The organism is Bradyrhizobium sp. GW821-FHT13H05, from assembly GCF_058804065.1.
Genome location: NZ_JBXAPO010000002.1, coordinates 1 through 57,671, shown reverse-complemented (window position 1 = coordinate 57,671; position 57,671 = coordinate 1). Strand labels below are relative to the sequence as shown.

Annotated in this window: 44 protein-coding genes and 1 pseudogene (1 of these 45 running past the window's edge); 21 read left to right on the top strand and 24 right to left on the bottom strand. The window is 65.3% G+C overall.

Annotation, left to right across the window (positions count from 1 at the left end):
• Together AC1RR3_RS04830 and AC1RR3_RS04825 are read left to right on the top strand one after the other, a co-directional pair.
• Nucleotides 1-575 carry the final stretch of an efflux RND transporter periplasmic adaptor subunit gene (locus tag AC1RR3_RS04830; RefSeq protein ID WP_492819912.1) on the top strand. 850 nt of this gene lie to the left of the window's left edge, so 575 of the gene's 1,425 nt are visible here — the last part of the coding sequence; its start codon lies off the left edge, out of view; it ends in the stop codon at nucleotides 573-575.
• Entirely contained in the window at nucleotides 572-3,742 is a 3,171-nt protein-coding gene (locus AC1RR3_RS04825; protein WP_492819910.1) for an efflux RND transporter permease subunit, read from the top strand. The genes AC1RR3_RS04830 and AC1RR3_RS04825 overlap by 4 nt, the downstream gene beginning before the upstream one ends.
• A 108-nt stretch (nucleotides 3,743-3,850) precedes the next feature.
• Here AC1RR3_RS04825 and AC1RR3_RS04820 read toward each other — a convergent pair whose 3' ends face one another.
• Nucleotides 3,851-4,924 carry a Cj0069 family protein gene (locus AC1RR3_RS04820; RefSeq protein ID WP_492819908.1) on the bottom strand — a complete coding sequence of 358 codons (1,074 nt, stop codon included), beginning with the start codon at nucleotides 4,922-4,924 and terminating at the stop codon, nucleotides 3,851-3,853.
• Nucleotides 4,925-5,416: 492 nt separating this feature from the next.
• On the opposite strand from AC1RR3_RS04820, the gene AC1RR3_RS04815 reads away from it, so the two are divergent.
• Nucleotides 5,417-5,866 (top strand): GNAT family N-acetyltransferase, encoded by a 450-nt coding sequence (locus tag AC1RR3_RS04815; RefSeq protein WP_492819906.1) that lies wholly within the window; start codon nucleotides 5,417-5,419, stop codon nucleotides 5,864-5,866.
• Between the two features lie 335 nt (nucleotides 5,867-6,201).
• Here the strand turns inward: AC1RR3_RS04815 and AC1RR3_RS04810 are convergent, their stop codons facing one another.
• Genes AC1RR3_RS04810 through AC1RR3_RS04800 form a run of 3 tightly spaced genes read right to left on the bottom strand, consistent with a single transcriptional unit; the run spans nucleotide 6,202 to nucleotide 9,659 of the window.
• Nucleotides 6,202-6,786, bottom strand: a complete 585-nt coding sequence (locus tag AC1RR3_RS04810; protein ID WP_492819904.1) for a DUF1254 domain-containing protein — start codon at nucleotides 6,784-6,786, stop codon at nucleotides 6,202-6,204.
• Nucleotides 6,783-7,361 (bottom strand): DUF1214 domain-containing protein, encoded by a 579-nt coding sequence (locus tag AC1RR3_RS04805; protein ID WP_492819902.1) that lies wholly within the window; start codon nucleotides 7,359-7,361, stop codon nucleotides 6,783-6,785. Before AC1RR3_RS04805 ends, AC1RR3_RS04810 begins: the two co-directional genes overlap by 4 nt.
• 9 nt (nucleotides 7,362-7,370) lie before the next feature.
• The gene (locus AC1RR3_RS04800; RefSeq protein ID WP_492819900.1) at nucleotides 7,371-9,659 is read right to left on the bottom strand and encodes a transglycosylase domain-containing protein; all 2,289 of its coding nucleotides are present in this window, start codon (nucleotides 9,657-9,659) and stop codon (nucleotides 7,371-7,373) included.
• A gap of 294 nt (nucleotides 9,660-9,953) precedes the next feature.
• Here AC1RR3_RS04800 and AC1RR3_RS04795 point away from each other — a divergent pair, with 294 nt between their 5' ends.
• A complete protein-coding gene (locus AC1RR3_RS04795; RefSeq protein WP_492819898.1) occupies nucleotides 9,954-10,469 on the top strand; it encodes a YcgN family cysteine cluster protein in 516 nt (171 codons plus the stop codon).
• Between the two features lie 156 nt (nucleotides 10,470-10,625).
• Entirely contained in the window at nucleotides 10,626-12,212 is a 1,587-nt protein-coding gene (locus AC1RR3_RS04790) for an MDR family MFS transporter (RefSeq protein ID WP_492819896.1), read from the top strand.
• Between the two features lie 3 nt (nucleotides 12,213-12,215).
• Here AC1RR3_RS04790 and AC1RR3_RS04785 read toward each other — a convergent pair whose 3' ends face one another.
• The 3 genes and pseudogenes from AC1RR3_RS04785 to AC1RR3_RS04775 form a co-directional block, all read right to left on the bottom strand.
• On the bottom strand, nucleotides 12,216-13,859 hold the full coding sequence (locus tag AC1RR3_RS04785) for an alpha/beta hydrolase (protein WP_492819894.1): 1,644 nt from the start codon (nucleotides 13,857-13,859) through the stop codon (nucleotides 12,216-12,218).
• A 79-nt stretch (nucleotides 13,860-13,938) separates the two neighbouring features.
• On the bottom strand, nucleotides 13,939-16,422 hold the full coding sequence (locus AC1RR3_RS04780; protein ID WP_492819892.1) for a GAF domain-containing sensor histidine kinase: 2,484 nt from the start codon (nucleotides 16,420-16,422) through the stop codon (nucleotides 13,939-13,941).
• A gap of 113 nt (nucleotides 16,423-16,535) precedes the next feature.
• Nucleotides 16,536-18,169: pseudogene (locus AC1RR3_RS04775) on the bottom strand (thiamine pyrophosphate-requiring protein).
• Nucleotides 18,170-18,370: 201 nt separating this feature from the next.
• On the opposite strand from AC1RR3_RS04775, the gene AC1RR3_RS04770 reads away from it, so the two are divergent.
• The gene (locus AC1RR3_RS04770; protein WP_492819890.1) at nucleotides 18,371-18,778 is read left to right on the top strand and encodes an ester cyclase; all 408 of its coding nucleotides are present in this window, start codon (nucleotides 18,371-18,373) and stop codon (nucleotides 18,776-18,778) included.
• Nucleotides 18,779-18,905: 127 nt separating this feature from the next.
• Here AC1RR3_RS04770 and AC1RR3_RS04765 read toward each other — a convergent pair whose 3' ends face one another.
• From AC1RR3_RS04765 to ku, 8 genes are all read right to left on the bottom strand, one after another.
• Nucleotides 18,906-19,316 (bottom strand): hypothetical protein, encoded by a 411-nt coding sequence (locus AC1RR3_RS04765; protein ID WP_492819888.1) that lies wholly within the window; start codon nucleotides 19,314-19,316, stop codon nucleotides 18,906-18,908.
• A gap of 959 nt (nucleotides 19,317-20,275) precedes the next feature.
• Nucleotides 20,276-21,871, bottom strand: coding sequence for an MBL fold metallo-hydrolase (locus AC1RR3_RS04760; protein WP_492819886.1), 1,596 nt, complete (start codon nucleotides 21,869-21,871; stop codon nucleotides 20,276-20,278).
• Nucleotides 21,868-22,788, bottom strand: a complete 921-nt coding sequence (locus AC1RR3_RS04755; protein ID WP_492819884.1) for a ribose-phosphate pyrophosphokinase — start codon at nucleotides 22,786-22,788, stop codon at nucleotides 21,868-21,870. Before AC1RR3_RS04755 ends, AC1RR3_RS04760 begins: the two co-directional genes overlap by 4 nt.
• A complete protein-coding gene (locus AC1RR3_RS04750) occupies nucleotides 22,785-24,326 on the bottom strand; it encodes a thymidine phosphorylase family protein (protein ID WP_492819882.1) in 1,542 nt (513 codons plus the stop codon). The genes AC1RR3_RS04755 and AC1RR3_RS04750 overlap by 4 nt, the downstream gene beginning before the upstream one ends.
• A gap of 97 nt (nucleotides 24,327-24,423) precedes the next feature.
• Nucleotides 24,424-24,588 (bottom strand): Flp family type IVb pilin, encoded by a 165-nt coding sequence (locus AC1RR3_RS04745; RefSeq protein WP_492819880.1) that lies wholly within the window; start codon nucleotides 24,586-24,588, stop codon nucleotides 24,424-24,426.
• Between the two features lie 193 nt (nucleotides 24,589-24,781).
• Entirely contained in the window at nucleotides 24,782-24,964 is a 183-nt protein-coding gene (locus AC1RR3_RS04740) for a hypothetical protein (RefSeq protein WP_492819878.1), read from the bottom strand.
• A gap of 149 nt (nucleotides 24,965-25,113) precedes the next feature.
• Nucleotides 25,114-25,350, bottom strand: a complete 237-nt coding sequence (locus AC1RR3_RS04735) for a hypothetical protein (RefSeq protein ID WP_492819876.1) — start codon at nucleotides 25,348-25,350, stop codon at nucleotides 25,114-25,116.
• Between the two features lie 58 nt (nucleotides 25,351-25,408).
• Nucleotides 25,409-26,383 (bottom strand): non-homologous end joining protein Ku, encoded by a 975-nt coding sequence (gene ku / locus AC1RR3_RS04730; RefSeq protein ID WP_492819874.1) that lies wholly within the window; start codon nucleotides 26,381-26,383, stop codon nucleotides 25,409-25,411.
• A gap of 237 nt (nucleotides 26,384-26,620) precedes the next feature.
• On the opposite strand from ku, the gene AC1RR3_RS04725 reads away from it, so the two are divergent.
• From AC1RR3_RS04725 to AC1RR3_RS04660, 14 genes are all read left to right on the top strand, one after another.
• Nucleotides 26,621-26,776 carry a hypothetical protein gene (locus AC1RR3_RS04725; protein ID WP_492819872.1) on the top strand — a complete coding sequence of 52 codons (156 nt, stop codon included), beginning with the start codon at nucleotides 26,621-26,623 and terminating at the stop codon, nucleotides 26,774-26,776.
• A gap of 228 nt (nucleotides 26,777-27,004) precedes the next feature.
• Complete coding sequence (locus AC1RR3_RS04720; protein WP_211382948.1) at nucleotides 27,005-27,679, top strand: response regulator transcription factor; 675 nt, start codon at nucleotides 27,005-27,007, stop codon at nucleotides 27,677-27,679.
• Between the two features lie 91 nt (nucleotides 27,680-27,770).
• Entirely contained in the window at nucleotides 27,771-29,147 is a 1,377-nt protein-coding gene (locus tag AC1RR3_RS04715) for an ATP-binding protein (protein WP_492819869.1), read from the top strand.
• A 161-nt stretch (nucleotides 29,148-29,308) separates the two neighbouring features.
• Nucleotides 29,309-30,712: a hypothetical protein gene (locus tag AC1RR3_RS04710; protein WP_492819867.1), complete on the top strand. Its 1,404-nt coding sequence runs from the start codon at nucleotides 29,309-29,311 to the stop codon at nucleotides 30,710-30,712.
• 100 nt (nucleotides 30,713-30,812) lie between these two features.
• Nucleotides 30,813-31,082, top strand: coding sequence for a hypothetical protein (locus AC1RR3_RS04705; RefSeq protein WP_492821395.1), 270 nt, complete (start codon nucleotides 30,813-30,815; stop codon nucleotides 31,080-31,082).
• 131 nt (nucleotides 31,083-31,213) lie between these two features.
• Complete coding sequence (gene ccmI, locus AC1RR3_RS04700) at nucleotides 31,214-32,329, top strand: c-type cytochrome biogenesis protein CcmI (protein ID WP_492819865.1); 1,116 nt, start codon at nucleotides 31,214-31,216, stop codon at nucleotides 32,327-32,329.
• Nucleotides 32,330-32,366: 37 nt separating this feature from the next.
• Nucleotides 32,367-32,876, top strand: coding sequence for a cytochrome c maturation protein CcmE (gene ccmE, locus AC1RR3_RS04695; RefSeq protein ID WP_492819863.1), 510 nt, complete (start codon nucleotides 32,367-32,369; stop codon nucleotides 32,874-32,876).
• Nucleotides 32,873-34,855, top strand: a complete 1,983-nt coding sequence (locus AC1RR3_RS04690; RefSeq protein ID WP_492819861.1) for a heme lyase CcmF/NrfE family subunit — start codon at nucleotides 32,873-32,875, stop codon at nucleotides 34,853-34,855. The genes ccmE and AC1RR3_RS04690 overlap by 4 nt, the downstream gene beginning before the upstream one ends.
• Before the next feature lie 4 nt (nucleotides 34,856-34,859).
• Nucleotides 34,860-35,342 (top strand): cytochrome c-type biogenesis protein, encoded by a 483-nt coding sequence (locus AC1RR3_RS04685; RefSeq protein ID WP_492819859.1) that lies wholly within the window; start codon nucleotides 34,860-34,862, stop codon nucleotides 35,340-35,342.
• Between the two features lie 107 nt (nucleotides 35,343-35,449).
• Nucleotides 35,450-36,793, top strand: coding sequence for a methyl-accepting chemotaxis protein (locus AC1RR3_RS04680; protein ID WP_492819857.1), 1,344 nt, complete (start codon nucleotides 35,450-35,452; stop codon nucleotides 36,791-36,793).
• A 221-nt stretch (nucleotides 36,794-37,014) separates the two neighbouring features.
• Entirely contained in the window at nucleotides 37,015-38,595 is a 1,581-nt protein-coding gene (locus AC1RR3_RS04675; protein ID WP_492819855.1) for a Do family serine endopeptidase, read from the top strand.
• Between the two features lie 284 nt (nucleotides 38,596-38,879).
• Entirely contained in the window at nucleotides 38,880-39,560 is a 681-nt protein-coding gene (locus AC1RR3_RS04670) for a response regulator transcription factor (protein ID WP_492819853.1), read from the top strand.
• Complete coding sequence (locus AC1RR3_RS04665) at nucleotides 39,544-41,004, top strand: sensor histidine kinase (RefSeq protein ID WP_492819851.1); 1,461 nt, start codon at nucleotides 39,544-39,546, stop codon at nucleotides 41,002-41,004. The genes AC1RR3_RS04670 and AC1RR3_RS04665 overlap by 17 nt, the downstream gene beginning before the upstream one ends.
• Nucleotides 41,001-43,982 carry a bifunctional [glutamine synthetase] adenylyltransferase/[glutamine synthetase]-adenylyl-L-tyrosine phosphorylase gene (locus tag AC1RR3_RS04660; protein ID WP_492819849.1) on the top strand — a complete coding sequence of 994 codons (2,982 nt, stop codon included), beginning with the start codon at nucleotides 41,001-41,003 and terminating at the stop codon, nucleotides 43,980-43,982. Before AC1RR3_RS04665 ends, AC1RR3_RS04660 begins: the two co-directional genes overlap by 4 nt.
• Here the strand turns inward: AC1RR3_RS04660 and AC1RR3_RS04655 are convergent.
• Genes AC1RR3_RS04655 through AC1RR3_RS04635 form a run of 5 tightly spaced genes read right to left on the bottom strand, consistent with a single transcriptional unit; the run spans nucleotide 43,945 to nucleotide 49,946 of the window.
• Nucleotides 43,945-44,175, bottom strand: coding sequence for a formate dehydrogenase subunit delta (locus AC1RR3_RS04655; RefSeq protein WP_492819847.1), 231 nt, complete (start codon nucleotides 44,173-44,175; stop codon nucleotides 43,945-43,947). The genes AC1RR3_RS04660 and AC1RR3_RS04655 overlap by 38 nt on opposite strands.
• Entirely contained in the window at nucleotides 44,162-45,004 is an 843-nt protein-coding gene (gene fdhD / locus AC1RR3_RS04650; protein ID WP_492819845.1) for a formate dehydrogenase accessory sulfurtransferase FdhD, read from the bottom strand. The genes AC1RR3_RS04655 and fdhD overlap by 14 nt, the downstream gene beginning before the upstream one ends.
• Nucleotides 45,005-45,008: 4 nt before the next feature.
• Nucleotides 45,009-47,882, bottom strand: coding sequence for a formate dehydrogenase subunit alpha (fdhF, locus tag AC1RR3_RS04645; RefSeq protein ID WP_492819843.1), 2,874 nt, complete (start codon nucleotides 47,880-47,882; stop codon nucleotides 45,009-45,011).
• A 10-nt stretch (nucleotides 47,883-47,892) separates the two neighbouring features.
• The gene (locus tag AC1RR3_RS04640; RefSeq protein WP_492819841.1) at nucleotides 47,893-49,449 is read right to left on the bottom strand and encodes a formate dehydrogenase beta subunit; all 1,557 of its coding nucleotides are present in this window, start codon (nucleotides 49,447-49,449) and stop codon (nucleotides 47,893-47,895) included.
• Nucleotides 49,446-49,946 (bottom strand): formate dehydrogenase subunit gamma, encoded by a 501-nt coding sequence (locus tag AC1RR3_RS04635; RefSeq protein WP_492819839.1) that lies wholly within the window; start codon nucleotides 49,944-49,946, stop codon nucleotides 49,446-49,448. Before AC1RR3_RS04635 ends, AC1RR3_RS04640 begins: the two co-directional genes overlap by 4 nt.
• Before the next feature lie 224 nt (nucleotides 49,947-50,170).
• On the opposite strand from AC1RR3_RS04635, the gene AC1RR3_RS04630 reads away from it, so the two are divergent.
• A complete protein-coding gene (locus tag AC1RR3_RS04630; RefSeq protein WP_492819837.1) occupies nucleotides 50,171-51,064 on the top strand; it encodes a LysR family transcriptional regulator in 894 nt (297 codons plus the stop codon).
• A gap of 114 nt (nucleotides 51,065-51,178) precedes the next feature.
• Here AC1RR3_RS04630 and AC1RR3_RS04625 read toward each other — a convergent pair whose 3' ends face one another.
• From AC1RR3_RS04625 to AC1RR3_RS04610, 4 genes are all read right to left on the bottom strand, one after another.
• The gene (locus tag AC1RR3_RS04625; protein WP_492819835.1) at nucleotides 51,179-53,509 is read right to left on the bottom strand and encodes a PAS domain-containing sensor histidine kinase; all 2,331 of its coding nucleotides are present in this window, start codon (nucleotides 53,507-53,509) and stop codon (nucleotides 51,179-51,181) included.
• A 225-nt stretch (nucleotides 53,510-53,734) separates the two neighbouring features.
• Nucleotides 53,735-55,108: a cation-efflux pump gene (locus AC1RR3_RS04620; protein ID WP_492819833.1), complete on the bottom strand. Its 1,374-nt coding sequence runs from the start codon at nucleotides 55,106-55,108 to the stop codon at nucleotides 53,735-53,737.
• Nucleotides 55,109-55,342: 234 nt separating this feature from the next.
• Nucleotides 55,343-56,314, bottom strand: coding sequence for a zinc-binding dehydrogenase (locus AC1RR3_RS04615; protein WP_492819831.1), 972 nt, complete (start codon nucleotides 56,312-56,314; stop codon nucleotides 55,343-55,345).
• Nucleotides 56,315-56,339: 25 nt separating this feature from the next.
• The gene (locus AC1RR3_RS04610; protein WP_492819829.1) at nucleotides 56,340-57,335 is read right to left on the bottom strand and encodes an NAD(P)H-dependent flavin oxidoreductase; all 996 of its coding nucleotides are present in this window, start codon (nucleotides 57,333-57,335) and stop codon (nucleotides 56,340-56,342) included.
• Nucleotides 57,336-57,671: the final 336 nt, after the last annotated feature.

The window sequence follows — 57,671 nt, the reverse complement described above, 5'->3', positions numbered from 1 at the left end:
CCAATCCCGGCGACGTGCTGTTCCGGATCGCGGACACCTCAATCGTCTGGGCGCTGGCCGATGTGGCCGAGCGCGATCTCGGCAACATCGCGATCGGACAGGCCGTGGCCGTGCGCGCGCGCAGCTTTCCCGGCCGAACCTTCAGCGGGACAATCGCCGTCGTTTATCCGCAGGTGAACCGTGACAGCCGAACCGTTCGCATCAGGATCGAGCTTGCCAATCCGGACGCGGTGCTGCTGCCCGACATGTATGTCGATGCCGACATCGCCACGGCCGATGCCGCGCCCGTTCTGGCGATACAGGACAGCGCGGTGCTCGACACCGGCAGCCGGCAGGCTGTCCTTGTCGACAAGGGGGAAGGGCGCTTCGAACCGCGGGAGGTTGAGCTTGGCCGTCGCGGCGGCGGCTATGTCGAGGTCCGCCGTGGTTTGGCGGACGGCGAGGCGGTGGTGACCTCCGCCAACTTCCTGATCGATGCGGAAAGCAATTTGAAGGCGGCGTTGAAGGGTTTTGGTGAGGCGGCGTCCCGAGCCACCGACGCCGGCCCCGGCAATACAACGGGAGATCACAAATGATCGCTCGCATCATCACCTGGTCGGCGCGCAATCTGCTGCTCGTGCTGTTCGGTACCGGCTTCGCCGCCGCCGCCGGCCTCTATGCCCTGGTTCACCTCCCGCTGGACGCGATTCCGGATCTCTCGGACACGCAGGTCATCGTCTATACCGAGTATCCCGGCCAGGCGCCGCAGGTGATCGAGGATCAGGTCACCTATCCGCTGACGACGGCGATGCTCACCGTGCCGAAATCGAAGGTTGTCCGCGGCTTCTCGTTCTTCGGCGTCTCCTTCGTCTACGTGATCTTCGAGGACGGCACCGACATCTACTGGGCGCGGTCGCGCGTCATGGAATTCCTGAACGGCGCGTCGTCCAGGCTTCCCGCCGGCGTCACGCCGACCATCGGGCCCGACGCGACAGGCGTCGGCTGGGTCTACCAATACGCCGTCATATCAAGGGAATTGAACCTGGCGGACACCCGGACGCTCCAGGACTGGAATCTGAAATTTGCGCTGGCCAAGGCCGAAGGCGTCGCCGAGGTCGCCAGCATCGGCGGCTTCGTCAAGCAGTACAACGTGGTCCTCGACCCGCAGCGAATGCGCGACCGCGGCATCAGCATGCAAAAAATACGCGAGGCGATCCGCGCCAGCAATGCCGATGTCGGCGGCCGCACCGTCGAGCTCTCCGAGTTCGAATACGTCATCCGCGGCAAGGGCTACATCAAGAGCATCAACGATCTCGGCAACATCGTCCTGAAGACCAGCAACGGTACGCCGGTGTTGCTGCGGGATGTCGCCAGCGTCGAGCTCGGGCCAGACGAACGGCGGGGCATCGCCGAATTGAACGGCGAGGGCGAGGTCGCAAGCGGCATCGTGCTGCAGCGGTTCGGCGTCAACGCCCTCGACGTCATCGAAAGCGTCAAGAAACGCTTCAGGGAGATCGCGAGCAGCTTGCCGAAATCGGTCGAGATCGTGCCGGTCTACGACCGGTCGAACCTGATCTATGCGGCCATCGATACCCTCAAGCATACCCTGTTCGAGGAGAGCATCGTCGTCGGGCTGGTCTGCATCGTGTTCCTGCTGCACGTCCGCAGCGCGCTCGTCGCGATTTTGATGTTGCCGGTCGGTGTGCTGATGGCGTTCGGCGCCATGAAGCTGCTCGGGCTCGGCTCGAACATCATGAGCCTCGGCGGCATCGCAATTGCGATCGGCGCCATGGTGGACGCCGCCATCGTCATGATCGAGAACGCCCACAAGCACCTCGAGCGGGCGAGGCCTGATCAGTCACGCGTGCAGGTTCTGATCGACGCAGCATCCGAGGTCGGCCCCGCGCTCTTCTTCAGCCTGCTGATCATCACCGTGTCGTTCATGCCGATCTTCACGCTGGAATCGCAGGAAGGCCGGTTGTTCAGCCCGCTGGCGTTCACCAAAACCTTCTCCATGGCCGCTGCGGCCTTGCTGTCCGTGACGCTGGTGCCGGCGCTGATGGTGATCTTCGTTCGCGGCAGGATTGTTCCGGAGAGCAGGAACGTCATCAATCGCTTCCTGATCTGGGTCTACCGTCCCGTCATCAAGGGCGTTCTGCGCGCCAAGACGCTGGTGATCCTGGCCTCGCTCGTCGTGCTTGCGGTGACAATCTGGCCGGCGCGCCAGCTCGGCACCGAGTTCATGCCGGCGCTGAATGAGGGGACGCTGCTTTACATGCCGACGACGCTGCCCGGGATATCGGTCACCAAGGCCGCCGAACTGATGCAGATGCAGGATCGCATCATCAAATCGTTCCCGGAGGTCGCCTCGGTCTACGGCAAGGCGGGACGCGCCGCGACGGCGACCGATCCCGCACCAACGGAGATGTTTGAAACGATCGTCAACCTGAAGCCCAGGGAGCAATGGCGTTCCGGCGTGACCGTCGACAGTCTCATCGCCGAGATGGACAAGGCTCTGCAATTTCCGGGCGTCTCCAACGCCTGGACCATGCCGATCAAGGCGCGTATCGACATGCTCTCCACCGGAATCCGTACGCCGGTCGGCGTCAAGGTCATGGGCACCGATCTCGTCGAGATCGACCGGCTCGCAAAGCAGATCGAACGCGTCATCAAGACCGTGCCCGGCACGTCGTCGGCCTACGCCGAGCGCGGCATCGGCGGCTATTATCTCGATATCGTTCCGGACCGCGAGGCGCTCGCCCGTTACGGCATCCTGATCCAGGACGTTCAGGACACCATCGCGGCGGCGCTCGGCGGCCAGACGGTTACGACGACTGTGGAAGGCCGGCAGCGCTTCAGCGTGAACATGCGCTATCCGCGCGACCTTCGCGACAACCCCAAGGCCATTGCCAGCGACATCCTGGTGCCGATGCCTTCGGGCGGCGCCGTGCCGCTCGGCGAAGTGGCGAAGGTCGAAGCCGCGCGCGGGCCGACGTCGATCCGAACGGAGAACGGCCAGCTTGCGACCTACATCTACGTCGATATCCGGGACCGCGACATCGGAAGCTACGTCGCAGATGCGCAACGCGCCGTGACGGAGAGCATCCGATTTCCCGCCGGCACCTACGTCGTGTGGAGCGGCCAGTACGAATATCTGCAGCGTGCCGGCGCTCGCCTGAAGATCGTCGTGCCGGTGACGCTCGCGATCATCTTCCTGCTGCTGTACCTGAACTTCCGGGCGATGACCGAGACCCTGATCGTGATGCTGTCACTGCCGTTCGCGCTGGTCGGTGGCATCTGGATGATGTGGTGGCTCGGCTTCAATCTGTCCGTTGCCGTCGCGGTCGGGTTCATCGCTCTCGCCGGTGTCGCCGCCGAGACCGGCGTCGTGATGCTGATCTACCTCGACCACGCGCTGGCCGAGGTGAAGGCCAGGCGTCGTGCCGAGGGCAATGTCTTCACCCGGCGGGATCTCCACGATGCCATCATGGTGGGCGCGGTCGAGCGGGTGCGCCCCAAGATGATGACGGTGGTCGCCATCATGGCCGGTCTGCTGCCGATCATGTGGAGCACCGGGGCCGGATCGGAGATCATGCAGCGCATTGCCGTGCCCATGATCGGTGGCATGATTTCATCGACACTGCTGACGCTCATCGTGATCCCCGCGATTTTCGGCCTGGTGAAGGGCCGGGGGCTTCTGCCGGGTGAACGAGTGGTTCTCGACGATGAATATCCTGTGCGCGCGCCGCAGGCCGCCGAATAGCCGTCGCGGCCCAGCCGGCCGACCAGCGTTTGGTCGGCGTCCGCGGCCAGGGCTCTTGCGAGCGAGCGGCGCCCCGGCGCTCGCTCCGACCGGGGCTCGCCGGCATCTCTATCTGCGGGCCCCCCGAGTGAGCAGGAGGCGATGCTTCACCGTCCGCGCAATCGCCGCCGGTGCTTCTTCTGGGATCGCAAAACAGGAACTCGCGTTGATCTCACACAGGACGTAGGTGTCGGCACCAGCCGCGTCGCGCGGCCCGTACAGGAAGTCCGCGTCCCAGATCACCGGTAGCGAGCCCTCGTCGATGCCGAGCGTGTCCATCATCTGCGGCGTCCATGCGTCCTCCATCGACCTTCGGAGCGCCTGGAATTGCAGAGCATCAGGGCCGTGCATGATCCGCGGGCCGGGCTGCGCTTCGGGTGCATCAGGCCCTTCCGGCGGCGGCGGGATCAAGGCCTTGATCTTCTGCTGCCCGAAGCCAGCGACCTTGGCGCCGCTCATGTAGCAGCGGATCATGCCGTCGGGCAGGCGAGGTTGAAACGCCTGGTCGATGATGCAGCCGCCCCAGCCGAAATACGGCTCGCATCGCGCGATGAGCGCGTCGAGCTGCATGTCCTCCGGCACGCTGCCGCGCTGCGCATGGAGCACGCGAATCATGGTGTCCGTGTTCGGCAGCGCCTCCACCTTCCAGACGCCCTGGCCTCCGTTGCCGCGATTTTGCTTCAGCACGCGCGGGCCGCTCGCCTGAAGGCGCGACGGAAACTCGGCGCGGAAGCTCGCCGCCGTGTCATAGCGATGCGTATCCGCACCCCAGCCCAGATGACGGGTGCGGTAGAGTACCTCCTTGACGCCCATCTTCAGGATGACGTCCGGATGCGCGCTCACCCATGGCCCCCGCGCGGCGACCTCGCGCAGCAGCGGATCGAGCGCCTCGCGCGTCTTGCCCTGATGGATCGGATCGACCCAGACGAGCACGCCATCGGCCGCGAGCAGTTGATCGCGGACGTCGGCCGCAAAATTTTCGTCGTAGATCACCGGCCGGGCTTCGATGCCGAGAGCAGCGAGTGCCTCGAAGACGCGGACGAAGCGGCTGTTCTGCGCCGTCGCGACCGCCCGTGTGGTGGCGTCGCCGCGTGAGAGGATAGCGATCGTCTTTGGAGGAGAGGAGTGTCGTTCGGTGTTCATGCGCAAGCTCCACGAATGGCGTGCTGCGCAGAGCTTGGACCGAGGTCTCACGGGGAGTCTGCTTTGTCCCCACGTGGACGAGTTTACGTGAGATGGTTCGCAAGTTTCAAGATGGTCGTGCGGTTCCGATCGAACGTAGGCTTGATCATGGCAACGTGCGCTCCGGCATGAAAAAACCCGCGCCGGATTGCTCCGCGCGGGTGTTACGAACTTTCGATGATGCCACTATGCCAGTGTTTTGCCCGACGTGTCAAAGCCGAACAATGCGACGGGCAGGGGATGTCTCAGTTCGGCAAACGCCGGCTTGGCGTAAACTCAGAACAGCGGCCGTTGCCAGTGTTTCGGATCGAGCAATTGTGGGTTCGCGTGATTAACAAAGCCAATGACTTACTCGATGCCAGAAAACGGCTTGTTTGCGTTGTCGAACACGGCCCAAATGCTGCGAAATGACGTGAGCCCGTTGTCTTCGAGTGACCGCGATGAGGAAAGCGTATGATCGTTCGTCCGGCGAAGGTCGCTGATCTATTTGCAATCGAACGCATCGTATCGGATGCATACTGCGTGTACATCGAGAGGATCGGTAAACCTCCAGGACCCATGCTTGACGATTATTCGGCGCACATCCGGAACCATGCCGCCTGGGTGGCGGAAATTGGCGATGAGATCGTAGGGGTGCTGATCCTCATCGACGAAGCAGACCACCTTCTTCTGGACAACGTCGCCGTTGACCCAGGCCATCATGGTCGCGGTATCGGACGCGCGTTGCTGAATTTTGCCGAACAAGAGGCAGTCCGCCGCTTCTATCGCGAGATAACCTTATACACACACGAGAAGATGTCGGAAAATCTGGCCATGTATCCCGCGCTCGGCTGGGAAGAAACAGGGCGCCGCGAGCAGAACGGCTATCAGCGTGTGTTTTTCCGCAAGTCGCTTGGCGGCTGATACGTGCAGTTGTTTGCTGTCCGGTTTGACTGACCGGACCTCCGAACCGTCCGTGTAACGCACAGAGTGCAACGAGAGTGCTCCCTCCGCCGTCATTGCGAGCGCAGCGAAGCAATCCAGCGTCTCCCCCGGGGGATACTGGATTGCTTCGCTGCGCTCGCAATGACAAGGGAGAGACCTGAGCCCTGCAGCCGCACCAGCCCCAGCGCCTCGAAAGTGGCGCGGGCAGTCAGCTTCCTATCTTCGACTGAAGAGCTCAATCATTTCAACACCCCCGCTACTGTGCATGGGGTTGTTTTCGCAGTTTTGTCTTGCGCCTGCCGAAGCGCCCCGCGTCAGCGCCGTCCGCGCGGTGCCTCGGCCTTGGCCGGCTGCTCGGTCTGCGGTCCGCAGCTCGCGGCGGCAAGCGTCGCCTGCGCCTGCGGCATCAGGCCGGGCTCGGCGGCCAGCGCCTTCATCACGATCAGGCCGGTGGTGCTGGGGGAATCGATGATCAGCCGGTCGGCGGCGGTGATCTCTTCGTCCTCGGGCAGCTCGTTGTGCTGCGGCTCCGTCATCAGGTCGAGCTCGATCACCTTCTTGCCGGCGGAGCGGTCGTTGATCGCGTAATAGGCGATCTCGTTGCGGGTGTAGAACGACACCGAGGTGTAGGCCTGGCTGACGGGCACCGTGAGCTTGATCGGCCCGTTCGACAGGTCATAGCGGCAGATCGCCAGCGCAAAGGCCGGGTCCATGAACGGCATCGGTGAGGTCTGCGGATCGGCCAGCGGAAGCTGCGTCACGCCGTTGAGCTTGGTCATCGGTGTCAGCCGCGAATAGGCGTCCTGGGTCGCGATCCGCGGCAGCGCCAGCACGCTGACGAGATGGACCACGAGGCCCAGCACCACGCCGGCAACGATGGTGAACAGCAGGCGGATCATGAGCAGCCCACCGTCTTGATCACAGGCATCGGCGCATCGCGCTGGGTGCGGGTGGCAACGCCGACGGGGGTGTCGTAGAGGCGCAGCATCAGGGCGTAGCGCTCGATGCCGCCGGTCGGCAGCCAGTTGCCGGCGCGCGAGCGCGAGGCGATGCGGATCTCGAACGAGCCATCGGACTGCCGCACGATCTCCTGGCTGGTGAAGCCGTAGCGCTGCAGCGAGTTGGCGACGAGATGGCCCTTGCGGTCGTACAGCGTCAGCGTCCAGAACCGCGCCGGCGGCGTCACGCCGGTGACGATGACGTCGCAGCGGCCGTCGAGCGCCTTCTTCTTGTCGTCGGCGGTCGCGGTGAAGGCGACGCCGTCACCGGTGCCGATCGGCAGCTCGCCGTTGCGCACGATGGTGGCGCGCGAATAGGGATCGACGTCGGCGGTGCCGGTACGCGGGCGCGCGGTCCAGGGGCCGATGGTGAGTGCGCCGATCTCGGTGCCGCGCGTCGTCGTCATCCAGGTCGCGCCGACGCCGACCACGCTCGCGAGCAGAAGGGCCGTCAATGTGATCAGGATCAGCCGCACTTGTTTCGATCAGTTCTTGCGCGGGGCGGATACGTTCGCATTCTCTTCCGCGTAGTTCTGCGGGAAGGCGAGCGCGCTTGTCGATGAGGCCGGCTTGGCGGCCTTGCCGTCGTCGGCAGCCGCCTTGGTCGCGATCCTGGCGGCGTCATCCAGCAGCTTCTCGACGCGCACCAGGATGTCGGCGCCGCGCTTGGTCAGCACGGGCGGCGGACCGGGCTTGGTCTCCAGCACCTTTGGCGCGGCATTGGCTTGCGCGTTGGCAACGCGTTCCGGCGGCAGCTTCTGGCCCATGCCGATGCCGGGGATCTCCCGGACCTCGACGCCCTGATGGGCGGCAACCATGATGTCGTGCCAGGTCTGCGCCGGCAGCGAGCCGCCGGTCATGCGGTTGGTCGGCGAGTAATCGTCATTGCCGTACCAGACCGCGCAGGTGAAATTGCCGGTGTAGCCGACGAACCAGGCGTCGCGATACGCATTGGTCGTGCCGGTCTTGCCGGCGGTGGGAATGCCGTCGAGCGCGGCGCGCCGTGCGGTGCCTTCGCTGACGACGTGGCTCATCATGCCCGCCATGTCGGAGGCAACGGAAGCGGGGATCGCCTGCTTCGGCTTCGGACCGTCGCGGTCCCAGCGCCAGACCAGGTCACCCGCGCCGGTGCGCACCTCCAGCACCGAATGCGGCGTCACCGACTTGCCGCGGTTCGGGAAGGTCGCATAGGCGACGGCGTGCTCGAGCACGGTGACTTCGTCCGAGCCGATCGGCAGCGACGGCGTGTCGGGCAGCGGCGCCTTGAGGCCGAAGCGGCGCGCGACCTCGACGATCTTGGCGCGGCCGACCTTGGCCGGGTTCTGCGCCTTGGGCTCGTTCTTCTGGCCGATCGCGATCGACAGCTTGACCGGCACGACGTTGATCGAGCGCGTGATCGCCTGCGTCAGCGTCACCGCGCCGGAATAGGAATGGCCATAGTTCTGCGGGCACCAATTGCCGATGCAGACCGGGCCGTCGACCACGATCGAGTTCGGCGTGAAGCCGTTCAGCAGCGCGGTGGTGTAGACGTACGGCTTGAACGAGGAGCCGGGCTGGCGATAGGCGTCGACGGCGCGGTTGAACTGGCTGGCGCCGTAGTCGCGGCCGCCGACCATGGCGCGGATGCCGCCGTCGAGATCGGACACCACGGTCGCCGCCTGCGTCGCGTGATAGTCGCGGCCGAACTGGCGCAGCTGGTTCTCGATCGCGTCTTCCGCGGCCTTCTGCACGTTGGTGTCGATCGCGAGGCGCACCACGAAGACGCGCTCGGTGTAGGATTTCGGGAAGGTGTCGACCAGCTTGCGCATCTCGTCGAAGGCATAGTCGAGATAGTAGTTCGGCGACGCCTCGTCGCGGCGGTCGACGGCGAAGGCCGGATTGCGGCGGGCACCGAACACCTGGCCCTCGGTCATGAAGCCGGCATCGACGAGGTTGTCGAGCACGACGTTGGCGCGGGCGCGCGCAGCGGGCAGGTTGATGTGCGGCGCGTATTTGGTCGGCGCCTTGAACAGGCCGGAGAGCATCGCGGCTTCCGCAAGCGTCACGTCGCGCGCGGATTTGTTGAAGTAGAAATGCGCAGCGCCGTCGACGCCGAAGGTGCCGCCGCCCATATAGGCGCGGTCGAGATACAGCTTGAGGATCTCGTTCTTGGTCAGGCGCCATTCCAGCCAGACCGCGAGGAAGGCCTCGTTGACCTTGCGCTCGATGGTGCGCTCGTTGCTCAGGAACAGGTTTTTCGCGAGCTGCTGCGTGATCGAGGAGCCGCCCTGGCGGACGCCGCCGGCCTGGGCGTTGGTGACGAGCGCGCGCGCGGTGCCGGCGATGTCGATGCCGAAATGCTCGTAGAAGCGGCGGTCTTCGGTCGCCAGCGTCGCCTTGATCAGGACATCAGGAAAATCTTCCAGCGGGATCGAGTCGTTGTGCTTGATGCCGCGGCTGCCGATCGGGTTGCCGTAGCGGTCGAGGAAGGTCACCGCGAGGTCGGACTTCTTCAGCCAGTCCTCGTCCGCGGTCTCGCGGAAGGCGGGGATGGCGAGCGTGAGCATCAGCACCAGGCCGCCGAGGCCGAGCGTTGCGGCCTCCGACAGCGGTTCGATGAACACCCAGCGCTTCCACCGCCCGACATAGAAGCGGTCCATGAAGGTCGAGTAGCGCTCGTAGAGCTCGCGGATGCCCTTGGCCGAGGAGAACAGCGAGGAGTCGATGCGCGCGTCGAGGTCCAGAAAGAAATTCCGGACGCGGCTCTTCCAGTTGGATGGTGTGTTCTGGACCACCTAGAACCCTTGCGGCTCGCTTCGACAGCGTTCAAGCACCCGGCCGGGGCGGCATCGAGACGTCTTGCGGGAGTGTTGCGGCAAACCCAAGGCGCCCGGTTCGCGTCCGAGGGGACTTGCTGTTCCTTCTAGCCGAGCGGGGGCTATAAACCAATGGTCAGGCTCGCGATTTTGAACAACAGGACTAATTGAACCCCGGTTCATTACGGGCCACACGGGGGCGTTGCTTGCAGGGTCCCGGCCGTACGCCCTAGATGGGTTAGCCGTAGCTCTTTCGAACCTTTGTTGAGGCGCATGACCGCAGCTCCCAAACGACCTTCAGGCCAGGAGGGATTCTTCTGGAAAACCAAGACGTTGGAAGAGCTGTCGACGGCCGAATGGGAAAGCCTGTGCGACGGCTGCGGGCGCTGCTGCCTGAACAAGCTCGAGGACGAGGATACCGGCCAGATCTATTTCACCCATGTCGGCTGCAAGCTGCTCGACGGGGCCACCTGCGGCTGCAAGGACTACCCGAATCGCTCCGCCAAGGTTCCGGACTGCGTCCGCCTGACCCCGGCCAATGTCCGCACCCTGAACTGGCTGCCGCCGAGCTGCGGCTACAAGCTCGTTGCCGAGGGCCGCGACCTCTATTGGTGGCATCCGCTGGTGTCGGGCGATCCCAACACCGTTCATGAAGCCGGCGTCTCCGTGCGCGGCCGGGTCGAGGGCAGCGAGGTGGAGATTCCGGACGACGAGCTCGAGAACCACATCGTGCAATGGCCGGCGCAGCTGCCGAAACGGGCACGCCTGAAGCGACGTCCGAAGGACTGATCCGCCTGCGACGTCGGATCACGTCATCGCGATGACCCGGGGGTGGGATGCACCCATGCGCCGCGGTGCCTGCCCGGGAAGAACTTTGCTGTCTACATTAGGCTGCATAGAACGAATCCTTCGCGGCGTTGCGCCGCCTCACGGCTTCCGATCGAGATGAACAAGTTCGACCGGCAGAGCAGTTCTGCCGACATTCAGGCATTGCCTGACGATATCGCCGAAGAGCTGTCCCGCCTTCCCAGCGAGGTCATCAGCGTCGATGACGCTCCGTCGATAGCGCCGCCGGTGCCGCTGTCCCAAGACGAGGTCCGGACCATCGTGATCAGCCTGATGCTGACGATGTTCCTGGCGGCCCTCGACCAGACCATCGTGGCGACCGCGCTGCCGACCATCGGGCGCCAGTTCCAGGACGTCTCGAACCTGTCCTGGGTGATCACGGCCTATCTGCTCGCCTCGACCGCGGTTGCACCGGTGTTCGGCACGCTGAGCGATATCTACGGCCGCCGCGTCATGATCATCATCTCGCTCAGCCTGTTCGTGACCGGCTCCGTGCTGTGCGCGATCGCGCCGAGCATGCCGATGCTGATTCTCGCGCGTGGCCTCCAGGGCCTCGGCGGCGGCGGCATCATGCCTGTGGTGCAGACGGTGATCTCCGACGTCGTGAGCCCGCGTGAGCGCGGCCAGTACCAGGCCTATTTCTCCAGCGTCTGGATGGTCGGCGGCATTCTGGGCCCCGTCATCGGCGGCGTCTTCGCCGAGCATCTGCATTGGTCGATGATCTTCTGGATCAACCTTCCGCTCACGGCTGCGGCGCTCGCGCTGCTGCTGCCGAAGATGAAGAAGATCCCGGTGTTTCACCGCAAGCGCAAGGTCGACTGGCTCGGCGGCGTCCTGCTGATGGCCTCCGCCGTTGTCTTCATGCTGGTGCTGACCTGGGGCGGCACGCGCTATCCCTGGCTGTCGCCGACCGTGCTTGCGATGGTGGGCGGTGCCGTCGCGCTCGCGGTCACCTTCGTCTGGCACGCGCGCCGCGCCGAGGAGCCGTTCCTGCCGTTGAAGCTGCTGACGGGATCGGTCGCGCCGTTCGCGCTGACGGCCGGCGGCTGCGGCCTCGGTGCGATCACGGGCCTCACCGTGCAGCTACCGCTCTATTACGAGTCGGTCTACCACCTCAGCGCCAGCGAGGCCGGCCTTGCGCTGATCCCGCTCGCGGCGGTCTCGACCTGCGGCGCGGCGATCGCCGGCCGCACCATGGCGCGCGCCAAGCACTACAAGCGCGTCGCCATCGTCGGCACGTCCTGGGCCGCGATCTGCGCGCTCGGCCTCACGGTCACCACCTTGCCGCTCTGGGGGCTGCTGACGCTGATGGCGGCGTTCGCGCTCGGACTCGGCACGACTTTCCCGGTCTGCGTGGTCTCGCTGCAGAATTCGGTCGCCCGTCCGCAAGTCGGCACCATCACCGGCGCGATGAATTTCTTCCGCTCGCTGATGTCATCGTTCACGGTCGCAGCCTTCGCCGCCATTTTGCTGATCGCGCTCGGCACCGACATTCCGCTCGCCGGCGAGCATCACGCCGCAGGCAGCATTCCTGCGATCCCCGCCGACGACATGCGGCACGCGTTCCGCTACGTCTTCGGCGCCGCTACCGCGCTGATGACCACCGCCTCGCTCTGCCTGATGATGATGGAGGAGCGGCCGCTGGCCGGCCCGACCATCACGCAGCAGGTGGAGATGGCGGAGTAGGGGTCAGCCGCCACGCTCGGGATCGTCGTCGGCGTTGCCTGCACCGGTCTTCCGCGCTTTCGCCGCGAGCTGTTCCCTGAGCTTCGCAAGTGCTTCAGCGGACCAATCACGGACATCCGTCACCGCGACCCAGCCATCGACATAATGCTCGGGCGCGTAGACATGGCCAAAACCCATCGGCGTATTGGTCGCGACCGCCATGTCGAGGGCGAGCTGCAGCATCGTGACGATGGGATACCATCGCAGCTCGGGTGACACGTCCGGTCCGCGCGGCGCGCTCATCCAGGCCGGGGCCCGATAGGCGTCGCGGTAGGCAAAGAACGTGATCGCGTCGCTGGCATACTGCAGATAGACGATTCGCATCGGACCCCAGGGCGTATCCGGCGGCACCGACGGTCCGTTCTGGTTCATGAAGCGCACGAAGCGGCTGTCGCGGAATTCCGGCAACCAGGCCGGCGAGCCCGGATTGCGGTTTGCGGTGATCGAGCGCCAGAGGCGGCTTTCGAACGGCGCCCCGCTCCACAGCGCACCCGCAATGGGATCGCCGATCGTCTCGAACAGTTCTGCGGATTTCTCCGAATTCATGGCGCCGAGGCTGAGCCCGTGCAGGTACAGCTTCGGCCGCTTGTCCTTCGGCAGGCTCGTCCAATAGCCGTAGATTTCCGTGAACAGCGCCCGCGAGGCCTCTGCTCCGTACTCCGGCTGAAACAGCAGCGACAGCGGGCTGTTGAGGTAGGAATATTGCATCGCGACGCTGGCGACGTCGCCGTGATGGAGAACTTCCACCGTGTCCATCGCGGCCGGATCGATCCAGCCGGTGCCGGTCGGCGTGATCACGATCAGAATCTTTCGCTCGAAACCGTGCTGGCGCTTGAGCTCATCGAGCGCGAGCCGGGCGCGCGCCTGCGCGGTGTCGCGGCCGCCGAGCCCCACATAGACGCGCACGGGATCCTGCGCGGGCCGTCCCGTGACGGCGCTGATCTCGGCTGCGGTCGGGCCTGAGGCAATGAACCGGCGCCCCATGCGCCCGAGCTCCTGCCACTTCACCAGCGACGCAGAACCTCCTGTTTGATCGGCGGCGGCCGGTTGCGGCCGCTCGGGCTCTTGCAAGGCGTCGAGCTCGCGGAAGGAGGAGTCGAGCGCGTTGAACGCGGTGCGGATCAGGACATTGCTGGCGATCGACCAGAACAGCAGGGCTGCGATCAGCACGCCGATGACGTTGGCGACCTTCCGCGGAATGACGCGCCGCGTGTGCGCGGCGAGGACGCGCGCCACAAGCGCGAACAGCCGCCCCAGCACCAGCAGCACCACGAACGTGACAAGGGCGATGACGCAGACCTTGAGCGGATGTGCGGTCTCGACCGCCGCCATTTTCATGACAGCGCGGATCGAGTTCTGCCATTCGGCGCTGCGCCAGAGGAAGACGATGACGACGAGCAGGCAACCGATCGCGGCAAGCGTGTTGGCAATCGATCGCGCCCGCGCCGAAGGCTCGGGCAATTCGAGATAGTGCCACAGCCGCCGCCACAGCACGCCGGCGAAATAGCCGATCGCAAAGCAGCCGCCGGCGAGGGCCCCTTGCGTGAGATAGCTGCGCGGAATCAGCGTCGGCGTCAGCGCGGCCGCGAAGAACAGTGCGCCCAGCATGAGGCCGACCCCTGACAGCGAGAGGAGTTGTCGCCGAACGAACCACGCGAGACCCTTCAAGGCATCCTCCGCCGTGATGCTATCCCTTGTCGCTCTCCGCAAAGCTGCTCTTGCGCGGCAGCAGGATCGTGAATTCCGTGAACGCGCCTGGCTCGGTCGCGACGTCGATCGTGCCGCCGTGCTGCATCACCACGATGTCGTGGCTCATCGACAGCCCGAGGCCGGTGCCTTCGCCGGCCGGCTTGGTGGTGAAGAACGGGTTGAACATTTTTGCCTTCACCTCGTCCGGAATGCCGGCGCCGTTGTCGCGGATGCGGATCTCGACGGTGTCGCCGCGGTCGCGGGTCGCGGCTGTGACCACCGGCTCGTAGCCGTCGGCGCCAGCATTCGCCTTGCGCCTGGTCACCGCATAAAACCCGTTCGAGATCAGGTTCAGCAGCACCCGCGTGATCTCCTGCGGAAACAATTCGGCGGAGCCTGCCGAAGGATCGAGCTCGCGCTTCAGCGTCACGTCGAACCGTGGCGTTTCGGCGCGCGCGCCGTGATAGGCGAGGTCGAGGCTCTCCTCGACCAGCGCGTTGATGTCGGCCAGCCGATGCTCGCCGCCGCCCTCGCGCGAATGCAGCAGCATGTTCTTGACGATGGAATCGGCACGCCTGCCGTGCTGCACGACCTTCGTCAGATTGTCCTTCAAAAGCCCCGTCAGCTCGTCAACCTCGGCGCGGATATCGCTTGCGAGCGACACGGGCGCAAGCACCTCGTTCAGCTCGTCCGTCAGCTCGGCGGAGAGCGCGGCGAAATTGTTGACGAAGTTGAGCGGGTTCTTGATCTCGTGCGCGATGCCGGCGGTGAGCTGGCCGAGCGAGGCCAGCTTCTCGGTCTGGATCAGCCGGTCCTGCGCCGCGCGCAAATCGTCGAGCGATTTGGCAAGCTCCCGCGTGCGGTCCTGCACCTCGTTGAACAGGCGCGTGTTCTCGATCGCGATCACGGCCTGGTCGGCAAAGGTCTTGAGCAGGCTGACCGCTTTCTCCGGGAAATGGCCGGCCTGCGGCCGCGTCACGCCGATGGTGCCGATGGCAACGCCGTCGCGCAGCATCGGGATCACCAGGATGCTGCGATAGCCGCGCGTTCGCGCCAGCTCCCGCATCGCGTCCGTGAGGTCGGATTCGTTCTGCATGTCGCTGCGGAAGGCGTAGTCACCGCTCGTTGCGACCCGGCTGTGAATGCCGGAGGCCGCAAGCGGCGCCGGAAACGAGCTGAGCAGTTCGGCGTTGCCGGCCTCATTGTCAGTGGTGAAGGCGGCCAGATGCAGCATGCCATCGATGACGCGGGTGACGGTGGAGGAATGTCCGCCGACCAGCGCCTTGGCACTGTCGGATATGGCCTGGAACACCGGCGTGACATCCGCCGGCGAGGCCGCGATCACCTTGAGGATGTCGGCGGTCGCGGTCTGGCGTTCCAGCGCCTCCCTGGTCGTGTTGAACAGGCTGACATTCTTGATCGCGATCACCGCCTGGTCGGCAAAAGTCTGCAACAACTGCACATGATGCCCGGCGAATGCGCCGGTCGTTCGCCGCGTGGCGATGATGACGCCCTTGGCTTCGCCTTCGCTCATCAAGGGCGTGAACAGCATGCTGCGAAAGCCGCGGGCGCGCGCGATGTCGCGTGCCGCCGGCTCGAGCTCGGTGTCGGGCAGCTGCGCCGATTCACCATGGGCCACGAGCTGGTAGGCCGGAAATTGCGCGAACGGCACCGGGAAAGACGCCTGCAGCACGCGATCGCCGGCCGGGTCGCCCGGCGTGAAGGCCACAAGGTGAGCGGCGCCGTCGATGTAGCGCAGCACCGCGGTGGAGAAGCCCCCGATCAGCCGGTTGGCATTGGCGGCGATGGCATCGAACACCGGTTGCACGTCGGAGGGCGTGGCGGCCATCACCTTCAAGATGTCGGCGGTCGCGGTCTGGCGCTCCAGCGTCTCCCGCGTCTCGTTGAAGAGACGCGCATTCTCGATCGCGATCACGGCCTGATCGGCAAAGGTCTGGAGAAGCTCCACGGCATCGGCCGCGAACGCACCGGGCTCGGCGCGGGTGACGCTGATCATGCCGACCGGCATGTCTCGGTTCATCAGCGGCATGAACAGCACGCTGCGGAAGCCGCGCAGCCGCGCGAGCCGGCGGTTCAGCTCCGGAACGTCGTCGGCTTCGCTGTCGGGGAACTGGATCGTCTCGCCGCCGCGCACCAGCGCGAAGGTCGGGAAGTCCGCGATCTTGCGTGGGAACGAGCCTTTCAGCCCCTCGTCGGCTTCGGGACTGGTCGGCGTATAGGCCACAAGATGCAGCTCGTCGCCGATGAACTGGAGCACGGTGGCGGAGAAGCCGCCGAGCAGGCGTTTTGAGCTGGACGCGATCGCAGCGAACACCGGCCGCGCATCGGACGGGGAGGCTGCGATGGTGCGCAGGATCTCTGCGCTTGCATTCTGCCGATCGCGCGCAATCGCAAGCTCGCTGCGCAGCCGCGTGGTCTCGGCCGCAAGCCCGTCGGCGATATCGTTGGAAGGGTCGGTCATTCGCAATCCGGCTGAATGCCGCGACAGGCGCGGCACAAGGCCGGATTATCACACCTCTCGCGACTGGGGCCAGCGCCCGCGACAGCAAGTCTTGCCGACGAAACGGGTCTCGCTCACGTTCCGGGCCGCGACACCTCGGTCTCCTTGCTGGTGATGAACTCCAGCAGCACCGGGATGCCTTCCTGCGTCTTCTGGATGCCGCGCCTGATCGCGGGGATGATATCCTCAGGCCTGGTCACGCGCTCGCCATAGCCGCCGAAGGCGCGCGCCATCGCGGCATAGTCGCCGGAAATGTCGGTCGAGCGATATTTTTCGGTCGAGATCGGCATCACCTTCAACTCGATCGCCATCGAGAAATTGTTCAGCAGGATCGACATGATCGGAATGCGCTCGCGCACCGCAGTCTCGAAATCCATGCCGGTGAAACCAATGGCGGCATCGCCCCAGACATTGATGCAGAGCTTGTCGGGCTTGGCGAGCTTTGCGCCCATCGCAAGGCCGAGGCCGTAGCCGAGCTGCGTCGTCTTGCCCCAGCCGAGATAGGAGAGTGGTTCCACCGCCTTCCAGAACGGCGAGAGCTGGTCGCGCGGGCTGCCGGCATCATGCGTGATGATGGTGTTTTTGATGTCAACGGTGTGCTGCAGGTCCCACAGCACGCGATAGGGGTTCAAGGGCGCGTCATTGCTGGTCAGCTTCGGCGTCCATTTGGCCAGCCACTCCTTGTGCGAGGCCGCGATCTCGGCCGCGACCGCCGAGGCGTCGCGATTCCCGGTGACGGTCTGGCTGATCTCCTCCAGCAGCGCATCGAGCACGAGACCGGCATCGCCGACGAGGCCGATCTTCGCCTCGACGTCCTTGTTGAGATGGTTCGGGTCGAGCGTGGAATGGACGATGGTTTTTCCCTTCGGCATCGCGATGCCAAAACTGGTCTCGGTAAAGGAGCAGCCGATGCCGAAGATGACGTCGGCCTCCGCGAGGAATTTGGAAACGGCGCGCGGCACCGCGAGGCCGCCGGAGCCGAGCGAGAGCGGATGTGTCTCCGGAAACGACGATTTGCCACCCAAGCTGGTGGTGACGGGAATGGCCAGCCGTTCCGCAAGCCGCTTCAACTGTGGCCAGGCCGCGCGTAATGCACGCCCTGGCCGGCATAGATCACAGGCCGCCTGGCGTTGACGAGGAGGGCGGCCGCCTCCTTCACATGAACAGGGTCGGCGCCGTAGCGCGTGCGCAGCACCGGCGTGTAGTTCAAGGGCTCCGGCACCTCCTCGTTCCACATGTCGGCGGGGATCTCGACGATCACGGGCCCGCCGCGGCCGTTCTTGAGCTTGGTGAAGGCGCGGCGGAAGATGCTGGTGACCTCGGCTGCCAGAATGATCGGCTCGGACGATTTCGAAAACGGCTTCATCGCCTCGCTGGAATTGAAGTTCGGCTCGATATACGCCAGCCTGCGCTGATAGCCCATCGGCAATACCAGGACAGGCACGGATTCGCCAAAGCACTGCGCGACGCCGCCCATCGCATTTTCCGCGCCGGGCCCGTGCTGCATGCAGAACGCGCCGATCGTGCGCCCCGACGTCACCCGCGAGATCGCATCCGCCATGTGGATGCCGACACGCTCCTGCCGCACCATCACGGGCCGGATCTCGGCCTTGGCCGCATGCTCGATCAGATGGTTGACGGGATAGCCGCAGAGGATCTCGATCCCCTCGCGCCGCATGATTTCTGCTATCGCAGTGCCGAGCTTCATGGCGTCTCTCTCCCTGGCATGGCCGGTTGGTCCGGCGTTGGGCAGAGAGGATCAGGAAATCGGGGGAGCGTAAAGCACGGCAGGGCACCTAAGCGGCGGGGCAGGCATGCGGGACGGTGTCTCAAGTAAGGCCACGAGTTCGGCAAGAGTTTTGCAGCGTAGCGCAGGATTCCCGGGCTCTTTGGAAATTTCGGAGGTGACATGACCAATCGTGTGCGCGATCTCTTCGATCGTTGGGAGCGGGTCTGGCATGAAGGTCAATATGACCTGATCCCGGACTGCGTCGGATCGCATTACATCCGTCATGATGAAAAGGGCGACCGGACCGTCACGCGCGACGACTACACCAGGGAACTGCAGGCCGTTCACAAAGACCGGCCCGGAATCCGGGTCGTGGTCTACGATCATTCCTTGACGACCGATCGCGCCTGGTTCCGCTTTGCATTTGTCTGGCCTGATGCCACGACCGGCGAAAAGCGCAGCCGCGCCGGCATGCAAGCCTACCGCATTGAGGACGGCAAACTGGCGGAGACCTGGATCACGATGCTCGGCCTTGGCACCACATGGGCCGATGAGCCGCAAGAGCGATGGACCAGTCGCAAGGGATGAGAAGTGTCGTAGCCCGGACGGAGCGCAGCGCAATCCGGGAAAACTGTATCCGCGGAGCCGGTCTCCCGGATTGCTGCGCTCCATCCGGGCTACGAACTGCCATCCGGGCTACGAACTGCCTTCGTTGCTACTTGCAGCTTTTGCAGATCGTCAGCTTGCGTTTCAACGCCTCGTCTTCTTGATCGATCAATTGCTGGGACGCAGTGCCTTTCAGATCGGGATCGGACTTGGCGCCCCTGGCTGCGCGCGACGTCATGGGTCGCGTCGCCTGATCCGGAGTGTCATTGTCGTCGTTGCCGACACTGAAGCCATCATAGTCGGCGGCAGAGTTCGGCGCTTGTGGAAGTCCGCCGGTCGCGGGTGTCGATGACATTCTGTCGGACGCTGCCGGGGAATTCCTGGCGCTCGCCCGTGGCGGCGATGCCTTGGGCGGCGCGAGCGAAACCGGCGGCGTGGACGAGGTCTGTCCTCTCGCGCCGTCGTGCGGCCAGATGCCAACAAGCATGAGGCTGAGTGCCAAGAGCGTCGCGCTTCTCATCTGCGTCCTTCAAGCAAGCTTCGGTTCGATCATTGATAGCACCGTAGCCCGGATGGAGCGAAGCGCAATACGGGGTCGCGGCGTCCGTTGGAACTGGGCCCCGGATTACGCTGCGCTCCGTCCGGACCACGATCCCTTGCGTTGCCCGTCGGGCAAAACACCCCAGCGGTAGGTCAATCGCCATCAGCCAAATATTCGTATTTACAGAAATTCGATTTTGCCGTACAAGTCGCGACATCCCGGCCCGCCACGAGGGGCGTTTCGCGATCGTCACGGGACGCGGGCTGGGGGTGCGGTGGCCGCGACGGCGTCGGCGCGTGAGGTTGGCTGCAGGGCGGGAAACCGTGAGCAGCGGCTGCGCGCTACGACACGGCGCTGACAGCGTTCTTGTTCGGTCTCGACGGCGAGCGCACGCCAGCTGTCGGGGATTGCGGACGGGGATGTGCGCGGACGGAGAAGTCGTGTGGTCCTGACGCCCGGGGTCTGTGCGTCAAGTCCTGTGGTGATGTGGCGACCAACCGGTGCGCGCATCAGTCATCCGCCAGGGCGACGGGGGCAATAGTGCATCGCTCCCCGGGGAGAGCACGAAGGACACCGTTAAAACCATCCGCGCAGGGAAGGCCGGGCGACCGGCACACCTGTCGTCCACCCCGTGCGCTTTCTCCAGCACACGCGGGACTGCGGGTGCCAGCCGGCGCCCGGCCTTCCCTGCGCCCTTGTTTCGATGAGGGCGAAAGCAGAGAGCAAAACTCGGGCGAAACACGCCGCGAGAACGCGAAAGTGTGTCAGCGAATGCAAATGTGAGACGAAAGGGTCATGTGATCGCCAACCCTCCGTCATTGCGCGCGCAGCGAAGCAATCCAGACTGTCGCCGCGGAAAGACTCCTGGATTGCTTCGCTGCGCTCGCAATGACGAGATTGCGGAGACGGCAGTGCCTCCGATCACATCCAGTGCAAAACTACTCTTTCTCCAGCAGCGCCCGCCGCAGCTTCCGGATGATGACGCCGCGAGCGCGGTCGTCGGCGGCGGCTGCGACCTTGTCGCTGATGTCGAGCATCAGCTCCGACATCTCGTTGTGCCAGTCGAGATGTGTGACGGCCTCCGGCGCGAGGCGACGGCGATGGTCGACATCGAGGACGCGCGGTTCAGGCGCCGCGAGCTCGTAGATGTCGTCCAGCACCGGCTGATAAATTTTGGCGGCCGGAAGAATCCGTTCGGACAGACGTTCGGCAAGACCGGCGATTGCGTCCTGTTCGCCGTGGGTGAGAAACAGGCCGCGGGCGATCGGGCGTCGCGCGGCGATCCAGCCGGCGATGCCGGCGGCGTCGGCATGGCCGGAATATTCGTCGATCATGCGGATGCGGGCGGCGACCCTGATCTCCTCGCCCTGAATGCGCACGGCCTTGGCGCCGTCCTCGAGGAAGCGGCCGAGCGTGCCATGCGCCTGGAAGCCGGAGAGCAGCACGGTCGCGCGCTCGTTCCACAGCCAGCGCTTGAGATGATGGCGGATACGGCCCGCGTCGCACATGCCGCTGGCCGCAATGATGATGTGAAAGCCGGTCAGGCGCATGATCGCCTTGCTCTCGGCAACCGTCTCGGTGAATTTGAGATGCGGCGAGTTGAGGAGGTGGTCGACGTCGACGCCGGGATCGAGGCTCGCGGTATGCTGGCGGAAGACTTCGGTCGCATGGATCGCGAGCGGAGAATCCAGGAAGATCGGCGCCGCCGGAACCTCGCCGCGCTCCATCAGGTGGACGATGTCGACGATCAGCTCCTGGGTCCGCTCCACCGCGAAGGCTGGGATCAGCAGCGCGCCCCTGGCGGCGGCGGCATCGCGGATCTCGCTGGCGAGGTGTTGCCGGCGCTGCTCGGGCGTGGTCACGGCGCGCACGCGATCGCCATAAGTGGATTCGCAGATGACGTAGTCGAGGTCCACCGGCGCCTGAGGATCGGGCTGGAGCAGCTTGGCCTCCGGCCCGACGTCGCCGGAGAGCAGCACGCGCAACGGCCGCTGCTCGCCGGCCTCGTCGAATTCCAGCTCGATCGAGGCGGAGCCGAGCAAATGGCCCGCGTTCCAGTAGCGTGCGCGAACACCGGGGATCACGTCGGCCCAGTGCTCATAGTCGACCGGGCGGAACGATTGCAGCGATGCGGTGGCGTCGGCCTGGGTGTAGATCGGCGCGACTTCCTTCCGCCGGCGTGCCGCATTGCGCCGGTTCAGCTGCGTGACTTCGGATTCCTGAATGCTCCCGGCGTCCGGCAGCATCCACGAGCAGAGGTCGATGGTGCCGCGCGTCGCCAGGATCGGGCCGCTAAAACCCTCACGGACGAGTTTCGGCAGCAATCCACTATGGTCGATGTGCGCGTGTGTGAGCAGCACCGCCTGGATGTCGGCGGGGCGAAATGGGAAGGCGCCGTAATTGAGTGCCTTGAGCGTCTTCTGTCCCTGGAACAGGCCGCAATCGACCAGGAAGCGCCCGGTCGCAGTCTCGAACAGATAGCTCGAGCCGGTCACGGTGCGGGCGGCGCCGCAAAATCGAACGGTCACGCTCATGTCGTCGTCTCCGGCGGAAATGTCGGGGTGAGCTCGCGCCTGAGGGCCGCGCCCAGAATTTCGTCGAGCGCGATCGCGTTGGTCGGATGCGGTACGCTGTCGCTCGAACGAATCGAGCGGATGCCCGCGTCGGTGAACGCAGCGATCATCTCGGGTGGAAACAGTGCGTGCGTCACGATCGTATCGACGGCACTCGCGCCCATCGCGCGCAATCTCTTCGCCGCGACCATCAGCGTCGTGCCGGAGGAAACGATGTCGTCGACCATCAGCGCCGGCCGTCCCGCGAGCAGGGCCGCATCGGCAAAATCGATCTCAACGGCACGATCGCCATGCCGTATCTTTCGCGCGACCGTGTGCTGTAAGCCCAGCCGCCCCGCGAGGTCTTTCACCCAGGGCTCGGATTCGGCATCGGGGCCGATCACGACGGTTGCGGGATCGGTGCCGGCCGCGATAAGCGCGTTCGCAATCGCCGGCATCGCGGACAGGTTTTCGGCCGCGATGCCGGGAAAAACGGCGCTGATGTCGTGGGTACGATGCAGATGCGCATCCACGGTGACGACGCGGTCCACGATGCCCGCAAGCAGAGCGCCCAGGGCACGCTGACTGATGGCTTCACCCGCATGAAACGCAATGTCCTGCCGCATGTAGCAGAGATAGGGCGCGACCAGCACCAGCCGCTTCGCGCCGCCGCGTCGCAGGGCCTCTGCGGCGAACAGCAGCGCCATCAGCTTGTCGTTGGGCTGGTCGAGTGCGGCGTAGAGGATGGTGGTGTCTGCCGCCGCTGCGACCGTGACGCGCAGTTCGCCATCCGGGAAGCGGTGCACGGCGATCTCGGCGCAGGCAAGCCCGAGCCGCGTCGCGAGACGCTTCGCCGCCTCGGTGCCGAAGGGCAGGGTCTGGAATGCGATCGTGCTCACGACACGGTCTTGCCCTGGAGGGCGTCATGACCGTTGACGGCATAGCCATTGTCCGCCGCGGCGGCGGAGGCAACGAGATCATGCTCGGGGCGGTCGAAGGTGTAGACGCGATAAAGCGGCTCGCCCTGCTCGACGCGGTCGCCGATCTTCTTGAACAGGCGAATGCCGGCGCCCTTGTCGAGCGGCGCGCCGGCGGTGCGTGCGAGGCGGTTCAGCCGCAGGCAATCGATCGCGGACACCACGCCGTCATGCGCCGCCTTGACGTCGAAGCTGAGCGATCCCAGCTCGGCGTTGCATGTGGATGGGCCCTGGGCGTCGATGATCTTCTGCATCTGCTTCAATGCCGCGCCGCTGTCGAGCAGCTCGCGCGCCCGCGCATAGCCGGCGCCGCCACGCAGCCTCGGATCGTATTCCAAGAGATGGGCGGCGAGCCGCAGCGATTTTTCGCGCAGGTCGCGCGGCGCACCCGGCTCGTTGCCGAGCACCGCCATCACGTCATTGGCCTCGAGCACCGGCCCGATGCCGTTGCCGATCGGCTGGCTGCCGTCGGTCGTGATCACCTCCACGGTGCGGCCGAAACGGTCGCCGACGAACTCGAACAGCTTTCGCAGCCGCATCGCCTCGACGGCACCGGTGACTTTTGCGGTCGGCCCGACCGGAATGTCGATCAACAGATGCGTCGAGCCTGCTGCGATCTTCTTGGACATGATCGAGGCGACCATCTGCTCGCGGGTATCGAGGCTCAGCGGGCGCTCGACCGAGATCAGCACGTCGTCGGCCGGCGACAGATTCACGTGCCCGCCCCAGATCAGGCAGCCGTTGCAGGCCGAGACGATCGCCTTCATCTCGTCGACGCCGACATTCACCCGCGCCAGCACCTCCATCGTGTCGGCGGTGCCGGCGGGCGAGGTGATGGCGCGCGAGGAGGTCTTGGGGATCGGCAGGCCGTGCGCGGCGACGATCGGCACCACCACCATCGAGGTGCGATTGCCCGGAATGCCGCCGATGCAGTGCTTGTCGACGACAACAGGGGCCGGCCAGACCAATTGCGTGCCGGCCTCGGCCATTGCGCCGGTGAGGGAGAGAAGCTCATCGCTGGTGATGAAGCTCGCCGAACCGATCAGAAAGGCGGCGATCTCCATGTCGGAGTAGCGATAGTGCGCGAGGTCATTGATGATCGCAGTGATTTCCGCCCGGCTCAACGTACGCCCGTGGATTTTGGCACGCACCGCTTCCAGGCTCTCCGGCGGCGAGGCGGGTGTCACGGCGACGCGTGTGCCGACCGGTTCGGCGAAACGGCGGAATGCGGGCTCGGAGAGGCCGATCTCGTCCTGGGCCACCAGCGTGTCGTCGTCCGTGATCAGCAACGTCGCCAGCAGCACCTTGCCGTCAAGGCGAAGCTCGACGCGGCTGAAGCCGCGAAAGATCTCCGCGCGCAGCGCCTTCGACTGCCTGGAGATGACGACGACGTTCTCGCGGCCGGTATCGAGGCGGACGCGGCGGGTTTTCAGTTGGGAGTGCGGGAGATCTGGATGCATGGGCGCGCCGGCAGGAAAAAGCTCCTGCCTCCATGCTTAACCGTCATCGCCTCAGTGCTCTTGACTCAGATCATGGTCCGGGACGCAGGTCAGCCGGTTACTTCATCGCCGCGCTGATTGAGTTGAACTTGCCGTTCAGGAGCGCGCTTCCCGTGTTGTTCACGGCGGTAATGATCGCGAGCGCGATGCCGGTGGCGATCAGGCAATATTCGATGGCGGTGGCACCATTTTCGTCGGCAAGAAATGACCTGAGCAAAGTCATCGTCAACTCCTGTTCATCCGTTCAACGTAGGCTGGTGCCGTTTTCGGAATGGTAAAATTGATTCACTAACTTTTCGCGGGCGCGCCAAAAAGGCAGGTCGGATGGTCCTCACCTGCCGTTTCACATCCTGTCATCGATTGACTTAAGGTTTCGTGACCCAATTCGGATGGATTTGGCGATGTTGTCGCTGGTCTCAGGGCGTGATCGGGCGTCCTGGCGCGGCCTTGCTGGAGCGTTTCAGCACTGCTGCAAGGCGCCCGACCAGATAGCTCACCACGCGCGGCTGCGAGCGCGCTGAGCTATCGGCGAGGCGCTGTTCGTCGGCCGTGTCGTTCACGAGGCCGATATAGTTCTTTCTGGCGTCCCGCTGCTGCACGGCGTGCAAATCCCGGTTCAATCGACGGCGCGACCTTGTTGCACGCAACGGCAATCGACGGTTAATTTTGTCTTCCGTACGACTACGTGGCGCCGCGCGGGTGGCGACGGCCGCTGAAAACGAGAGCTCTGCTTAACGGATTGTTGAGGCTACTTGCGGTGGACGTCCGCGTTCAGAGCCCGCAACATCGCGATGCGGGCGAACATCATCCAGCCGCCGCCGGTCTCGGCCGCATTGATCAGGGTCTCGATCGCGGTCTGCCAATGGCGGGCGTGCTGTGCGTCCTCGGGCAGTTGCATGATGTGATCGGCCGCCTCCTGCAGCGTCCGCAACTTGCGCCCGCCGCGCAGGGAAATGGGATCATCGAACGCCCCCGACCAGGGCATGTCAGGCCGTCCGGTCGGCGAGGGGCGAGATCACGATGCGATCGAAAGGCGTGTGCAGCTAGCCGGCCTTCTTCGCCCGCGCGGTCGTGCGCACCGGCTTGTCGGCGGCCTTCTTCGCTGTTTCCTTCGGAGCTGTCTTCGCCGCAGCGTCCTTGCCGCCCTTGCCGGAGATCGGCAGCAGCATCTCGCGCTGGCCCTCGACGCGCTTCTTCGGCTTCTTGCCTTTGGCCACCTTCACCGCGGGCGCCGCATCCTTCTCGTTGGCGATGCTCTTCTTCAGCGCGTCCATCAGGTTGATGACGTTGCCGCCGGTCTTCGGCGCAGCTTTCGCCGCAATCGGCGCGCCCGAACGCTTCTTGTTGATGAGGTCGACCAGCGCGCTCTCGTAATGATCCTCGAACAGTTCCGGCTCGAATGCGCCGGACTTCTTCTCGACGATATGCTTGGCAAGGTCGAGCATGTCCTTGGTCAGCTTCACGTCCTGGATGTCGTCGAAATAGTCCTTCTCGCTGCGGACCTCGTAGGGGTAGCGCAGCAGCGTGCCCATCAGGCCGCTCTCGAGCGGCTCCAGCGCGATGATGTGCTCGCGGTTGGTCAGCACCACGCGGCCGATCGCGACCTTGTCCATGCTGCGGATGGTCTCGCGGATCACCGCGAAGGCGTCATGGCCGACCTTGCCGTCGGGCACGAGGTAGTAGGGGCGGATCAGATAGCGGCTGTCGATGTCGGTCTTCGGCACGAACTCGTCGATCTCGATCGTGTGCGTGGAGTCGAGCGCGATGTCGTCGAGCTCGTCCTTGGTGACTTCGATGTACGTGTCGGTATCGACCTTGTAGCCCTTGACGATGTCGTCGGAGGTCACCTCGTCACCGGTCTCGGCATCGACCTTGAGGTACTTGATGCGGTGGCCGGTCTGGCGGTTGATCTGGTTGAACGAGACCTTCTCGGTATCCGAAGTGGCTGGATACAGCGCGACCGGGCAGGTCACGAGCGACAAACGCAAAAAACCCTTCCAATTGGCGCGGGGGGCCATGGGCTACTCCAAACGCAACGGGGACAGACTTATGAAGATACCATCGGGGAACACCGAATCATAGCAAGGCGGGATGCGGAATCTTGCAACTGCGTTAACCGGTCGCCGGGCGTGTGGTTGCAGCCTCATCGCATGGTCAAAGCCGGAACATCATATCGGATCGGGCGTTGGATCGGGACGCAAGGGCCGCGAGGAGGTCGCGGTAATCGGAGGCGACAGCCACAGATTGAGGTCACCATGGCAACCACGCGAGAGCAGCATCAGATCGTCGAAACCGCAACCGAGGCGCGCCAGGGCGAACCCGGGCCGACCGTGGCGGCGCTGCTCGCCATCTCGACCGGGCTCGCGATCCTGATCCTCGCCGTCATCTGGTTCGTGTTCTTCCGGACCTGACCGCCGGAACGGAGCGCCGCGGACCTTCCGACTCGCCGCGTAACGCGGCACAGTGCGCCCGCCATGCCATCGGCTCGTCCGGCGGCCCGGCGGGCGCAGTCGCGCCGGTGCGCGAGACATCGTATATGACCAAAAAGTAACGCGGCCGGTTCCCCGTGTTCATATTCAGTTCACGCCGGAATTGCTCATCTGGTGCGGTGTTCATGCGGCCCATTTCTGGAGAGAAGCGTGCGCCTGCTCGTTGTTGAGGACGACCCTGATCTCAATCGCCAGCTCACCAAGGCGCTGACGGACGCCGGCTATGTCGTCGACCGCGCCTTCGACGGTGAGGAGGGGCATTTTCTCGGCGACAACGAGCCCTACGATGCCGTCGTGCTCGACATCGGCCTGCCGAAGAAGGACGGCATCTCGGTGCTGGAGGCCTGGCGCCGCAACGGCCGCACCATGCCGGTCCTGATCCTGACCGCGCGTGACCGCTGGAGCGACAAGGTCCAGGGCTTCGATGCCGGCGCCGACGACTATGTTGCTAAGCCGTTCCATCTGGAGGAGGTGCTGGCGCGCATTCGGGCCCTTCTGCGCCGCTCCACCGGCCACGCCCAGAGCGAGCTCTCTTGCGGCCCCGTCACGCTCGACACCAGGACCGGCCGCGTCAGCGTATCAGGCAATCCGGTCAAGATGACCTCGCACGAATACCGGCTTCTGGCCTATTTGATGCACCATTCCGGGCGCGTCGTGTCCCGCACCGAGCTGGTCGAGCATCTCTACGACCAGGATTTCGACCGCGACTCCAATACGATTGAGGTCTTCGTCGGCCGCATCCGCAAGAAGCTCGACGTCGACATCATCCAGACCGTCCGTGGTCTCGGCTACCTCCTGACCCCGCCGCCCGCGCCGGGCGCTTGAGCCGTCCGGGCTTGACGGGCGGCCGAACAGGGGCCTTGGTCCCGTCATGACGTCCGACGCCATGCCACCCCGCGCCTCCGGGATCATTCCGATGCCCGCCAGCTCGCTTGCCAACCGCCTGTTCCTGTCGGCGACGGCGTGGCTCGTGGTGATCCTGGCCATCACCGGCGTCGTGCTGTCGTCGGTCTACAAGAACGCGACCGAGCGCGCCTTCGACCGCCGGCTCAATCTCTATCTGCGTACGCTGATTGCGGAGGTCGCGACCCCCGACGAGCCGCCGGACCGCCAGTTCCAGTCGCTCGGCGAGCCCCTGTTCGAGCTGCCGCTGTCCGGCTGGTATTGGCAGATCACGCGCACCGACACCGAGAAACCGGAGGTGCGCTCCTCGCGCTCGCTCTGGGACAAGAAGCTGCCGAAGCTGGAGGAGCAGGGTGCCGAGCTCACCGCCGCCGGTATTCGGCTCGCCTATGTCGACGGGCCCGAGGGCCAGAACCTGCGCATGGTGGAGCGGCCGGTCGATCTCGGCGCCGACGGCAAATTTCTCGTCAGCGTCGCCGGCGACGACACCGAGATCTTCGATGAGACGCGCAGCTTCGATTACTATCTCGGCGGCACCTTCACAGCGCTCGGCATCGTGCTGCTGCTGACCACGGTGTTCCAGGTCCGCTTCGGCCTTGCGCCGCTCAAGCGCATTTCGGAATCCATCGCCGACATCCGATCGGGGCGGGCGGAGCGGCTCGAAGGCGAATTCCCGGTCGAGATCGCGCCGCTGGCGCGCGAGACCAACGCGCTGATCGATGCCAATCGCGAGATCGTCGAGCGCGCCCGTACCCATGTCGGCAATCTCGCCCATGCGATCAAGACGCCGCTCTCGGTGATCGTCAATGAGGCCAGCGCACATGCGGCCGATCCGTTCGCGGAGAAGGTGATGGAGCAGGCGGACGTGATGCGCGACCAGGTCGCCCATCATCTTGAGCGCGCGCGCATCGCGGCCCGCGTCTCGGTCGTCGCGACCGTCACGGAGGTCGCGCCCGCCATCGAGGCGCTGCGGCGGACCATGGAGAAGATCCACCGCGACCGCGGCATCATGGTCGAGGCCAAGGCCGACCCGTCGGCGAAGTTCCGCGGCGAGCGGCAGGACCTGGAGGAGATGGTCGGCAATCTCGTCGACAATGCCTGCAAATGGGCGGCCTCCCGCGTCTTCATCGAGGTTCTGGCGGAGCCGCCGCACCAGGCGGGCGCCGGCCCGCGGCTGCGGATCATCGTGGACGACGACGGCCGCGGCCTGTCCGAGGCGGAGCGTGCCCAGGTTGCCCGGCGAGGCCAGCGGCTCGACGAGTCCAAGCCGGGCTCGGGGTTGGGGCTGTCGATCGTCACCGACCTGGCCGCACTCTATGGCGGCAACCTCTCGCTCGGTGGCGCGCCGATCGGGGGCTTGCGGGCCGAGCTGGTGCTTCCCGGAATATAATCCTCTGTTCCCAAGGGCTTATTTGGTCTTCCGGGCGTCGATCCGGAGCAAAACGGAGGCATTCGAGCCAACGTCCTCAACGGCTTCTTAAGGCGCCGCCTCCTATGATCGCGCCCGGACGCATCCTACGTCCGCCACTTTACCGTGCATTACCCGGGCGCATGAGCCAGACATCGATCGAGCGGCTGAGGGAATATCTCGCGCAGCTCCCGCCGCAGTCGCAGGCGCTGCTGATGCGGGAGTTCGAGCGCGCGCTTGAACGTGGCCAGGACACGGCTGTGGCAACCCTCGTGCTCGAGCAGCTGCGCAAGATCGTGCGCAAGAGCGAAGCCGACGAAGCCCTGCCGCCACGTACGGACGATCTGTCGCGGCTGCTGTTCCAGGCGCTGGAACCTTTCCTGGTCGAGGCGGGCGTGCCGATCCGGGTCGGCCAGATCCGCCGCTCCTCGCTCCAGCCGATCTGGCAATGGCTCGGCCGTGACGGTGCCCCGGACAAGCTGAACGAATTCGATGCGGCGCTGGCGCGCATGCCGACCGTGGACGGTGCGGGGCAGGTCGAGGCTCTCGCCCAGAAACTCCAGGCGGTGGCCGCGGACGCGATCTTCGCGTTGACGGGGCCGGGCGGCGGCGACAAGTCGCGCGCGCTCGCCCGTGTCGGCCCGCCCACCGTGATCGAGGACCTCTATTCGGTCGGGGCGGTGCTCCAGGTCCGGGAAGCCATCGCCACGCTGAACGAGAAGCTGCCGCGCTTCCTGCGCACCTTCGGCGATTCACAGATCGCCTCGGTGACCTCAGCGCTCAACATTCCCGTTCTCCAGACGCCGCAGATGCTGCCCTTCGCCCTGTCGGTCGTGGTGCAGCGGATGACCGCGCCGTGGCAGATCATTCGCCTCGCCATCAAGATCGCAGCCTCCGATGACGAGATCCGCGTCGCGGCGACGCCCTATGGTGTCGCCGTCACGATCGCTCTGCACGATCTGTCCTGCGTGGCCGCGATCCTGCGCATGGACATCAAGCGCGGCCATTTCGACACCGTCGCGGACAATCTCAAGGCGCTGCATGACGGCGTGCGCGGCCTGCGCACCGAGCTCGACCTGCGCAACGATTCCGCCTGGGGCAAGCAGCTGACCTCGATCCGCGCCGACATCTCCAACGCGTTGCAATCGGAGATCGACAGCGTTCCCGGCCGCGTTCGTCGCATCCTGCGCCAGCGCCCGGAGAAGGACATTCCACCGGGCGCGCGCATCGACAGCACCGAGGTCGAGGAAACCGCGGCGCTGATCGATTTCGTCGCGACCTGCCGCAACTATGCGAGCGAGCTTGCGATCAACGAGGTGACGCTGCGCACCTATTCCGACCTGCAGCAATATGTCGAACGCTCGACCGAGCAGCTGGTGCAGGCGCTGCGCTCCGCCGATCACAAGGTCCGCACCTACAGGCAGCAGCAGGTGCAGGCCGCGATTCGCTTCTGCCAGGTGCTGTTCGGCGATGATTATGCCTCGCTGATGAGCCGCGCTGCGGAGAACGCGCTCACAGGCGAGCGCAAATCGTCGCGCGCAAGCTGATTCAGGCGCATATTTTTGTGATCACAATTTGAGGTTGACGCTGCCGGTGCCGAGCCCTACGGTCACCGTGCAATCTTTTGGAATTTCTATCTGTGGGCGCATGAAACCCGTTATCAGCTCCGTCGAAATTGAGAACCGCGTCATTGTTGCCAAATATCAAAGGCTGATGGTCGGCGCGCAGGTGGTGCTGGTCGAGAAGGCAAGCGGTCGGCAGCTGCCCGAGACAACCACCAGGGTCGCTTCTCCGGTTCCGGTCGGGGCAGTTCGCATCAGATTGCCGGAGGCCATCAAGCCGGGAACATACTTCCTGAAGGCCTTCAACGGTCACGGCGAGGATGCCGCTCGGAGCGTGGACTTCGAGATCGCCTAACCCGTTGGATTTTCACCGTTTCGGGACTGTGCGCGCTCGCGCCAAATTGACAATTGTCAATTGCCGCATCGTCCGGCCGTGGTGTAAAGCCACCTGTGGGCGCGGCTCGCGCGCTGCCGGAAGCTTGCCTGATGACGCTATGGTTCGTGTTCGCGCTGATGACGGTCGCGGCGATTTTCGCCGTGCTCTGGCCGCTCGGCCGCGGCGAACGCGCGCAAAATCAGGGCAGCGAGGTCGCGGTCTACAAGGACCAGCTCGCCGAGGTCGAGCGTGATCTCGCCGCAGGGCTGATCGCCGCACCCGAAGCCGAAGCCGCGCGCGTCGAGATCAGCCGCCGGCTGCTTGCTGCGGCCGGCAGCGAGCCTGTCTCCGAGCCGAAATCCAGCCTCAAATGGCGCCGTGCCGCCGCCGTGCTCGCGCTCGTCGGCCTGCCGCTGGTTGCGATTGGCATCTACATGCCGCTCGGCTCGCCCTTGCTACGCGATTTTCCCTTGGCGCAGCGGGAGCGCGGGACCGGCTCCGGTATGGCGCAGTCGCTCGAGAACCTGGTCGTGCAGGTCGAGCAACATCTGGAAAAAAATCCGACTGACGGACGCGGCTGGAACGTGCTCGCGCCGGTGCTGGAGCGTCTCGGCCGCTTCGACGATGCGGTTCGGGCCTATCGCAATTCGATCACCTACAATGGCGAGAGCGCAGAGCGCAGGTCCGATCTCGGCGAAGCGATCGCCGCCGCCGCCAGCGGCGTGGTGACCGCCGAGGCGAAGAGCGAATTCGAGCGTGCGCACGCGATCGACGCCAATGATCCCAAAGCGAACTATTTCCTCGGGCTTGCCGCGGAGCAGGATGGCCGCAAGGACGATGCCGCCAATATCTGGCGTGCGCTGCTCGCAAAAGCGCCGGCCGATGCACCGTGGCGGTCTCTGGTGCAATCCTCATTGGCGCGGGTCGGCGGCGGCAGCGTGACCATGCCGGCGCTGTCTGACGAGACCATCGCTGCGTCCAAGGACATGAACGAAGGCGATCGCAGCGCGATGGTGCGTGGCATGGTCGAGCGCCTCGCCACGCGTCTCAAGCAGAACGGCGACGACGTCGAGGGCTGGCTGCGCCTTGTGCGCGCCTATCTCGTGATGGGTGATCGTGACAAGGCGGTCGGTGCTTCGACCGATGCCCGTCAAGCCGTTGCCAATGATGCCGCGCGGCTGCGCCAACTCAACGAAGGCCTCAAGACGCTCGGGCTCGACGGATGATGATTTCAGGGCGGGGCGAGCAGGGAATGGATACGCCATGACGCGCAAGCAGAGACGTATGACCATCATCGGCGGCTCGCTCGCCGTGCTCGCGCTCGCGGCCGCGCTGGTGCTCAACGCATTGCGCGACTCCATTGTGTTCTTCTCGACCCCGACCATGGTTGCCGAGAAGCACGTCGAGCCCGGCAAGCGGTTTCGTCTCGGCGGCCTGGTGCAACCCGGCTCGCTCCAGCGCGGTGACAATCTTGCCGTGACCTTCGAAGTCGCTGACGGCGGCGCAAAGCTTCCCGTTGCCTACAAGGGCATCCTGCCCGACCTGTTCCGCGAAGGGCAGGGCGTCGTCGCCGAAGGCGCGCTCGACGCCTACGGCGTGTTCAAGGCCGACACCGTGCTCGCCAAGCATGACGAGACCTACATGCCCAAGGACGTCGCCGACGCGCTGAAGAAGCAGGGACACTGGAAGGACGATTACGGTGCCCAGGCTTCCGGTGGGGCCAAGCCTGCGGCAACGACGGCGCAGGGCAACTCGCAGGGAGCCGTGCGGTGATCGCTGAAGCAGGACATTACGCGCTGGTGCTGGCGCTCGGCCTTGCGCTGATCCAGTCCATCGTGCCGCTGATCGGCGCACGCTTGCGCGATGACGCGCTGATGAATGTCGCGCGCTCGACCGCGCTGGCCCAGCTGCTGTTCGTCGGGGCGTCCTTTATCGCGCTCGTGACGTTGCACGTGAACTCGGATTTCTCCGTCGCGAATGTCTACGAGAACTCCCACTCGATGAAGCCGCTGCTCTACAAGATCACCGGCGTGTGGGGAAACCATGAAGGCTCGATGCTGTTGTGGGTGTCGATCCTCGCGTTGTTCGGCGGATTGGTCGCAGCGTTCGGCAACAATCTGCCGCTGTCGCTGCGCGCGCATGTGCTGGCCGTGCAGGCCTGGATCGCCAGCGCCTTCTATCTCTTCATCCTGATGACCTCGAATCCGTTCCTGCGCATCGTCAATCCGCCGATCGAGGGACGTGATCTCAACCCGGTGCTTCAGGACATCGGCCTCGCCGTGCATCCGCCAATGCTCTATCTCGGCTATGTCGGCTTCTCGATCTCGTTTTCCTTTGCCATCGCAGCGCTGCTGGAGGGACGGATCGACGCCGCCTGGGCGCGCTGGGTCCGGCCGTGGACACTGGTCGCCTGGATCTTCCTGACCCTCGGCATCGCGATGGGCTCCTACTGGGCCTATTACGAGCTCGGCTGGGGCGGCTGGTGGTTCTGGGATCCGGTCGAGAACGCCTCGCTGATGCCGTGGCTCGCCGGCACCGCGCTGCTGCACTCGGCGCTGGTGATGGAAAAGCGCAATGCGCTGAAGGTCTGGACCATCCTGCTGTCGATCCTGACCTTCTCGCTGTCGCTGCTCGGCACCTTCCTGGTGCGCTCGGGCGTCATTACCTCCGTGCACGCCTTCGCCACCGATCCGACCCGCGGCGTGTTCATTCTCCTGATCCTCTGCCTGTTCATCGGCGGCAGCCTGTCGCTGTTCGCGGGCCGCGCGACATCGTTGAAGCAGGGCGGCCTGTTCGCGCCGATCTCGCGCGAGGGCGCGCTGGTGCTGAACAATTTGCTGCTGACGGTCGCCTGCGCGGTCGTGCTGTTCGGCACGCTCTATCCGCTGGCGATGGAAGTGCTGGCCGATTTCAAGATGTCGGTTGGCGCGCCCTTCTACAATCTCACCTTCGTGCCGCTGTTCACGCTGCTGCTGCTGGCGGTGCCATTCGGGCCGATGCTGGCATGGAAGCGCGGCGATCTGCTCGGCGTGACCCAGCGCCTGCTCGCGGCCGGTGTTGCGGGCCTCGTCGCCGTCGCGATCGTCTGGGGCTGGGTGAGTGGCGGCAGCACGCTGGCGCCGCTTGCAATCGGGCTCGGCATCTTCGTCATAGCCGGCGCGGTGACCGACATCGTCGAGCGCACCGGCGTCGTGCGGCTGCCGTTCGCTACCGTGCTGCACCGCGCCCGCGGCCTGCCGCGCTCGGCTTGGGGAACCGCGTTCGCCCATGCCGGCCTCGGCGTCGCGCTGATCGGCATCGTCTGCGAGACCACCTGGAACAGCGAATATATCGCGACCATGAAGCAGAACGACGTCGCCCATGTCGCCGGCTACGATCTCAAGCTCGACGGGCTGTTTTCGCGCCAGGGCCCGAACTTCCGCGAGATGATCGCCGAGTTCAACGTCAGCCGCGACGGCGAGACGCTCAGCGTCATGACGCCGTCCAAGCGCAGCTTCACCACGCGCGGTTCTTCTACCACCGAGGCCGCGCTGCTGACGCGCGGCGCAAGCCAGCTCTACGTCTCGCTCGGCGACGCCAACGCCGAGGGTGCCATCGCCGTGCGCATCTATCACAAGCCGCTGGTGCTGCTGATCTGGTGGGGACCTGTTCTGATGGCATTCGGCGGCATGCTGTCGCTGTCCGACCGGCGCCTGCGAGTCGGCGCGCCAAAACCGGCACGGGCCAAGCAACGTCTCCAGCCGGCGGAGTGAGCCGATGCGTCGGATGATCGCCATGATCGTCGCGCTGATGCTGCTGGCTTTGCCGGCGGTGCACGCGGTGCAGCCCGACGAGATCATGTCGGATCCCGCGAAGGAGTCGCGTGCGCGCGACCTGTCGCGCGAGCTGCGCTGCATGGTCTGCCAGAACCAGTCGATCGACGATTCCGATGCGCCGCTGGCGCGCGATTTGCGGCTACTGGTGCGTGAGCGCATTGCGGCCGGCGACAGCAACTCACAGGTGCTCGATTTCCTGGTCGCCCGCTACGGCGAGTTCGTGCTGCTCAAGCCGCGCTTCGAGCGGCAGACCATGGCGTTGTGGCTGCTTGCGCCGCTGCTGCTGATTGGCGGCGGCCTGGCGCTGTGGCTGCAAATCCGCCGGCGCGCGCGAAGCGGTGCAGACGTACCGGCTCCGCCGCTCACGCCCGAGGAAGAGGCGTGTGTCGCAGCCTTGATGTCGGAAGAACCAAAGTTGCCCTGACCTGAGTAATGATACTTAGGCCGCTGCCACGGCGTGTTTCATGCTCTGTTGACCTTTGTCTGGAAGCTTGGCGCAAGATTCGATTCCAGACTTTTGAGTCCTCAGCGATGTTCACGAACAGCAATCTGACGATCCGCTTCCTGGTTGGCGCCGTCGTCGCTGCATTATTGTTCCTGCTGGGCATCGGCGGCGGCACCGGGTTTGTCGCGGTGCTCTATCTCAACAACGAGATCACCAGCCTCTCGTCGGACTTCGCTGCGCTCAGCGGCCCCGCGCGCGACCACGCGATGCTGATCTACCAGCAGGCGCAGACGGCGTTCTCCTATTTCCTCATCGCGTGCGGCGTGATCGCTGTCGTCGCTGTCGCGATCTGCCTCACCACCTGGTTCGCCGTGCGCAATGGGATTCTCAACCCGCTCGCGGCGATCGTGCATGCCATGCGCGAGGTCGCCGACCAGAAGTTCGAGACATCCGTTCCGGGGCTCGGCGGCACCAACGAGATCGGCCTGCTCGCAGGGGCACTGGAGGTCTTCAAGACCAATGGGATCGAGCGGCGCCGTCTCACCGAGCAGCAGCTCCATGAAGCGCAGCATCAGGCCGAGCGGTCGAAATTCCTCGACGCGCGGATCAGGCGTTTCAACGATCTCGTCGCCAGCGTCGTCGACAACGTGGCGTCGTCGGCTGTGCATCTGAAAAGCAACGCCGAAACGCTGTCACGGACCGCCAACGATACCAGCACCAAGGCCAACGCGGTCGCAAGCGGTGCGAGCCAGGCCAGCGCGAGCGTGCAGACGGTCGCGGGCTCCGCCGAGGCGATGACGAATTCGATCGGTACCATCAGCCGTCGCGTCACCGATGCGACCCAGCGCGCCGAGGGCGCCGCTGCGCAAGCCGAGAAGAGCCGCGACACCATCCACACGCTGTCGGACGCCGCCGACAAGATCGGCGAGGTCGTGCAGCTCGTGCAGGCGATCGCATCGCAGACCAATCTGCTCGCGCTCAACGCCACCATCGAGGCGGCGCGGGCTGGCGAAGCCGGCAAGGGCTTTGCCGTGGTCGCCTCCGAGGTGAAGAGCCTCGCGCACCAGACCAGCAAGGCGACGGAAGAGATCACCTCGCACGTCGCCAGCATCCAGGGCATCACCGCGGAGACGCGCGGCGCGATCGACGGCATCTCCAAGACGCTGTCGGAAATCTCGTCGATTATGTCCGGCATCGAGGTCGACACGGCCCAGCAGCGCAACGCCACGCAGGACATCACCCGCAGTGCGCAGGACGCCGCACACGGAACGCTCGACGTCTCCAATCACATTATCCAGATCACCTCGACCTCGGCGGAGACCGGACGGATGGCGGCCGAGGCGCGGGATTCCGCCGTCGACCTGTCGCAGCAGAGCGAGACCCTGAAGCGCGAAGTCGATGAGTTCATCGCCAGCGTCAGGGCGAGCTGAAGCGCCGCAAAGCTGCCTCCCGCGCGCATCACGGGAACCCGAATAAGTTCCTGTAAGACCATGACTTTCCGCCTGCGATAAACCGCCGCATCGGTTCGGTCCTTTATTACAAAAGTTTAACCCCGCCGCCAGCGCGCGGTAAGGCGGGAGCCCCCATCTTCAGGTCCGCAAGGTGCTGCTGTCAGGCACCAAAAGGAATTCAAGGCCCTGGAGATCCCTGTATGACCGACCGTATCGACCTCTCGAACCTTCCGTCCTACCGGCAGCCCCGCCGGTCGGTTTTCTCGGCCCGCAGGATCGCGCTGATGGCTTCGGTCGTCGCTGGCCTTGGGATCGCCGTCCACGGCTTCAGCCCGTCGACCTCGCCTGCCGATCTATTCTCCAGTCCGGCGCATGCGCAGGTCAACAACGAGGTCCGGAAGGTCGAGCGTCCGATCGGCTTCGCCGACATCGTCGAGCGTGTGAAGCCCTCGGTGATCTCGGTGAAGGTCAACATCAAGGAAAAGACCGCGAGCAACGATGACGGCGATGATTCCTCCTCGCCGTTCCAGCCGGGCTCGCCGATGGAGCGCTTCTTCCGCCGCTTCGGCGGTCCGGATGGTATGCCGGGCCTGAAGGGTGGCGGTCGCGGCCGCGTCGTGCAGGGCCAGGGCTCCGGCTTCTTCATCTCGGCCGACGGTTTTGCCGTGACCAACAACCACGTGGTCGACGGTGCCGACAAGGTCGAGGTCACCACCGACGACGGCAAGACTTATACCGCCAAGGTGATCGGCACCGACCAGCGCACCGACCTGGCCTTGATCAAGGTCGAGGGCAGCTCGAACTTCCCGTTCGCCAAGCTTGCCGACGGCAAGCCGCGGATCGGCGACTGGGTGCTCGCGGTCGGCAATCCGTTCGGCCTCGGCGGCACCGTGACCGCCGGCATCGTCTCGGCCAGCGGCCGCGACATCGGCAATGGTCCCTATGACGATTTCATCCAGATCGACGCGCCCGTGAACAAGGGCAATTCCGGCGGTCCGGCGTTCGACACCAATGGCGAAGTGATGGGCGTCAACACCGCGATCTACTCGCCCTCCGGCGGCAGCGTCGGCATCGCGTTCTCGATTCCCGCCAGCACCGTGAAGAGCGTGGTGGCGCAGCTCAAGGACAAGGGCTCGGTCAGCCGCGGCTGGATCGGCGTGCAGATTCAGCCGGTGACATCAGACATCGCCGACAGCCTCGGCATGAAGAAGGCCGAAGGCGCGCTGGTTGCGGAGCCGCAGGCGAATGGTCCGGCGGCCAAGGCCGGCATCGAGTCCGGTGATGTGATCACCTCGGTCAACGGCGAATCCGTCAAGGACGCCCGTGAGCTCGCCCGCACCATCGGCGGCCTGGCGCCCGGCGCGACCGTGAAGCTCAACGTGCTGCACAAGGGGCAGGACAAGGTCGTGAACCTCACCCTCGGCCAGCTGCCGAACACGGTCGAGGCCAAGGCCGACATCGACAAGGACAGCGACAAGGGTGCGAGCAAGGGCACCGACGTGCCGAAGCTCGGCATGACCGTTGCGCCCGCCAATTCCGTCGCCGGCGCCGGCAAGGAAGGTGTTGTTGTCACTGAAGTCGATCCGAAGAGCGCTGCGGCTGAACGCGGCTTCAAGGAAGGCGATGTGATTCTCGAAGTCGGCGGCAAGAGCGTGGCCTCCGCCGGCGACGTCCGCGACGCCATCAACACGGCGCGGACCGACAACAAGAACAGCGTCCTGATGCGCGTGAAGAGCGGCGGCCAGTCGCGCTTCGTCGCGATCCCCCTCGCCAAGGGCTGAGGGGTCAGGAGCCCAGGAGACGACAAGAGATGAGGGGTGTCGCCGGCATCAGTCGCCCCCGCCGCCGACGCCCTTCGGGGGAGCAGCGTAAATTTCGCTTCCCCAGTCTACCTTCCGGTGGAATTACGCCCCCCTCCGTCGGAAGGCCTAGGGCGGTGAGGTCCCCCCAGCTTCACCGCCCGCCCTTTTTCTCGCTCCGAGACTCTTCCGCTCGGCTTGCATGCGATTGCCGCTCGCGCCATGTTTAGAGAAGGTTGACCTCCTTGACCGCCGCCGAACGCACGATGCGCCTCCTCATCATTGAAGACGACCGCGAATCCGCCGACTACCTCGTGAAGGCATTTCGCGAAGTCGGACACGTTGCCGACCACGCCGCCGACGGCGAGGAAGGCCTCGCCATGGCCGAGAGCGGCGATTACGACGTGCTGGTGGTCGACCGGATGTTGCCCAAGCGTGACGGCCTGTCGTTGATCGGCGCGCTACGCGAGAAGGGCAACACCGCGCCAGTCCTGATTCTTTCGGCGCTCGGCCAGGTCGACGACCGAATCAAGGGCCTGCGCGCCGGCGGCGACGACTATCTGCCAAAGCCCTATTCCTTCGCCGAGCTGCTCGCCCGGGTCGAGGTGCTGTCACGCCGCCGCGGCGGGCCTGCCGAGGACACGCTCTATCGTGTCGGCGATCTCGAGCTCGACCGGCTGTCCCATCGCGTCGCCCGCGGCAAGGACGAGCTGACGCTCCAGCCGCGCGAATTCCGCCTGCTCGAATATTTGATGAAGCATGCCGGCCAGGTGGTGACGCGCACCATGCTGCTGGAGAACGTCTGGGACTATCATTTCGATCCGCAGACCAACGTGATCGACGTGCACATTTCGCGGCTGCGCTCCAAGATCGACAAGGGCTTCGAGCGGCCGCTGCTGCACACGATCCGCGGCGCCGGGTACATGATCCGTGACGGCATTCGGTAAACTCATCCGCACGACGGCATTCCGGCTGACGCTGGTCTACCTGTTCCTGTTTGCGATCTTCGCGGCCTCGCTGCTGGGCTATTTCGCCTGGAATACGCGGCGGCTGATCACCGAAGAGATCACGCAGACGGTGAATGCCGAGACCTCGGAGATCAATGAGATCTACGGGCGCGGTGGCCTGGTCCGCCTGGTGCGCGCGATCGAATACCGCGCGCTGCGGCCGGGCGCCAACCTCTACCTCGTGACCACGCCGACCGGGCAGGCGATCGCCGGCAATGTCGGCTCGCTGGCGCCGGGCGTGATGGCGACGTTTGGCTGGACGGAGACCGCCTATCGCCGGATCGAGGACGCGGATGACCGCGACCATCGCGCGCTGGTGCGCGTCACCGAATTGGAAAACGGCTTCCGCCTCCTGATCGGCCGCGACCTCGCCGAGCGGCGGCGCCTCTTCGGCATCGTCGCCAAGGCAGCGCAATGGTCGGTTCTGATCGTGGTCGTGCTGGGCCTCGGCGGCGGCATCTTCGTCGCGCGCCGGGTGCTGACGCGCATCGATGCCATGACCGGCACCGCGCAACGCATCATGACCGGCGATCTCAGCGGGCGCCTGCCGGTGGGGCGCAGCGGCGACGAGCTCGATCGTCTTGCGGAAAACCTCAACGCCATGCTGGAGCGGATCGAGGCGCTGATGGCGGGGCTGAAGGAAGTCTCCGACAACATCGCCCACGACCTCAAGACGCCGCTGACGCGCTTGCGCAACCGCGCCGAGGAGGCGCTGGCGAAATCGGGCGGCGAGGCCGATTACCGCGCCGCGCTGGAGCGAACCATCGAGGAATCCGACGGGCTGATCCGCACCTTCAACGCGCTTCTGATGATCGCGCGCGCCGAGTCCGGACAGGCGCGCGGCAACATGGACGATTTTGACGCGGCCGATGTTGCGGGCGGCATCCACGAGCTCTACGAGCCGCTGGCCGAAGACGACGGCATGACCTTGAAGCTCAAGGCCGATCCGACGCCGGTTCATGCCAACCGCGAATTGATCAGCCAGGCGCTCGCCAATCTGGTCGAGAACGCCATCAAGTACGGCAAGCCGGCTGCGCTAACAGGTGGAACCGTGGTCAGCATGGACTCCAGGCAGATCACGATCGAGGCGAAGCGCGAGGGCGACCAGGTGCTGCTCAGCGTCACTGATCGCGGCCCCGGTATCCCCGAAGGGGACCGCAAGCATGCCGTCGAGCGATTCGTGCGGTTAGAGGCCAGCCGCACGCTGCCGGGCTCCGGTCTCGGCCTCAGCCTTGCTGCCGCGGTTGCGACGCTGCATGGCGGCGAATTGCGGCTGGGCGATGCCCATCCGGGCCTCGTCGCCACGCTGGTGCTGCCGGCGCGTGCGGGCGCTGGCGACAGGGTTGCTCCGCCAATACCGGATGTGCCACAGAAGGTGGCATGAACCACTCCGCGCCGGGAAACGCGGACAAGCATGGTGAGAGCCTGGCCGCACGCTTCGCGGAGGCTCCCCATATTGCCGCTTCCACCATCGATGAACGACGTTTTGACAATTGGCTGGCCGGGCTCGAGCCGGCACAAGCGGCCCGTGTTGGAACGTTGCTGGTTCATCCCTTCGCCCGGAATATCCTGGCCGGAATCGCGGAATTCTCGCCCTATCTGTTCGATCTGGTGCGCGCCGATCCGCTGCGCCTGATCCGGCTGCTCGAATGCGATCCGGATCTGCATCTCGCGGCGCTGATCGCCGAGGCGCGGGACGCCGTGCTCGCGGCAGGCGACGAGGCCGAGGTGATGCGGCTGCTTCGCCGCATGAAGGCGGAGGCAGCGCTGCTGACCGCGCTGTGCGACATCGGCGGGGTCTGGCCTGTCATGCGGGTGACGGCGGCGCTGACCGACATCGCGGTCTCCTCGGTGCAGGCGGCGCTCCAGTACCTGCTGCGGCAGGAAGCCGCACGTGGAAAGATCCTGCCGCCCAATCCTGAGGCACCGGAAGAGGGCTGCGGCCTTATCGTGCTCGCCATGGGCAAGATGGGTGCGGGCGAGCTGAACTTTTCCAGCGACATCGACCTCATCGTCTTCTTCGATCCCCATGCCACGACGCTCGCGCCCGACATCGAGCCGCAACCGTTCTTCGTCCGCGTGACGCAGGGGATGGCGCGCATCCTCCAGCAGCGCACCTATGACGGCTATGTCTTCCGCGTCGACCTGCGGCTGCGCCCCGATCCGTCCTCGACGCAGGTTGCGATCTCGCGCGACGCCGCACTGCATTATTACGAGCGGGAAGGGCGCACGTGGGAGCGCGCCGCGATGATCAAGGCGCGCGCCTGCGCCGGCGATCCCAAGGCAGGCGAAGCGCTGCTGGCCGAAATCGCGCCGTTCGTCTGGCGCAAGCATCTCGACTTCGCCGCGCTCGCCGACGTCCACGACATGAAGCGGCAGATGCAGACCTATCGCGGCCAGAGCGAGGTCGCGGTCGAAGGTCACAACGTCAAGGTCGGTCGTGGCGGCATCCGCGAGATCGAGTTTTTCGCGCAGACTCAGCAGCTGATTGCCGGCGGCCGCCATCCGGAATTGCGGGTGCGGCCGACGCTGGCCGCACTCGACATTCTCGCTTCCAGCAACTGGATCACCTCCGTCGCCCGCGACGAGCTGACCACAGCGTATGAATTCCTGCGCCGGGTCGAGCACCGCCTCCAGATGATCGCGGACGAGCAAACGCATGCGTTGCCCGACGACAAGGAGACGGTCGAGCGATTTGCGCGCTTCTTCGGCTACCCCGATCGAGAGGCGTTCGCGCGCGACCTGCTGCGGCAACTCGGGATCGTCCAGGGGCACTACGAAAAACTGTTCGAGGGCGACGATCCGACCGGCACGGCAAGTCTGCCGACGCTCGACTACGGCGCGGGTCCCGACGATCCGCGCTTGCTCCAGCATCTGACGACGCTCGGCTTCAAGAAACCCGCGGCCGTGGCGCAGACGGTGCGTGACTGGATCACCGGCGACTATCGTGTGTTCCGCAATGAGACGACGCGAAGCGCCTTCATCGAGTTCGTGCCGGCCCTGATCGACGGTCTCGCGCATGCCGAAGAGCCGGACCGCGCCGTCGTCGCATTCGATCATTTCCTCGGAGCGCTCCAGCGCGGCGGCCGGCTGATCACGCTGCTCGGCCAGAACCGCGATCTCGTCGCGCTGGTGGCGCTGGTGCTGGGCGCAGCACCCCGGCTCGGCGAGATGCTGGCGCGGCAGCCGCAACTGATGGACGGGCTGATCGATCCGCGCTTCTTCGGCGCGATGCCCGACCGGCAGGAATTGTCGGTGCGGCTCGCAGCCACCGTCCAGGACGCCGCCTCATACGAGGAGTTTTTGGATCGCCTGCGCCTGTTCGGGCAGGAGAGCCTGTTCCTGATCGGCACACGCATCCTGTCGGGCACCGTCTCGGCGCAGCAGGCCAGCACAGCCTTTGCCGACGTCGCTGAAGGCGTTGTTCACACCGTGCACGGCCTTGTCGCCGATCGCTTTGCCGCCCAGCACGGCCGGATCAAGGGGCAGGAGACCGCGATCATCGCGATGGGCCGGCTCGGCAGCCGCGAGATGACGGCGTCATCCGATCTCGACCTGATCCTGCTCTACGATTTCGACAGCGAGAACCCGGACTCCGATGGAGCGAAATCGCTCCAGGGCGCGCATTATTTTGCCCGCTTCACCCAGCGCCTGATCAGTGCCTTCACGACGCGGACCAATTACGGCGTGCTCTACGAGATCGACATGCGGCTGCGGCCGTCGGGCCGCGCCGGCCCCGTGGCGTCGAGCCTGGCCTCGTTCGCCGACTACCAGGCCAACGAGGCCTGGACCTGGGAGCACATGGCGCTGACGCGCGCGCGCGTCGTGTCGGCATCATCTGAGTTTTGCGAGCGGATCGAGCGCGTCATCCGTGACGTCCTGACCCGCCGCCGCGACCGGGCCGTCGTCGCCAATGACGTCGCCGACATGCGGCGCGCGATCGCGCAGGAGAAAGGCGAGACCGACCATTGGGATCTCAAATATGCCGCCGGCGGCATGATCGACATCGACTTCATCGCGCAATATCTCCAACTCGTGCACGCCCATCACAAGCCTGATATTCTCGACGTCAGCACGCTTCAGGTTCTGGACAATGCCGCCAAGCTCGGCGTGCTCGCGCAGTCGGAGGCCGAGATCCTGCGTGCCGCAGCGCGGCTCTATTATGATCTGACGCAGATTCTGCGGCTCTGCGTCAGTGACCGCTTCAAGCCGGAAACCGCCGGCACCGATCTGTTACGCGTCATGGCGCGCGCAGGCGATGCGCCGGACTTCTCGTCGCTGGAGGCGCGGGTAAAGGAGACGCAGGGCGAGGTGCGGCGCGTGTTCAGGGCGCTGCTGGAAGGCTCTGCTTCAGCGAGGTGAGGGCCTCGCGCACGTTCGGCTCCAGGCCGACGCCGCCCGCATCGAGATGGGCGAAGATCGCGCGCTTCATCCGGGGATCCCAGAACTTCTTGATGTGATCGGCGATACCAGGCACCGCCTTGTCGTGGCCCTGGCTCCTGAAGAACATGCCGATCTGGTTGGCCATGTAGACGAGGCGGTCAGGCGACGACATCGACGATCTCCTGGGCAGTCCCTTGGGCACGATGAGCCGCAACGCGGCCCTGGTGCGTGAACACTTCAAACCCGTCGCTGCGGGCGATCGCGATCAGCGTAATGCCGGCGGCCTCCGCCGTGCGAACCGCGAGCGCGGTAGGGGCGGAGACCGCGACCAGCACAGGTGCGCCGATGGCGGCCGTCTTCTGCACCATCTCGACCGAGACTCGGCTCGTCAGCAGGACCATGCCGCCGCTCGCATCCGTCCGGCTGCGCGCCAGCGCCCCCGCGAGCTTGTCGAGCGCGTTGTGGCGGCCGACGTCCTCGCGTAAGGCGACAATGCCTTTCGCCGGCGACCAGAACGCCGCGGCATGGACCGCTCGGGTCTGCATGTTGATCGCTTGCAGCGGAGCGATGGTTTGCATCGCCGTCATGATCTGCTGCGGTGTGAAGCTGGTCCCTTGCGGCACGATAGCAGCAGGGCGCACGGCCTCGGCGATCGAGTCGATGCCGCAGATGCCGCAGCCGGTCGGGCCGGCGATATGCCTCCGCCGTTCGCTGATGCGCGCGGCGTCCTCCGGCGCCAGCCACATCCGCAGCTCGATGCCGTCGTCGAGGCGGACCATTTCGAGCGACTTGATGTCGTCGACCGATTTGATGATGCCCTCGTCGAGACTGAAGCCGATCGCAAAATCCTCTAGGTTTTGCGGCGTTCCCATCATCACGGCGTAGGTGCCGCCATTATAGGTCAGCGCCAGCGGCGTCTCCTCGGGGATCAGCCGCGTCCCTTCCGACGTGACGCCGTCACGCCAGGTTTCGCGGTCGATGGCCTGGACGGGCACATGCATGCCGTTACTCCGCGGCCTCTGCCGGCACGATGCGGCGGGAATGCCGCGCCTGCTCGTCATAGGACTTCTGCCAGTCGGACGGGCCGTTCGACGGCGAGATCTGCACCGCCGTGACCTTGTATTCGGGACAGTTGGTGGCCCAGTCCGAATACTCGGTCGTGATCACGTTGGCCTGCGTGTCCGGGTGGTGGAAGGTGGTGTAGACGACGCCCGGTGACACGCGGTCGGTGATCTCCGCGCGCAGGGTGGTCTCGCCGGCACGGCTCTGCAGCCGCACCCAGTCGCCGTCGCGCACGCCGCGCTGCTCGGCATCGTGCGGATGGATTTCCAGCCGGTCCTCGGCATGCCAGACCACATTCTCGGTGCGCCGCGTCTGCGCGCCGACATTGTACTGGCTGAGGATGCGCCCCGTGGTGAGCAGCAGCGGGAAGCGGGGGCCGGTGCGCTCGTCGGTCGCGACATATTCGGTGACGATGAATTTGCCCTTGCCGCGGACGAAGCCGCCGATATGCATCACCGGCGTTCCCTCGGGCGCCTTCTCGTTGCAGGGCCACTGCACCGAGCCGAGCTCGTCGAGCTTGGCGTAGGAGACGCCGGTGAAGGTCGGCGTCAGCGCCGCGATCTCGTCCATGATCTCGGACGGATGGCTGTAGTTCATCTCGAAGCCCATCGCCTTGGCCAGCGCGATGGTGACCTCCCAGTCGGCCATGCCGTTCTTCGGCGTCATGACCTTCCGCACACGCTGGATGCGGCGCTCGGCGTTGGTGAAGGTGCCGTCCTTCTCGAGGAAGCTCGAGCCGGGCAGGAAGACATGGGCGTAGTTCGCGGTCTCGTTCAGGAAGAGATCGTGGACGATGACGCATTCCATCGACGACAGCGCCGCGACCACATGCTTGGTGTTGGGATCGGACTGGAGGATGTCCTCGCCCTGCACGTAGATGCCCATGAACGTGCCTTCGATCGCGGCATCGAACATATTGGGAATGCGCAGGCCCGGCTCAGGGTTGAGCTTGACGTTCCACAGCGCCTCGAACTGGTCGCGCACGGCATCGCCCGAGATGTGGCGGTAGCCTGGCAACTCGTGCGGGAACGAGCCCATGTCGCAGGAACCCTGCACGTTGTTCTGGCCGCGCAGCGGGTTCACGCCGACGCCGGGACGACCGATATTGCCGGTTGCCATCGCGAGGTTGGCGATCGCGATGACCGTGGTCGAGCCTTGGCTGTGCTCGGTGACGCCGAGGCCGTAATAGATTGCGCCGTTGCCGCCGGTGGCGTAGATGCGGGCGGCTTCGCGCAGATCGTTCGGATCGACGCCGGTGAGGATCGCGGTCGCTTCCGGGCTGTGCTTGGGCTGGGCGACGAAGGCGGCCCATTCCTCGAACTCGGCCCAATCGCAGCGCTCGCGCACGAAGGCTTCATTGGCGAGGCCCTCGGTGACGATGACATGCGCCAGCGCGGTGACGACCGCGACATTGGTGCCGGGCATCAGCGGTAGATGCAGCGCCTTCACATGCGGCGATTCCACCATCTCGGTGCGGCGTGGATCGATCACGATCAGTTTTGCACCCTGGCGCAGGCGCTTCTTCAGGCGCGAAGCGAACACCGGGTGAGCGGAAGCCGGATTGGCGCCGATGATCACGGCGACGTCGGTGTCCTCGACCGAGTCGAAATCCTGCGTGCCGGCCGAGGTGCCGAAGGTCTGCGACAGGCCATAGCCGGTCGGCGAGTGGCAGACGCGGGCGCAGGTGTCGACATTGTTGTTGCCGAAGCCGCCGCGGATCAGCTTCTGCACCAGATAGGTTTCCTCGTTGGTGCAGCGGGACGAGGTGATGCCGCCGATGGCATCGCGGCCGTACTTCTTCTGGATGCCACGCATCTTGGCGGCGGCAAACGAGAACGCCTCATCCCAGGAGACTTCCTTCCAGGGATCCTCGATCCGCTCGCGGATCATCGGATTGAGGATGCGTTCCTTGTGGTTGGTGTAGCCCCAGGCGAAACGGCCCTTGACGCAGGAATGGCCGCGATTGGCCTTGCCGTCCTTGTACGGCACCATGCGCACGACTTCCTCGCCGCGCATTTCGGCCTTGAAGGCGCAGCCGACGCCGCAATAGGCGCAGGTGGTGACGACGGAGTGCTCGGGCTGACCGATCTCGATCACCGACTTTTCCGTCAGTGTCGCGGTCGGGCAGGCCTGCACGCAGGCGCCGCAGGAGACGCATTCGGAGCCCAGAAAACTCTCGCTCATGCCCGGCGAGACGCGGCTGTCGAAGCCGCGGCCGGAGATGGTCAGCGCGAAGGTGCCTTGCACCTCCTCGCAGGCGCGGACGCAGCGCGAGCAGACGATGCACTTCGAAGGGTCATAGGTGAAATAGGGATTGGACTCGTCCTTCGGCATCCAGGCGGCGTTGATCTCGCCGTGGGATTTGGCGAAGACGTGGTTCTCGCCCTCATAGCCGTAGCGGACGTCGCGCAGGCCGACGGCGCCGGCCATGTCCTGCAATTCGCAATCACCATTGGCGCCGCAGGTGAGGCAGTCGAGCGGATGGTCGGAGATGTAGAGCTCCATCACGCCCTTGCGCAGCTTCTTCAGCCGCTCGCTCTGGGTGTGGACGACGAGGCCGTTCATGACCGGCGTGGTGCAGGAGGCCGGCGTGCCGGCACGGCCCTCGATCTCGACGACGCAGAGCCGGCAGGAGCCGAATGCGTCGACCATGTCGGTGGCGCAGAGCTTCGGGATCTGGTGGCCGGCGTCCATCGCGGCCCGCATGATCGAGGTGCCCTCGGGCACCGTGACCTCATTGCCGTCGATGGTCAGCGTGACCATCGTGGTCGATTTGGAGCGTGGCGTGCCGTAGTCGATTTCTTCGATCAGAGACATCGTCGTTCTCCTATTCCGCGGCCTGAAGCGTGGTCGGGATGGGTGCGAAATCCTCCCGGAAATGCTTCAACGCGCTGAGCACGGGGTAGGGCGTGAAGCCGCCGAGTGCGCAGAGCGAGCCGAATTTCATGGTGTTGCAGAGGTCTTCGACGAGCGCGAGATTTTCGCTTACGCGCTCGCCGCGGATGATCTTCTCGATGGTCTCGACGCCGCGGGTCGAGCCGATCCGGCAGGGCGTGCACTTGCCGCAGGATTCGATGGCGCAGAACTCCATGGCGAAGCGCGCCTGCCTGCGCATGTCGACGCTGTCGTCGAACACGACGATGCCGCCATGGCCGATCAATCCGTCGCGTGCCGCAAAGGCCTCATAGTCGAACGGCGTGTCGAACAGGGCGCGGGGGAAATAGGCACCGAGCGGGCCGCCGACCTGCACCGCGCGAACCGGGCGCCCTGTGAATGTGCCGCCGCCGATGTCGTCGACGAGCTCGCCGAGCGTCACGCCGAACGCGGTCTCGAACAGGCCGCCATGGCGGATGTTGCCGGCAAGCTGGATCGGCATCGTGCCGCGCGAGCGGCCCATGCCGAAATCCGCATAGGCCTTGGCGCCCTCGGCGAGGATGAAGGGGATCGCTGCGAACGACAGCACGTTATTGATGACGGTCGGCTTGCCAAACAGGCCGTGATGCGCCGGCAGCGGCGGTTTGGCGCGGACGAGGCCGCGGCGGCCTTCGAGGCTCTCCAGCAGCGAGGTCTCTTCGCCGCAGACGTAAGCGCCGGCGCCGACACGGACTTCCATGTCGAAGCTGTAAGCGGAGCCGCCGATCTTGTCGCCGAGATAGCCGCCGCGCCGTGCCGCGACGATCGCGGCGTTCATCGCCTCGACCGCGTGCGGATATTCACTGCGGATATAGATGTAGCCCTTGGTCGCGCCGACGGTGATGCCTGCTGTCGTCATGCCCTCGATGACGAGGAAGGGATCGCCTTCCATGATCATGCGGTCGGCGAAGGTGCCGCTGTCGCCTTCGTCGGCGTTGCAGACGATGAACTTGCGGTCGGCCTTGGCCTGGGCCACCGTCTTCCACTTGATGCCGGTCGGGAAGCCCGCGCCGCCACGGCCACGCAGGCCGGATGCGGTGACTTCGGTGAGGATGGCGTCCGAGCCGAGCGAGAGCGCGCGCTCCAGGCCCTTGTAGCCGCCATGAGCGCGGTAGTCCTCGAGCGAGCGCGGATCGATCACGCCGCAGCGGGCGAAGGTGAGGCGGGTCTGGCGCTTCAGCCAGGGAATCTCGTCGGTGGCGCTGATCCGCAGCAGATGCGGCGTGTTATTGGCGAGCGCGTCGAGCAGGGAGGGTACGTCAGTCTCGGTCACAGGGCCGAAGGCGATCCGGCCCTGCGGCGTCGCGACCTCGACCAGCGGCTCCAGCCAGTACATCCCGCGCGAGCCGGTCCTGACAATCTCGACCGCGACGCCGCGCTTGGCCGCAGCCTGTTCCAGTGCCAGCGCAACCTCGTCGGCGCCGACGGCCACCGCACCCGCATCGCGTGAGACGAATAGACGCATGCTCATCGCTGGGCCTCCGCCATGAGTGCATCGAGGCGCTTCTCGTCGAGCCGGCCGATCAGGCGGCCATCGAGCATCGCGGACGGCGCGGTCGCGCACAGGCCGAGGCAGTAGATCGGCTCCAGCGTGACCCGATCATCGGCCGTCGTGTTGCCGAGCGCCACGCCGAGCTTTGCCTCTGCCCGCGCAGCCAGCGCATCGCCGCCGGCAGCCTGGCAGGCCTCCGCGCGGCACAGCTTCAGCACATGGCGGCCAGCCGGCTTGTGGCGGAAATCATGGTAGAAGGTGAATACGCCGTGCACTTCGGCGCGCGACAGATTCAGCGCCTGCGCCACCATGGGAATGGCCGCCTCCGGCACGTAGCCGAACGCCTCCTGAAGGGCGTGGAGGATGACAAGCGTCGCGCCTTCCTGTTTGGAATGTTCGGCGATGATCTCGGCGCCGCGCGTCTCGTCCCAGGATTCGTAAGAAGCCTCGTAAGCAGGCTCGTAAACCGCTGTCATTCTTTGTTCTCAACCAGAGCGTCCCCTGACCGCAAACTATTTGGAATCGTTCGAAGATCAATAAAGCTGTCTCATGCTGCGATTGCGAATTCAGATCGATCCGGAAACACAATCGACCGATACGGAAATGCGATCAATTGCGTTCCGCTTGCCGGTTTTTCCGTGTTGGCAAGGGCCCGCCGTGCTAGCTTGTATGCCACAACAGAATCCGAGGGGACGACCGGTTGATCGACAAGCTTGAACTGCTGCTGGCGCTGGCGAAGGAGCGGCATTTCGGACGCGCGGCGGAGGCCTGCGGGGTCACCCAGCCGACCATGTCGACCGGTCTGAAGCAGCTCGAGGAGATCCTCGGCGTGATGTTGGTCCAGCGTGGCTCCCGCTTCCAGGGCTTTACGCCTGAGGGCGAGCGGGCGCTGGATTGGGCGCGACGCATCGTCGGCGATGCACGGGCCATGCGGGACGAGATCAACGGATTGAAGCACAAGCTCTCCGGCGAGATCCGCATTGCCGCGATCCCGACCGTGCTCGGCATGGTCGCCCAGCTGACGACGCCGTTTCGCGCCCGGCACCCCGAGGTTCGGTTCAGCATCCGGTCCACCACGTCATCGGAGGTGCTGGGCCTGCTCGAAAATCTCGAGGTCGATGCGGGGCTGACCTATATCGAGAACGAGCCGATCGGCAAGGTGCGCACCATTCCGCTCTTCAACGAGAGCTATCGTCTGCTGACCGCGCCGGACGCGATGTTCGGTGACCGCGAGTCCGTGACGTGGAAGGAGGTCGGGCAGGTGCCGCTGTGCCTGCTCACGCCCGACATGCAGAACCGCCGCATCATCGACCGTGCGCTGCGCTCCGTCGGCGCTGAGGCGACGCCGACCTTGACCTCGAACTCGCTGCTCGTGCTGTTCACGCATGTGAAGACGGGACGCTGGGCGAGCGTGATGCCGGCCAAGCTAGCCGAGACGCTCGGCCTGTCCGATACCGTGCGCTCGATCCCGATCACCGACCCCGATGTCAATTACAGCATCGGCATGGTGATCCCGCAACGCGATCCCATGACGCCGCTGATCGCGGCGCTGGTCAATGTTGCGCGGGAAGTGGCGCCGTCGCTGCAATCCTGAAGCGGAATGTGTCTTGGTTGAATCGATGCGAACCGAGAGCTCTGATCACCTCTCCCCGTCGGGGAGAGGTGATCCCGGACGCCGATCGAACCCGACTCCATCGCGCTTTAGGCTTTAAGCCGCAACCGATATCCCGGCCGCCGCCTTGATCGCATCGCGCGGCAGGGTCACGCGCACGACCGTGCCGACGTCGATCTTCGAACGCAGCCGCATCGAGCCGCCGTGGAGCTGCGCCAGCGAGCGGGCGATTGCGAGCCCCAGTCCCGAGCCGTGATAGGTCTTGGTGAGCTGGCTCTCGACCTGCTCGAACGGGCGGCCGAGCCGTGCGAGGGAATGCGGCGCGATCCCGATGCCGGTGTCGGCGATCATCAGCACGATCCGGTCGTCGAGCTGCCGGCTGCGGATCACGATGCGGCCGCCGTCGGGCGTGAACTTCACCGCGTTGGAGAGCAGGTTGACGATGATCTGCTTGGTCGCACGGCGGTCGGCGACGACCGAGATCGATGTCCCGATGTCGGCATCGAGCGTCAGGTTCTTGTCCTGCGCCCGGCCGGTGACGACGCGCAGGGATTCCGCCAGCGTCTGCGCGAGGTCGAGCTCTTCCATGTCGAGCTTCATGCGGCCGGCCTCGATCTTGGACATGTCGAGGATGTCGTTGATGACTTCGAGCAGGTAATGGCCGCTGGTCAGGATGTCGTGGCAGTATTCCTGGTATTTCTCCGAGCCCAGCTCGCCGAACATGCCCGAGCCCATGATCTCGGAGAAGCCGATGATGGCGTTGAGCGGCGTGCGCAGCTCGTGGCTCATATTGGCGAGGAATTTCGACTTGGTCTGGTTGGCTTCCTCGGCGCGGGTCTTCTCGCGCTGGTATTTCTCGGCGAGATCGGCGAGCTCGTTGGTCTGGCGCTCAAGGGCCGCCTGCGAGCGCTTGAGGTCGATGACGGTGGCGCGCAGGCGCAGATCATTGTCGACCAGCTTCTGCTCGTGCTCCTTGATCCGGGTGATGTCGGTGCCGACCGAGACGTAGCCGCCGTCTTTGGTGCGGCGCTCGCTGATGTGCAGCCAGCTGCCGTCGTCGAGCTGCGCCTCGAAGGTGCGCGCGCCCGGGCCCTGGGCAGCGGTCTCGTTGTGGCGGGTGCGAACCTCCGGCATGCGGCCGACTTCCAGCACGGTCTCGTAGGAGGTGCCGGGGATGACGGCTGAGTCTGGCAGCTTGTGCAGGCGCTGGAAGTGCGAGTTGCAGAGCACGAGGCGGTCGCTGGCGTCCCACAGCACGAAGGCTTCCGGAATGGTCTCGATCGCGTCGCGCAGGCGAAGGTCGGCTTCGACGGTCCGCTCGGCAAGGCTCTTCTGCTCGGTGATGTCGACGGCGATGCCGATCAGGTGCACGCTGGAATCGGTCGCGCCGCTGGTCTTTTCGCAGCGGACGCGGAGCCAGATCCAGTGGCCGTCGACGTGCTGCATGCGGAAAGTCTGGTCGATGTGGTCGATCTTCTCGGAGATCAGCTGGTCGGCGATCTCGAACAAATCGATGTCGTCAGACTTCACCAGCGCGTTGACCTCGCCGAAGGTGAGGAGTTCGTTGCGGCCGTCGAGGCCGAGCATCGAGAACATCGATTGCGACCAGAAGATCCGGCCGCGCGACAGGTCCCAGTCCCACAGCCCGCAGCGGCCGCGGTTGAGCGCGGTGTCGATGCGGCCGCGCACGGCGTCGTTGATGAGGTCGCCCTCGCGGGCGCGGGTCGACTGCCAGTGGAAGGCGAAGCCGAGGATCAGGACGACGAAGCCGGTGGTGGCCGACAGCGTCACCGAGAGCGCGGCGTCCGAGCCCCAGATCGGCTCGTTACGCTCCTGGATCACGGTGACGAAGCCGGGCAGCGACTTGATCTGCCGCGAGGTCGCCATCGCGGCGTTGCCGTTCGGCAGCGTCATGTCGGAGATATTGCCCTCGTGCGGCGGTGCCGCAAGCAGCTGCGCCGTGGTGATGGCATCGAGCAGGCGGTCGTTGCCGGCAGGGTCGCTGTCGATGGGAATACGGGCGAGGATCCGGCGGTCGATGCCGGCCGAGGTGACGATGACATGCCGGCCGGTGGCCGTGCCCCATGAGGGGATGAGGTCGGGCAGCAGCGTCGGCAGGCGCTCGATGTTCTTCTGCCGCTCGATCCGCGAGGAGGCGAGGCGGTCGATGCGCTCGGCGAGCAGATCGGAGAGCGCCGAGATGCCCTGCCGGATCTCCTGCCGCCTCTGGCGCGTCTGATCGACGACCTGCACGAACGCGCCGAGGCAGATCGTGATCAGGAACGCGATGATGAGCGTCGGCACGGCGCGTCGCAGCGCCGGCTCCGCGATCAGGAGCCGATGATAGGCAGGTTTCGCGATCGATTGCGCCAATCCTTTGATCGAATCGGATTGGACGCACGCGTTCGCGGCGTCTGCACGCGACATGCCTTCGGCCCCCTGAAAACCAGCTTGCAACTTGAGCTCGGAAGCAGCCCCACATCGCTTCCGAATCATGTCCGATTTGAATCCAGTTTTCGCAGGCTGTCGAGAGTCAACGAATCGTTAATGCGGATTTATTCTTATCCAACGCGCAGTTTGCGCGTTGGTCGTCCGCAACATTACGTATCGCGACGAGTCCGAAACGAGAACACCGGACTCCGTCGCGCCGTCTCACGCGCGCGGCGGCTCGGCGTGGCTGATCACGCGCTTCACGCTTGGGAACGCGCGGCGGAGCGCCCGCTCGATCGCGTCGACATGCTCGTGCACCTTGATCACGCTCATCGACGGCATGGCGCGGCAGTGGAAGTTGACGATCTCGCCGGCGTCGGTGTTGCGGACGCGCACATTATGGATGTCGTGGATCTCGCCGCCGGCGGCATATTCGGTCAGCGCGGCGGCGATGACATCGACGCGTTCCGGCGCGGCATCGGTGCCGAACGGCAGTTCCGGTTCCAGCGGCTCGATATGGACGTCGACCTCGACGTCGTCGCCGAACTCCTCCTGGATGTTGCGCTCCAGCGTGTTGGCGACGTCATGGGCCGCGTCGAGCCGCATTTCAGCATCGACCTCGAGGTCGATGCTGACGATCAGCTTGCCGCCGAGATCGTGCACCGTGACATGGTGGATGGCGAGGCCGGAATTATGCGCAATCACCATGATGCGGTCGCGCACGGTCTCGTTGTCACGGGCCACGGGGACCGGGGTGAAGGTGAGGTCGGTGTCGCCGAACGCCTTGTCGACGGCTCCTTGCGCCTTGCGCTTGATGTCCTCGACGCGGTCGATCGGATAGGTCCGCGGCACCTTGACGATGGTGTCGATGAAGGTGGTCGAGCCGACCATGCGCACCCGCAGCCGTTCGACATCGATCACGCCGGGCACGCCGCGGATCGCGGCCGTGGCCTTCTCCTGTGCGCCCTCAGGCGCGCGGTCCAGCAGCGTCTGCACGGTCGAGCCCGCCATGCGCAGGCCGAGCAGGGCGATCATCACGGCAACTGCGGCGGCCGCGGCCGCGTCGCCCCACCAGAAGCCGAGACCGGCGAGGATCAGGCCGATGATGACGGCGAAGGAGCCCATCACGTCGGAGGCGAAATGGAGCGCATCCGCCGCGAGCGCCTGGCTCCGTGTTTCCCGCGCGGCCTTGTGCAGCGCGCGGGCACGCCAGAAATTGACCACGATGTCGATCACCAGCACCACGAACGGCACGGCCGAGATGGTCGGCGGCGCGGTTCCCTCGCGCAGCCGGCTGTAGGATTCGACCAGGATGCCGCCGGCGAGCACGTAGAGCAGGGCTGTGACGCCGAGCGCGGAGATGCTCTCCAGCTTGCCGTGGCCGTAATGGTGCTCGTCGTCCGCCGGCTTGTCGGAGACCCGCACCACCGCCCAGGTGATGATGGTTGCCACCAGGTCGATCGAGGAGTGCAGGGCTTCGGAGATCAGCGCGAGCGAGCCGATCGCGATCCCGACCACGAATTTGGCCGCCGCCATGCCGCCGCTGGCGAAGATCGAGATGGCCGCGACCGAGGTCTTGTTGTGCTGTGCGCTCATGGCCGGGATTTAGCAGGCCAGCGCAGGACATCAAGCGATGATCCACAGTTGTAGTCGCAAGTGAGTTGCAGAAGCGAAGCTATTGCGAATGCTTCCGAATTGAATGGGCGCTGATGCCACAAGCTCGATCTCGCAGGGCAGGCAAAGGCGCGAAGCGCCGTGCCCACGATCCTTCCGTGATGGATACAGATCGTGAGCACGCTTCGCTTTACCCACCCTTCGGCGCCTCGGGTTTTACGGCAGCATCACCACGATCTTCCCCAGATGCTTGTTCGCCTCCATGTGCTCGAACGCCTTGTCGATGTCGTCGAACGCGTAGACCTTGTCGATCGGCAGCTGAAGCTTGCGGGACTCGACGGCGCTCCAGATGTCCTTGCGGACCTCGTCGAAGATCTCGCGGACCTCCTCGATGGTGCGGGTGCGGAAGGTGACGCCGATGTAGCTGATGCGGCGGGCGGCGTGCAGATCGAAATTGAAGTCGGCATGGGTGCCGCCGAGCCGGCCGACATTGACGATGCGGCCCAGGACCTTTGTGGCAGCCAGGTTCTGGTTGGCGACTTTGCCCGAGACCTGGTCGACGATGAGATCGACGCCTTCGCCGTTCGTCGCCTTCAGCACCTCCTCGACCCATTTGGGGTCGGAGGAGTCGACCGCGAGGTCGGCGCCATATTCGGTCAGCCGACCGCGGCGATAGGCATCGGTCGAGGAGCCGATCACCAGCCTGGCGCCCTTGAGTTTTGCGATCTGCATCGCCATCAGGCCGACGCCGGAGCTGGCGCCCTGGATCAGCACGCTTTGCCCAGGCTGGACGCCACCGACCATGACGACGGCGTTGTACATGGTCGCAAGCGCGACGGGCAGGGTGGCGGCTTCCTCGAAATTCATGTTCGAGGGCGCGCGGAACAGCCGGCCGTGATCGGCGAGTGTGTACTCGGCGAACGCCGCGCCGCCGGAGCCCATGATGCGGTCGCCGATCTTGACGCCCTTCGCATCGGGCCCGAGCTCGGCGACTTCGCCCGCCCATTCCATCCCGAGCACGGTGCCGACGCCGCCGGCCGCGCCATGGGCGTGGCCCTTGCGCATGCCGGTGTCGGCGCGGTTCAGCCCGCAGGCACGGACGCGGACCAGCACTTGCGTGCCCTTAGGTTCTGGTTGAGCGACGTCGGAAATCCGTGCGCCTTCAGGACCGTAGACATAAGCCTTCATGAATTACTCTCGCTTCTTGCAGTGATTATTCCGCGGCTTGCGCGCTCGGTTGAGCGATCATGCTTTCGAGTCGGCTGCGAATGATCGCCTCCGCCTCGCGCACGATGCGGGAGATCAGCTCGCCGCAGCTCGGGATGTCCTGGATCAGGCCCTGCACCTGGCCGGCCGACCAGATGCCTTCGTCGGAGTTGCCGGTCGCGTAGACCATCTTGCCACGGGCGCCGGCGACGAGCTCGCGGATGTCCTCGAACTTCGCCCCCTCCTTCTCCATGGCGACGACCTTGGTCGAGATCTCGTTCCTGGCGACGCGCGAGGTGTTGCGCATGGTGCGGAAGATCAGCTCGGTCTCGCGTTCGTCATTGGCGACGATCTTCTCCTTGATGAGCTGGTGAATCGGGCTCTCCTTGGTCGCCATGAAGCGGGTGCCCATGTTGATGCCCTCGGCCCCCAGCGCCAGCGCCGCCACGAGGCCGCGGGCATCGGCAAAGCCGCCGGAGGCGATCATCGGGATCTTGACCTTGTTGGCGGCGGCCGGGATCAGGATCAGGCCGGGGGTGTCGTCCTCGCCGGGGTGGCCGGCGCATTCGAACCCGTCGATCGAGATGGCATCGACCCCCATCCGTTCGGCCGAGAGGGCGTGGCGGACGCTGGTGCATTTGTGCACGACCTTGACGCTGTGCTTCCTGAACTCCTCGACATGCTCCTGCGGCTTGTTGCCGGCGGTCTCGACCACGGTGATTCCGGCCTCGATGATGGCGGCGCGGTACTCGGCATAAGGCGGCGGCTTGATCGCCGGCAGGATGGTGAGGTTGACGCCGAACGGCTTGTCGGTGAGGTCGCGGCAGCGCGCGATCTCCTTGGTCAGGTCCTCCGGCGTCGGCTGGGTCAGCGCCGTGATGAAGCCGAGCGCGCCCGCGTTCGCAACGGCGGCGACCAGCTCGGCGCGCCCGACCCATTGCATGCCGCCCTGGACGATCGGGTGCTCGACGCCGACGAGTTTTGTGAATCGAGTCTGCAGCATGATCTGTTTCCCCTGGGCGGCCCGCAGGCTCTGTTATCGGTTGATGGGGGGAGGATGCCGCCGGGGTCGGGAAATGTCTATTGCGCCGGCGTGCGGTTGGGGCGGGGCGATCATGCGGGAGGCGAGGGGATTCCGCGGGGCGGATAATTGTTGTCTCAATCCGTCATCCCTGAGGTGCGAGCGCAGCGAGCCTCGAAGGATGAGCGGCCACGCTGCGAGAGCCGGGCTGTCGCTCTCCTCGCAATGATGATGGAGGTTCGTAGATGGGGTAACGGGCCCCCCGGCCTTCCATCCAAGCCGCGCTCGCTACGGCGCAATTTGATGGCGCGCGTCGCG

Excerpts from the sequence above, each read along its gene's own strand:
- AC1RR3_RS04725 (WP_492819872.1), top strand. The coding sequence starts at position 26,621 with ATGGCAACCACGCGAGAGCAGCATCAGATCGTCGAAACCGCAACCGAG.
- AC1RR3_RS04750 (WP_492819882.1), bottom strand. The coding sequence starts at position 24,326 with ATGCATCCAGATCTCCCGCACTCCCAACTGAAAACCCGCCGCGTCCGC.
- AC1RR3_RS04785 (WP_492819894.1), bottom strand. The coding sequence starts at position 13,859 with ATGCTGGGCGCACTGTTCTTCGCGGCCGCGCTGACGCCGACGCTGATT.
- AC1RR3_RS04735 (WP_492819876.1), bottom strand. The coding sequence starts at position 25,350 with ATGCCCTGGTCGGGGGCGTTCGATGATCCCATTTCCCTGCGCGGCGGG.
- AC1RR3_RS04685 (WP_492819859.1), top strand. The coding sequence starts at position 34,860 with ATGCGTCGGATGATCGCCATGATCGTCGCGCTGATGCTGCTGGCTTTG.
- AC1RR3_RS04715 (WP_492819869.1), top strand. The coding sequence starts at position 27,771 with ATGCCCGCCAGCTCGCTTGCCAACCGCCTGTTCCTGTCGGCGACGGCG.
- ccmI (WP_492819865.1), top strand. The coding sequence starts at position 31,214 with ATGACGCTATGGTTCGTGTTCGCGCTGATGACGGTCGCGGCGATTTTC.
- ku (WP_492819874.1), bottom strand. The coding sequence starts at position 26,383 with ATGGCCCCCCGCGCCAATTGGAAGGGTTTTTTGCGTTTGTCGCTCGTG.
- AC1RR3_RS04625 (WP_492819835.1), bottom strand. The coding sequence starts at position 53,509 with ATGTCGCGTGCAGACGCCGCGAACGCGTGCGTCCAATCCGATTCGATC.
- AC1RR3_RS04675 (WP_492819855.1), top strand. The coding sequence starts at position 37,015 with ATGACCGACCGTATCGACCTCTCGAACCTTCCGTCCTACCGGCAGCCC.
- AC1RR3_RS04615 (WP_492819831.1), bottom strand. The coding sequence starts at position 56,314 with ATGAAGGCTTATGTCTACGGTCCTGAAGGCGCACGGATTTCCGACGTC.
- AC1RR3_RS04820 (WP_492819908.1), bottom strand. The coding sequence starts at position 4,924 with ATGAACACCGAACGACACTCCTCTCCTCCAAAGACGATCGCTATCCTC.
- AC1RR3_RS04745 (WP_492819880.1), bottom strand. The coding sequence starts at position 24,588 with ATGACTTTGCTCAGGTCATTTCTTGCCGACGAAAATGGTGCCACCGCC.
- AC1RR3_RS04770 (WP_492819890.1), top strand. The coding sequence starts at position 18,371 with ATGACCAATCGTGTGCGCGATCTCTTCGATCGTTGGGAGCGGGTCTGG.
- fdhD (WP_492819845.1), bottom strand. The coding sequence starts at position 45,004 with ATGCATGTGCCCGTCCAGGCCATCGACCGCGAAACCTGGCGTGACGGC.
- AC1RR3_RS04815 (WP_492819906.1), top strand. The coding sequence starts at position 5,417 with ATGATCGTTCGTCCGGCGAAGGTCGCTGATCTATTTGCAATCGAACGC.
- AC1RR3_RS04795 (WP_492819898.1), top strand. The coding sequence starts at position 9,954 with ATGACCGCAGCTCCCAAACGACCTTCAGGCCAGGAGGGATTCTTCTGG.
- AC1RR3_RS04655 (WP_492819847.1), bottom strand. The coding sequence starts at position 44,175 with ATGTCGTCGCCTGACCGCCTCGTCTACATGGCCAACCAGATCGGCATG.
- AC1RR3_RS04780 (WP_492819892.1), bottom strand. The coding sequence starts at position 16,422 with ATGACCGACCCTTCCAACGATATCGCCGACGGGCTTGCGGCCGAGACC.
- AC1RR3_RS04765 (WP_492819888.1), bottom strand. The coding sequence starts at position 19,316 with ATGAGAAGCGCGACGCTCTTGGCACTCAGCCTCATGCTTGTTGGCATC.
- AC1RR3_RS04710 (WP_492819867.1), top strand. The coding sequence starts at position 29,309 with ATGAGCCAGACATCGATCGAGCGGCTGAGGGAATATCTCGCGCAGCTC.
- AC1RR3_RS04635 (WP_492819839.1), bottom strand. The coding sequence starts at position 49,946 with ATGACAGCGGTTTACGAGCCTGCTTACGAGGCTTCTTACGAATCCTGG.
- AC1RR3_RS04680 (WP_492819857.1), top strand. The coding sequence starts at position 35,450 with ATGTTCACGAACAGCAATCTGACGATCCGCTTCCTGGTTGGCGCCGTC.
- AC1RR3_RS04810 (WP_492819904.1), bottom strand. The coding sequence starts at position 6,786 with ATGATCCGCCTGCTGTTCACCATCGTTGCCGGCGTGGTGCTGGGCCTC.
- AC1RR3_RS04790 (WP_492819896.1), top strand. The coding sequence starts at position 10,626 with ATGAACAAGTTCGACCGGCAGAGCAGTTCTGCCGACATTCAGGCATTG.
- AC1RR3_RS04705 (WP_492821395.1), top strand. The coding sequence starts at position 30,813 with ATGAAACCCGTTATCAGCTCCGTCGAAATTGAGAACCGCGTCATTGTT.
- AC1RR3_RS04620 (WP_492819833.1), bottom strand. The coding sequence starts at position 55,108 with ATGAGCGCACAGCACAACAAGACCTCGGTCGCGGCCATCTCGATCTTC.
- AC1RR3_RS04760 (WP_492819886.1), bottom strand. The coding sequence starts at position 21,871 with ATGAGCGTGACCGTTCGATTTTGCGGCGCCGCCCGCACCGTGACCGGC.
- ccmE (WP_492819863.1), top strand. The coding sequence starts at position 32,367 with ATGACGCGCAAGCAGAGACGTATGACCATCATCGGCGGCTCGCTCGCC.
- fdhF (WP_492819843.1), bottom strand. The coding sequence starts at position 47,882 with ATGTCTCTGATCGAAGAAATCGACTACGGCACGCCACGCTCCAAATCG.
- AC1RR3_RS04610 (WP_492819829.1), bottom strand. The coding sequence starts at position 57,335 with ATGCTGCAGACTCGATTCACAAAACTCGTCGGCGTCGAGCACCCGATC.
- AC1RR3_RS04670 (WP_492819853.1), top strand. The coding sequence starts at position 38,880 with ATGCGCCTCCTCATCATTGAAGACGACCGCGAATCCGCCGACTACCTC.
- AC1RR3_RS04825 (WP_492819910.1), top strand. The coding sequence starts at position 572 with ATGATCGCTCGCATCATCACCTGGTCGGCGCGCAATCTGCTGCTCGTG.
- AC1RR3_RS04640 (WP_492819841.1), bottom strand. The coding sequence starts at position 49,449 with ATGAGCATGCGTCTATTCGTCTCACGCGATGCGGGTGCGGTGGCCGTC.
- AC1RR3_RS04660 (WP_492819849.1), top strand. The coding sequence starts at position 41,001 with ATGAACCACTCCGCGCCGGGAAACGCGGACAAGCATGGTGAGAGCCTG.